The sequence below is a fragment of the Roseibium sp. genome (genome assembly GCF_965233565.1).
GTDB lineage: Bacteria > Pseudomonadota > Alphaproteobacteria > Rhizobiales > Stappiaceae > Roseibium.
The window spans coordinates 680,934-734,801 of sequence record NZ_OZ247494.1; the positions used below are offsets into that span (position 1 = coordinate 680,934).

At 59.1% G+C, this 53,868-nt stretch carries 63 protein-coding genes and 1 riboswitch (2 of these 64 running past the window's edge); of the genes, 31 read left to right on the top strand and 32 right to left on the bottom strand.

Annotated features, from left to right (window positions below):
* Positions 1-828, bottom strand: the 5' portion of a protein-coding gene (locus tag ACO6TG_RS03215; RefSeq protein WP_422376834.1) for a hypothetical protein. 6 nt of this gene lie to the left of the window's left edge; the window shows 828 of its 834 coding nt (coding positions 1-828); the start codon lies at positions 826-828; the stop codon falls past the left edge of the window.
* Between the two features lie 497 nt (positions 829-1,325).
* The gene (locus ACO6TG_RS03220; protein ID WP_422376835.1) at positions 1,326-2,342 is read right to left on the bottom strand and encodes a polyprenyl synthetase family protein; all 1,017 of its coding nucleotides are present in this window, start codon (positions 2,340-2,342) and stop codon (positions 1,326-1,328) included.
* 175 nt (positions 2,343-2,517) lie between these two features.
* On the opposite strand from ACO6TG_RS03220, the gene ACO6TG_RS03225 reads away from it, so the two are divergent.
* Positions 2,518-2,754: a DUF2007 domain-containing protein gene (locus ACO6TG_RS03225; RefSeq protein WP_422376836.1), complete on the top strand. Its 237-nt coding sequence runs from the start codon at positions 2,518-2,520 to the stop codon at positions 2,752-2,754.
* Between the two features lies 1 nt (position 2,755).
* Entirely contained in the window at positions 2,756-3,556 is an 801-nt protein-coding gene (locus tag ACO6TG_RS03230) for a tRNA1(Val) (adenine(37)-N6)-methyltransferase (RefSeq protein WP_094071199.1), read from the top strand.
* 17 nt (positions 3,557-3,573) lie between these two features.
* Here ACO6TG_RS03230 and ACO6TG_RS03235 read toward each other — a convergent pair whose 3' ends face one another.
* Both ACO6TG_RS03235 and ACO6TG_RS03240 read right to left on the bottom strand, forming a co-directional pair.
* Entirely contained in the window at positions 3,574-3,846 is a 273-nt protein-coding gene (locus ACO6TG_RS03235) for an usg protein (RefSeq protein WP_094071200.1), read from the bottom strand.
* Between the two features lie 149 nt (positions 3,847-3,995).
* On the bottom strand, positions 3,996-4,283 hold the full coding sequence (locus ACO6TG_RS03240; protein WP_422376837.1) for a c-type cytochrome: 288 nt from the start codon (positions 4,281-4,283) through the stop codon (positions 3,996-3,998).
* A gap of 215 nt (positions 4,284-4,498) precedes the next feature.
* On the opposite strand from ACO6TG_RS03240, the gene ACO6TG_RS03245 reads away from it, so the two are divergent.
* The 3 genes from ACO6TG_RS03245 to ACO6TG_RS03255 are packed head-to-tail and all read left to right on the top strand — an operon-like array spanning position 4,499 to position 7,051.
* Entirely contained in the window at positions 4,499-5,437 is a 939-nt protein-coding gene (locus tag ACO6TG_RS03245) for an AAA family ATPase (RefSeq protein WP_422376838.1), read from the top strand.
* A 55-nt stretch (positions 5,438-5,492) separates the two neighbouring features.
* A complete protein-coding gene (locus tag ACO6TG_RS03250; protein WP_422376839.1) occupies positions 5,493-6,707 on the top strand; it encodes a vWA domain-containing protein in 1,215 nt (404 codons plus the stop codon).
* Positions 6,708-6,718: 11 nt separating this feature from the next.
* Positions 6,719-7,051, top strand: coding sequence for a pyrophosphatase (locus ACO6TG_RS03255; RefSeq protein ID WP_422376840.1), 333 nt, complete (start codon positions 6,719-6,721; stop codon positions 7,049-7,051).
* A gap of 12 nt (positions 7,052-7,063) precedes the next feature.
* Here the strand turns inward: ACO6TG_RS03255 and ACO6TG_RS03260 are convergent, their stop codons facing one another.
* The 3 genes from ACO6TG_RS03260 to ACO6TG_RS03270 all read right to left on the bottom strand — a co-directional run bounded on the left by ACO6TG_RS03260 (position 7,064) and on the right by ACO6TG_RS03270 (position 8,795).
* Entirely contained in the window at positions 7,064-7,369 is a 306-nt protein-coding gene (locus ACO6TG_RS03260; RefSeq protein ID WP_422376841.1) for a PepSY domain-containing protein, read from the bottom strand.
* 22 nt (positions 7,370-7,391) lie between these two features.
* Complete coding sequence (locus tag ACO6TG_RS03265) at positions 7,392-8,006, bottom strand: sulfite oxidase heme-binding subunit YedZ (RefSeq protein ID WP_422376842.1); 615 nt, start codon at positions 8,004-8,006, stop codon at positions 7,392-7,394.
* Between the two features lie 264 nt (positions 8,007-8,270).
* A complete protein-coding gene (locus ACO6TG_RS03270) occupies positions 8,271-8,795 on the bottom strand; it encodes a L,D-transpeptidase (protein WP_422376843.1) in 525 nt (174 codons plus the stop codon).
* A gap of 256 nt (positions 8,796-9,051) precedes the next feature.
* On the opposite strand from ACO6TG_RS03270, the gene ACO6TG_RS03275 reads away from it, so the two are divergent.
* Positions 9,052-9,699 carry a YceI family protein gene (locus tag ACO6TG_RS03275; protein ID WP_422376844.1) on the top strand — a complete coding sequence of 216 codons (648 nt, stop codon included), beginning with the start codon at positions 9,052-9,054 and terminating at the stop codon, positions 9,697-9,699.
* Positions 9,700-9,779: 80 nt separating this feature from the next.
* Here the strand turns inward: ACO6TG_RS03275 and ACO6TG_RS03280 are convergent, their stop codons facing one another.
* Positions 9,780-10,886: a branched-chain amino acid ABC transporter substrate-binding protein gene (locus tag ACO6TG_RS03280; RefSeq protein WP_422376845.1), complete on the bottom strand. Its 1,107-nt coding sequence runs from the start codon at positions 10,884-10,886 to the stop codon at positions 9,780-9,782.
* Positions 10,887-11,121: 235 nt separating this feature from the next.
* On the opposite strand from ACO6TG_RS03280, the gene ACO6TG_RS03285 reads away from it, so the two are divergent.
* The 4 genes from ACO6TG_RS03285 to ACO6TG_RS03300 all read left to right on the top strand — a co-directional run bounded on the left by ACO6TG_RS03285 (position 11,122) and on the right by ACO6TG_RS03300 (position 14,849).
* The gene (locus ACO6TG_RS03285; protein WP_422376846.1) at positions 11,122-11,649 is read left to right on the top strand and encodes a flavin reductase; all 528 of its coding nucleotides are present in this window, start codon (positions 11,122-11,124) and stop codon (positions 11,647-11,649) included.
* Between the two features lie 53 nt (positions 11,650-11,702).
* A complete protein-coding gene (locus tag ACO6TG_RS03290; RefSeq protein ID WP_422376847.1) occupies positions 11,703-12,707 on the top strand; it encodes a P1 family peptidase in 1,005 nt (334 codons plus the stop codon).
* A 66-nt stretch (positions 12,708-12,773) separates the two neighbouring features.
* Positions 12,774-13,283, top strand: a complete 510-nt coding sequence (locus tag ACO6TG_RS03295; protein ID WP_422376848.1) for a DUF3833 family protein — start codon at positions 12,774-12,776, stop codon at positions 13,281-13,283.
* A 93-nt stretch (positions 13,284-13,376) separates the two neighbouring features.
* Positions 13,377-14,849, top strand: a complete 1,473-nt coding sequence (locus ACO6TG_RS03300; protein ID WP_422376849.1) for a transglycosylase SLT domain-containing protein — start codon at positions 13,377-13,379, stop codon at positions 14,847-14,849.
* 13 nt (positions 14,850-14,862) lie between these two features.
* Here ACO6TG_RS03300 and ACO6TG_RS03305 read toward each other — a convergent pair whose 3' ends face one another.
* On the bottom strand, positions 14,863-15,444 hold the full coding sequence (locus tag ACO6TG_RS03305) for an NAD(P)H-dependent oxidoreductase (protein WP_422376850.1): 582 nt from the start codon (positions 15,442-15,444) through the stop codon (positions 14,863-14,865).
* Between the two features lie 117 nt (positions 15,445-15,561).
* Between ACO6TG_RS03305 and ACO6TG_RS03310 the strand changes: the two genes are divergently transcribed.
* Entirely contained in the window at positions 15,562-16,185 is a 624-nt protein-coding gene (locus ACO6TG_RS03310; protein WP_422376851.1) for a TetR/AcrR family transcriptional regulator, read from the top strand.
* A 22-nt stretch (positions 16,186-16,207) separates the two neighbouring features.
* Here the strand turns inward: ACO6TG_RS03310 and ACO6TG_RS03315 are convergent, their stop codons facing one another.
* The 3 genes from ACO6TG_RS03315 to ACO6TG_RS03325 all read right to left on the bottom strand — a co-directional run bounded on the left by ACO6TG_RS03315 (position 16,208) and on the right by ACO6TG_RS03325 (position 18,797).
* A complete protein-coding gene (locus ACO6TG_RS03315; RefSeq protein ID WP_422376852.1) occupies positions 16,208-16,966 on the bottom strand; it encodes a hypothetical protein in 759 nt (252 codons plus the stop codon).
* Between the two features lie 260 nt (positions 16,967-17,226).
* Positions 17,227-18,039 carry a hypothetical protein gene (locus tag ACO6TG_RS03320; protein ID WP_422376853.1) on the bottom strand — a complete coding sequence of 271 codons (813 nt, stop codon included), beginning with the start codon at positions 18,037-18,039 and terminating at the stop codon, positions 17,227-17,229.
* Between the two features lie 284 nt (positions 18,040-18,323).
* Positions 18,324-18,797, bottom strand: coding sequence for a YcgN family cysteine cluster protein (locus ACO6TG_RS03325; protein WP_422376854.1), 474 nt, complete (start codon positions 18,795-18,797; stop codon positions 18,324-18,326).
* A 217-nt stretch (positions 18,798-19,014) separates the two neighbouring features.
* On the opposite strand from ACO6TG_RS03325, the gene ACO6TG_RS03330 reads away from it, so the two are divergent.
* Genes ACO6TG_RS03330 through ACO6TG_RS03345 form a run of 4 tightly spaced genes read left to right on the top strand, consistent with a single transcriptional unit; the run spans position 19,015 to position 22,855 of the window.
* A complete protein-coding gene (locus tag ACO6TG_RS03330) occupies positions 19,015-21,246 on the top strand; it encodes a transglycosylase domain-containing protein (protein WP_422376855.1) in 2,232 nt (743 codons plus the stop codon).
* Positions 21,243-21,926, top strand: a complete 684-nt coding sequence (locus tag ACO6TG_RS03335) for a DUF1214 domain-containing protein (protein ID WP_422376856.1) — start codon at positions 21,243-21,245, stop codon at positions 21,924-21,926. The genes ACO6TG_RS03330 and ACO6TG_RS03335 overlap by 4 nt, the downstream gene beginning before the upstream one ends.
* Positions 21,923-22,483, top strand: a complete 561-nt coding sequence (locus ACO6TG_RS03340) for a DUF1254 domain-containing protein (protein WP_422376857.1) — start codon at positions 21,923-21,925, stop codon at positions 22,481-22,483. Before ACO6TG_RS03335 ends, ACO6TG_RS03340 begins: the two co-directional genes overlap by 4 nt.
* 60 nt (positions 22,484-22,543) lie before the next feature.
* The gene (locus tag ACO6TG_RS03345; RefSeq protein WP_422376858.1) at positions 22,544-22,855 is read left to right on the top strand and encodes a hypothetical protein; all 312 of its coding nucleotides are present in this window, start codon (positions 22,544-22,546) and stop codon (positions 22,853-22,855) included.
* Positions 22,856-22,882: 27 nt separating this feature from the next.
* Here the strand turns inward: ACO6TG_RS03345 and ACO6TG_RS03350 are convergent, their stop codons facing one another.
* The 3 genes from ACO6TG_RS03350 to ACO6TG_RS03360 all read right to left on the bottom strand — a co-directional run bounded on the left by ACO6TG_RS03350 (position 22,883) and on the right by ACO6TG_RS03360 (position 24,446).
* Positions 22,883-23,746 (bottom strand): hypothetical protein, encoded by an 864-nt coding sequence (locus tag ACO6TG_RS03350; RefSeq protein WP_422376859.1) that lies wholly within the window; start codon positions 23,744-23,746, stop codon positions 22,883-22,885.
* A 62-nt stretch (positions 23,747-23,808) separates the two neighbouring features.
* Positions 23,809-24,018 (bottom strand): hypothetical protein, encoded by a 210-nt coding sequence (locus ACO6TG_RS03355; protein ID WP_422376860.1) that lies wholly within the window; start codon positions 24,016-24,018, stop codon positions 23,809-23,811.
* 107 nt (positions 24,019-24,125) lie between these two features.
* A complete protein-coding gene (locus ACO6TG_RS03360) occupies positions 24,126-24,446 on the bottom strand; it encodes a hypothetical protein (RefSeq protein WP_422376861.1) in 321 nt (106 codons plus the stop codon).
* Between the two features lie 6 nt (positions 24,447-24,452).
* Between ACO6TG_RS03360 and ACO6TG_RS03365 the strand changes: the two genes are divergently transcribed.
* Positions 24,453-25,370, top strand: coding sequence for a DUF2336 domain-containing protein (locus ACO6TG_RS03365; RefSeq protein WP_422376862.1), 918 nt, complete (start codon positions 24,453-24,455; stop codon positions 25,368-25,370).
* 66 nt (positions 25,371-25,436) lie between these two features.
* Here ACO6TG_RS03365 and ACO6TG_RS03370 read toward each other — a convergent pair whose 3' ends face one another.
* From ACO6TG_RS03370 to ACO6TG_RS03380, 3 genes are all read right to left on the bottom strand, one after another.
* Entirely contained in the window at positions 25,437-25,811 is a 375-nt protein-coding gene (locus tag ACO6TG_RS03370; RefSeq protein WP_422376863.1) for a DUF1491 family protein, read from the bottom strand.
* 110 nt (positions 25,812-25,921) lie between these two features.
* Positions 25,922-26,686 carry a peptidoglycan-binding domain-containing protein gene (locus ACO6TG_RS03375; protein ID WP_422376864.1) on the bottom strand — a complete coding sequence of 255 codons (765 nt, stop codon included), beginning with the start codon at positions 26,684-26,686 and terminating at the stop codon, positions 25,922-25,924.
* A 9-nt stretch (positions 26,687-26,695) separates the two neighbouring features.
* Positions 26,696-28,258: a hypothetical protein gene (locus ACO6TG_RS03380; protein WP_422376865.1), complete on the bottom strand. Its 1,563-nt coding sequence runs from the start codon at positions 28,256-28,258 to the stop codon at positions 26,696-26,698.
* A 388-nt stretch (positions 28,259-28,646) separates the two neighbouring features.
* Between ACO6TG_RS03380 and ACO6TG_RS03385 the strand changes: the two genes are divergently transcribed.
* Positions 28,647-29,093 carry a DUF5330 domain-containing protein gene (locus ACO6TG_RS03385; RefSeq protein ID WP_422376866.1) on the top strand — a complete coding sequence of 149 codons (447 nt, stop codon included), beginning with the start codon at positions 28,647-28,649 and terminating at the stop codon, positions 29,091-29,093.
* Positions 29,094-29,395: 302 nt separating this feature from the next.
* Positions 29,396-29,827, top strand: coding sequence for a SufE family protein (locus ACO6TG_RS03390; RefSeq protein ID WP_422376867.1), 432 nt, complete (start codon positions 29,396-29,398; stop codon positions 29,825-29,827).
* A gap of 81 nt (positions 29,828-29,908) precedes the next feature.
* On the opposite strand, the gene ACO6TG_RS03395 is transcribed toward ACO6TG_RS03390, so the two are convergent.
* From ACO6TG_RS03395 to ACO6TG_RS03430, 8 genes are all read right to left on the bottom strand, one after another.
* Positions 29,909-30,325 (bottom strand): MucR family transcriptional regulator, encoded by a 417-nt coding sequence (locus ACO6TG_RS03395; protein WP_094071225.1) that lies wholly within the window; start codon positions 30,323-30,325, stop codon positions 29,909-29,911.
* Between the two features lie 318 nt (positions 30,326-30,643).
* Positions 30,644-30,988, bottom strand: coding sequence for a monovalent cation/H(+) antiporter subunit G (mnhG, locus tag ACO6TG_RS03400; RefSeq protein ID WP_094071226.1), 345 nt, complete (start codon positions 30,986-30,988; stop codon positions 30,644-30,646).
* Complete coding sequence (locus tag ACO6TG_RS03405) at positions 30,985-31,341, bottom strand: cation:proton antiporter (protein WP_422376868.1); 357 nt, start codon at positions 31,339-31,341, stop codon at positions 30,985-30,987. The genes mnhG and ACO6TG_RS03405 overlap by 4 nt, the downstream gene beginning before the upstream one ends.
* On the bottom strand, positions 31,338-31,814 hold the full coding sequence (locus ACO6TG_RS03410) for a Na+/H+ antiporter subunit E (protein WP_094071228.1): 477 nt from the start codon (positions 31,812-31,814) through the stop codon (positions 31,338-31,340). The genes ACO6TG_RS03405 and ACO6TG_RS03410 overlap by 4 nt, the downstream gene beginning before the upstream one ends.
* Entirely contained in the window at positions 31,811-33,400 is a 1,590-nt protein-coding gene (locus ACO6TG_RS03415) for a Na+/H+ antiporter subunit D (protein WP_422376869.1), read from the bottom strand. Before ACO6TG_RS03415 ends, ACO6TG_RS03410 begins: the two co-directional genes overlap by 4 nt.
* Before the next feature lie 5 nt (positions 33,401-33,405).
* Positions 33,406-33,783 carry a Na+/H+ antiporter subunit C gene (locus tag ACO6TG_RS03420; protein WP_094071230.1) on the bottom strand — a complete coding sequence of 126 codons (378 nt, stop codon included), beginning with the start codon at positions 33,781-33,783 and terminating at the stop codon, positions 33,406-33,408.
* Positions 33,783-34,202: a Na(+)/H(+) antiporter subunit B gene (locus ACO6TG_RS03425; RefSeq protein ID WP_094071231.1), complete on the bottom strand. Its 420-nt coding sequence runs from the start codon at positions 34,200-34,202 to the stop codon at positions 33,783-33,785. Before ACO6TG_RS03425 ends, ACO6TG_RS03420 begins: the two co-directional genes overlap by 1 nt.
* On the bottom strand, positions 34,202-36,595 hold the full coding sequence (locus ACO6TG_RS03430; RefSeq protein ID WP_422376870.1) for a putative monovalent cation/H+ antiporter subunit A: 2,394 nt from the start codon (positions 36,593-36,595) through the stop codon (positions 34,202-34,204). Before ACO6TG_RS03430 ends, ACO6TG_RS03425 begins: the two co-directional genes overlap by 1 nt.
* Positions 36,596-37,000: 405 nt before the next feature.
* On the opposite strand from ACO6TG_RS03430, the gene ACO6TG_RS03435 reads away from it, so the two are divergent.
* The 3 genes from ACO6TG_RS03435 to ACO6TG_RS03445 all read left to right on the top strand — a co-directional run bounded on the left by ACO6TG_RS03435 (position 37,001) and on the right by ACO6TG_RS03445 (position 39,540).
* Complete coding sequence (locus tag ACO6TG_RS03435; protein WP_422376871.1) at positions 37,001-37,978, top strand: GGDEF domain-containing protein; 978 nt, start codon at positions 37,001-37,003, stop codon at positions 37,976-37,978.
* Positions 37,979-38,063: 85 nt separating this feature from the next.
* Positions 38,064-38,522 carry a peptide-methionine (R)-S-oxide reductase MsrB gene (msrB, locus tag ACO6TG_RS03440; RefSeq protein WP_422376872.1) on the top strand — a complete coding sequence of 153 codons (459 nt, stop codon included), beginning with the start codon at positions 38,064-38,066 and terminating at the stop codon, positions 38,520-38,522.
* A 160-nt stretch (positions 38,523-38,682) separates the two neighbouring features.
* A complete protein-coding gene (locus ACO6TG_RS03445; RefSeq protein ID WP_422376873.1) occupies positions 38,683-39,540 on the top strand; it encodes a substrate-binding periplasmic protein in 858 nt (285 codons plus the stop codon).
* Here ACO6TG_RS03445 and ACO6TG_RS03450 read toward each other — a convergent pair.
* Positions 39,483-39,869, bottom strand: coding sequence for an MAPEG family protein (locus tag ACO6TG_RS03450; RefSeq protein WP_094071234.1), 387 nt, complete (start codon positions 39,867-39,869; stop codon positions 39,483-39,485). The genes ACO6TG_RS03445 and ACO6TG_RS03450 overlap by 58 nt on opposite strands.
* A gap of 117 nt (positions 39,870-39,986) precedes the next feature.
* Between ACO6TG_RS03450 and ACO6TG_RS03455 the strand changes: the two genes are divergently transcribed.
* Together ACO6TG_RS03455 and ACO6TG_RS03460 are read left to right on the top strand one after the other, a co-directional pair.
* Complete coding sequence (locus ACO6TG_RS03455; RefSeq protein ID WP_422376874.1) at positions 39,987-40,838, top strand: helix-turn-helix domain-containing protein; 852 nt, start codon at positions 39,987-39,989, stop codon at positions 40,836-40,838.
* Entirely contained in the window at positions 40,835-41,734 is a 900-nt protein-coding gene (locus ACO6TG_RS03460) for a hypothetical protein (protein WP_422376875.1), read from the top strand. Before ACO6TG_RS03455 ends, ACO6TG_RS03460 begins: the two co-directional genes overlap by 4 nt.
* Before the next feature lie 22 nt (positions 41,735-41,756).
* On the opposite strand, the gene ACO6TG_RS03465 is transcribed toward ACO6TG_RS03460, so the two are convergent.
* Positions 41,757-42,176, bottom strand: a complete 420-nt coding sequence (locus ACO6TG_RS03465) for a winged helix-turn-helix transcriptional regulator (protein WP_422376876.1) — start codon at positions 42,174-42,176, stop codon at positions 41,757-41,759.
* 132 nt (positions 42,177-42,308) lie between these two features.
* Here ACO6TG_RS03465 and ACO6TG_RS03470 point away from each other — a divergent pair, with 132 nt between their 5' ends.
* From ACO6TG_RS03470 to ACO6TG_RS03480, 3 genes are all read left to right on the top strand, one after another.
* Positions 42,309-43,184 carry an SDR family oxidoreductase gene (locus ACO6TG_RS03470; protein WP_422376877.1) on the top strand — a complete coding sequence of 292 codons (876 nt, stop codon included), beginning with the start codon at positions 42,309-42,311 and terminating at the stop codon, positions 43,182-43,184.
* 54 nt (positions 43,185-43,238) lie between these two features.
* On the top strand, positions 43,239-44,255 hold the full coding sequence (locus tag ACO6TG_RS03475) for a hypothetical protein (protein ID WP_422376878.1): 1,017 nt from the start codon (positions 43,239-43,241) through the stop codon (positions 44,253-44,255).
* Positions 44,256-44,374: 119 nt separating this feature from the next.
* Positions 44,375-45,613: an MFS transporter gene (locus tag ACO6TG_RS03480; RefSeq protein ID WP_422376879.1), complete on the top strand. Its 1,239-nt coding sequence runs from the start codon at positions 44,375-44,377 to the stop codon at positions 45,611-45,613.
* On the opposite strand, the gene ACO6TG_RS03485 is transcribed toward ACO6TG_RS03480, so the two are convergent.
* From ACO6TG_RS03485 to ACO6TG_RS03500, 4 genes are all read right to left on the bottom strand, one after another.
* Positions 45,573-46,538, bottom strand: coding sequence for a FecCD family ABC transporter permease (locus ACO6TG_RS03485; RefSeq protein ID WP_422378834.1), 966 nt, complete (start codon positions 46,536-46,538; stop codon positions 45,573-45,575). The genes ACO6TG_RS03480 and ACO6TG_RS03485 overlap by 41 nt on opposite strands.
* A gap of 133 nt (positions 46,539-46,671) precedes the next feature.
* On the bottom strand, positions 46,672-47,607 hold the full coding sequence (locus ACO6TG_RS03490) for an ABC transporter substrate-binding protein (protein WP_422376880.1): 936 nt from the start codon (positions 47,605-47,607) through the stop codon (positions 46,672-46,674).
* Positions 47,608-47,622: 15 nt separating this feature from the next.
* Positions 47,623-48,396: an ABC transporter ATP-binding protein gene (locus tag ACO6TG_RS03495; RefSeq protein WP_422376881.1), complete on the bottom strand. Its 774-nt coding sequence runs from the start codon at positions 48,394-48,396 to the stop codon at positions 47,623-47,625.
* The gene (locus tag ACO6TG_RS03500; RefSeq protein WP_422376882.1) at positions 48,393-48,797 is read right to left on the bottom strand and encodes a DUF1636 family protein; all 405 of its coding nucleotides are present in this window, start codon (positions 48,795-48,797) and stop codon (positions 48,393-48,395) included. The genes ACO6TG_RS03495 and ACO6TG_RS03500 overlap by 4 nt, the downstream gene beginning before the upstream one ends.
* A gap of 375 nt (positions 48,798-49,172) precedes the next feature.
* Positions 49,173-49,384: riboswitch (cobalamin riboswitch) on the bottom strand.
* 171 nt (positions 49,385-49,555) lie between these two features.
* On the opposite strand from ACO6TG_RS03500, the gene ACO6TG_RS03505 reads away from it, so the two are divergent.
* From ACO6TG_RS03505 to ACO6TG_RS03525, 5 genes are all read left to right on the top strand, one after another.
* Positions 49,556-51,031: a cytochrome ubiquinol oxidase subunit I gene (locus ACO6TG_RS03505; RefSeq protein ID WP_422376883.1), complete on the top strand. Its 1,476-nt coding sequence runs from the start codon at positions 49,556-49,558 to the stop codon at positions 51,029-51,031.
* Positions 50,934-51,944, top strand: coding sequence for a cytochrome d ubiquinol oxidase subunit II (locus ACO6TG_RS03510; RefSeq protein ID WP_422376884.1), 1,011 nt, complete (start codon positions 50,934-50,936; stop codon positions 51,942-51,944). Before ACO6TG_RS03505 ends, ACO6TG_RS03510 begins: the two co-directional genes overlap by 98 nt.
* Before the next feature lie 453 nt (positions 51,945-52,397).
* Positions 52,398-53,267, top strand: a complete 870-nt coding sequence (locus tag ACO6TG_RS03515; RefSeq protein WP_422376885.1) for an ABC transporter substrate binding protein — start codon at positions 52,398-52,400, stop codon at positions 53,265-53,267.
* A gap of 133 nt (positions 53,268-53,400) precedes the next feature.
* Positions 53,401-53,703 (top strand): hypothetical protein, encoded by a 303-nt coding sequence (locus ACO6TG_RS03520; protein WP_422376886.1) that lies wholly within the window; start codon positions 53,401-53,403, stop codon positions 53,701-53,703.
* A gap of 4 nt (positions 53,704-53,707) precedes the next feature.
* Positions 53,708-53,868, top strand: partial view of an RNA polymerase sigma factor gene (locus ACO6TG_RS03525; protein ID WP_422376887.1) — the 5' portion only. 655 nt of this gene lie beyond the right edge of the window; 161 of the gene's 816 nt are visible here — the first part of the coding sequence; it begins with the start codon at positions 53,708-53,710; its stop codon lies beyond the right edge, outside the window.

A 53,868-nucleotide genomic window follows, 5' to 3' on the forward strand; every position in this document is an offset into this window, starting at 1 on the left:
AGATTTTTTTCGACAGTCCAGTTCCTTTACTTCAGAATTCAGCTTATCAAATAATCTTTTCAATCGCTTTTCTTCATTCTCGGTCACCGATACATTCTGCTCTGCCTGCAAACGCGACGGTGCTAAGCGCACTAGCGCTGCCTTCTGGTCTTCAAGCTCCTGAGGTCCCTCGATTGTTTCAAACGTGTTGCCCCACGACGTGTCCCGCCAAAGGTAGTCAGAGTTTGGCCCTAACACTGAGGCGGCCTCCTGCAGCTCCGAAGCCACACGCTCAGCTTCTTCTGGAGTGGAAGGAAGGAAATCGAAGATTCGATAATCGCTTGGGTCAAAACCATGGCTCATGAAAACGAGCCGTTTGTCTCTTCTGGTTCCCGGGCTCGATGGAATTCCGCCATCAATCATAGAGGAATAAAATCGATCTAGTATCGGCTTGGGAACGACACATCGTTGCGGAGTACAATCAAAAGAAGCAAACTCATCTTTAAATTCTGCTGCGGCGTCATGCAGTATTGAAGCGTAAGATCGCATTTCATTTCGCACCTCCAGTTCTACGAAGAAGCCTTCGATCAGTTGCTTGCGCCGATTGGCATACGCTATGTCAGACTCAACACTACTTAGGTGCCGTCGGGCATCTCTGGCGATTTTTCTTTGTGCACGATAGTCACCAGATACAGTGATTAATTGAGACCTAAGCTCAGCACATCTGGCATCAGCAGGCGAATTGTCAAAAATCGCTGGGCGATAGGCAGGGACAAGTGCTGCGGCTGCTAACGCGAGCCCAAACACACCAAAAAACAAAGCAATCTTTTGATCTCGCGTTAATTTCATGCTTGGCATCCCGAGATGATATCGTTGAATTGAACATGCTAAAAAAAGAGTGTGCCATCATATCACTCTCCAAGCGATCTGATGCGACGGTCTTCAATTACTGATTGTCCACTCTAAAGAAATTGCCCCCGTGCGCGACATTCACTACGCACGAAAATACGCTTACCTCAGCAGAATATGCCCATCAGATCTATTCAAAAATTGGTAACTATCAAATACTGGAACGACACTAAACATCTTCGCCGCATTGAGAAAAAACAAATATAAGACCCTCAGACTGAGCGCGCACTTAAAAACAACTTCTCTTCAGAACGAATTACTACCGCCTAAAATATATTAAATCTAAAAACTATAAAATATTCAGATCAGAAATTTTAAGCTTACTGAAGCCATCATTCGACCTCACTAAAAGAAGCTGCGCTTGCCTCACGCAACCTCGTTAGCATTGAACTGACTTCAGATTCGCGTTTTCTCGTCTATACAAAGTCTTGCAACAATCAGCTCACACGGGAGATGCAGAAGGAAACGGCATCGGCAAGGGCGTCGTTATGCGCACCTGCCGGCAGGGTTTCCAGCGCCCTCAGCGCATTGTTGCCGTAGGTCTTCGCCCGTTCGACCGTTTCCGCCAAAGCATCGTATTTCTTCAGAAGGTCGATGGCCTGTTCCAGATCGCCATCGGCAACATCTTCGCCCTCGAGGCAGCGCTTCCAGAATTCGCGATCGGCATCCGTGCCACGCGCGACCGCCAGCACAACGGGGAGCGTGATCTTGCCTTCGCGGAAATCATCGCCGACATCCTTGCCGAGATCGGCTGAGGAGCCGCCATAATCCAGGGCATCGTCGACCAGCTGGAAAGCATAGCCAAGTTCAAGGCCATATGTTCGGGCGGCCTTTTTCATGTCTTCCGACTGATCCGCGATCACCGGACCGACTTCAGCCGCAGCAGCAAACAGGGCTGCCGTCTTGGCCTCGATCACGCGCAGATAGTCCGCCTCGGTGGTGGCGATATTCTTGGCCGCACCGAGCTGCAGCACTTCGCCTTCCGCAATCACTGCCGACGCGGTGGACAGGATGCGCAGTGCTTCCAGCGAACCGACATCAACCATCATCTTGAAGGCCTGGCCGAGCAGGTAATCGCCAACCAGGACGCTGGCCTGATTGCCCCAGAGCTTGCGTGCCGCCAGTTTGCCGCGGCGCATGTCACTTTCATCAACCACGTCATCATGCAGCAGTGTCGCTGTGTGCATGAATTCGACACTGGCTGCCAAGGTGACGTGCCCCTCGCCCTGATAGCCGAACATGTCGGCACAGGCGAGCGTCAGCATCGGCCGCAGCCGCTTGCCGCCTGAGGAAATCAGGTGCTTGGCGATCTCCGGGATCAGTTCAACATTTGAACCGGCCTTGGACAGGATCAGTTCATTGACATCCGCCATGCCAGAAGACACAAGGTCCACCAGAGGCTGAATGCTCGGCTGGCGCGTCTGATTGTCAGAATAGGTTGCAACAACGGCCACTTATGGCACTCCCTGAATATTTGAGCGGACAATATGGTGCGATGGCCTCCGGGGCAAGCCGCCAATCCGTTGACAAACGCTTGAATTGCCACGATCAGCAGGTTTTGCTGTAGACCAGTCGACCGCACTCCGACAAGACACATTGAATTGCTGAACCGCTAACGCCGGGAAAACTATGGAAGAACTCGTCAGAACCAACGATCCAGTGCTGATTTCGTTCCTGGAATCGATTCTAGAGGAAGCCGGCATCAAGCATTTTGTCGCAGACGGCAACATGAGTATCCTGGAAGGATCGCTTGCCATGATCCCGCGGCGTGTCCTTGTTGACGGCGATCAATTACAGCAGGCCCGCAGGCTGGTGTGTGACGCCGGCCTTGAACATGAACTGCGCCCGGAACGCGGACAGGCCTGAGATGACGACGCCCCCGGCCACCTCGGAACCGGAAACGACGCATGACGCCTTTCTGGGCGGCAAGGTCTATGTCCACCAGCCGAGACGTGGCCGCCACCGGGCGGGGCTTGATGCCGTCTATCTTGCAGCAGCGCTGCCGGAAGGAACCAGGGGACATGTTGTCGATCTTGGTGCCGGTGTCGGCACCGCCGGTTTTTGTGCTGCGGCGCGTCTGCCTGACATCAAGGTGACACTGGTCGAGATCGACCAGACCGTGCTAGATCTCGCCCGGCGTGGCCTGAACGACCCGGCCAATGCCGCCTTTGCGGACCGCATCTCCCTTCTGGAGGCCGACATCACCGCAAAGGGCAGCCAGCGTCACGCAGCTGGCCTGACACCCGCGATGGCCGACCATGCCATCATGAACCCGCCCTATTACGAGGCCGAGAAATTCCGCGCTTCACCAAACACGGCCCGGGCAGGCGCCCATATGCTGGACGATCGCGGCCTGGAACCCTGGGCCAAGACGGCAACGGATATCGTGCGCGACGGGGGCAGCCTGACGGCCATCTTCCGCGCCGACGGTCTGCGCGAACTTCTGGATGTGCTTCAGGGCCGCTTTGGCGCGATTGACGTCATACCCTTGCGTCCGAGGCCCGAGGCACCGGCCACGCGGGTGCTCATTCGCGCCATTCGCGCCAGCAAGGCGCCCTTGCAGCTGCTGCCCGGCTTTGTCTTGCACGCGGGCAGCGGATCGGACTTCACCGACCAGTCTCGCGCCGTGATGCGCGACGGGGCCGGCCTGGGCCTCACCCCGCGATAACCCGCGATCAGCCGTCTTCAGTGAATGAGGATTTCACCATCCGCATAGCGGAAATCGACCGGCTCGATCAAGTTCTGATGGGCGATCCGAACAGAGTGAATGCTGCCTTCGATCTCCCGTTCCCAGAACGTCAGAAACCGGGTCAGTTCCGGAAATTTCGGTGCAAGATCTTCGGTTTGCCAGAGGAAACTCTGCAGAAACCGCGGGTGATCCGGCAAGTGGTAGAGGATCTCCGCGGTGAGCAGTCCATATCCCAGGAACCGTTTTTCAAAGTCAGAGCTGGTTGTCATGCCAATCCTTTCTTTTGCCTAAGAAAAGAGTGTCACGGAACTCTGGTTAACCAAACCCGACTTTTGGTCAATTCCTGTTCAAAAACATAACTTTAGCAGCACTCTAGCACGCCTGCTAACAAAGCGCCGTCCATGGACCGGGCAACCGATTAATTGGATTGGATGGAGCTCAAATACCCTAAAAAGGCGTCGATGTCATCCGGGGCAAAGGCAACTTCCGGCATGTTTTCATGCGCGGTCACGATGCCTTCGGCCAGCGGTTCCTCAAGACTTTCGAGCGGATAGAGCTTGGAGAGATCGCGAAAAGCTGGCGCCCCCTCCTGTGCGCTGACATCGTCAACGGCAACGGCGTGGCAGGCTGCACAATGGATTTCCGCAAGTTCCCGCCCGGAGGCCAGGCTGGCGGCATCGGTCGGATAGCCGGTGTCTGAGGCCATGGCGGCAGTCCCGCACATCAAGACCGCAGCCGCCCAAAGAATCGTTTTGCCAGGCAACACTCTCTCCTCCCTTGAATCAGTTGCGCTTTTATAGAAGGTTCGGAAGCAGAAACACATTAGGGGGATCACGTGGCCGCTGCGATGCCCCCTTGCACATGGCCATGCCGTGATGCTGCCTATATACATCTGGGATTGCCCTGCCCGCCGGAGACACCATGAGCCAATTGCCCCTGCCCGCTTCCATTGACGACACGCTCCAGCTGATGGATCAGGCCGGTTACGTCGCCGACCGGTCCCTGGCAACCGTCCTGCATCTTGCCCTGAAGATGAAGCGGCCCCTGTTTCTGGAAGGGGAAGCCGGTGTCGGCAAGACCGAAATTGCCAAGGTGCTGTCGACGACGCTCGGACGCGACCTGATCCGCCTGCAATGTTACGAGGGTCTCGATGTCGCGTCCGCCGTTTACGAGTGGAATTATCCGGCCCAGATGGTCGAGATCCGCGTGGCGGAAGCTGCCGGCGACACGGACCACTCGGAACTGTCGAAGTCGATCTTCGACGAACGGTTCCTGATCAAGCGCCCCGTCTTGCAGGCCCTGGAGCCTTCCCTGTCCGGTGCGCCCGTGTTCCTGATCGACGAGCTCGACCGGGCCGACGAGGCCTTTGAGGCGTTCCTTCTCGAAGTGCTCGCCGACAACCAGGTTTCCATTCCCGAACTCGGCACCATCAAGGCCGAAGAACCGCCGATCGTGATCATCACCACCAACCGGACCCGGGAGATCCACGACGCCCTGAAGCGCCGCTGTCTCTATCACTGGGTCGACTACCCGGATGCCGAGCGGGAACTTGAGATCGTGCGCCGCAAGGTTCCAGGCGCCGCGGAACGCCTGGCGCTTGAGGTGGTCGCGTTCGTCCAGAAACTGCGCGCCGACGAGGATCTCTTCAAGCAGCCGGGTGTGGCCGAGACGCTCGACTGGGCGACAGCCCTTTCCGAGCTCAACGAGATTGCGCTCGACCCGGACATGGCCTCCGACACGCTTGGCGTCCTGCTCAAATACCAGGACGACATCGAGCGCGTACGCGGCTCCAAGGTGCGCCAGATGATCGACGACATTCGCAAGGACGTTCCGCAGCAGCCCTCCATGCCGGCCGTGTGAGCGAACGGCATGATCTTCGTTGTCGCCAAAAAACAGGGCAATCTGCGAGGCGAACATGTCTTCTTCGCCTGAGCTGCGCTCCCGCATCACGGACAATATCGTCTATTTCGCCCGCACGCTGCGCAAGGCGGGCGTGCCGGTCGGTCCGGCCTCGGTAGTCGATGCCGTTGCCGCGGTCGAGGTCAGCGGCATTCAGAACCGGGACGATCTTTACTGGACACTGCACGCAGTGTTCGTCCGCAAGCATGAACACAAGGTGCTGTTCGACGAAGCCTTCCGCATTTACTGGCAAAGCCGCGGCCTGATTGAAAAGATGCTGGCGGTGCTCTCCCCCGTGGCCCCGCCGCGCGGTGAACCGGAAAAGCCGAAGGCCGGCCAGACCCGAGTTTCCCAGGCCTTTGAGGCGGCCAGGGAACGGGTGGCAGAAGAAACGGTGCCGCAGATCGAGATCGACGCCAAGTTCACGGTATCCGGCAAGGAACTGCTGCAGAGCAAGGACTTCGCCCAGATGACGGCGGAAGAAATCGACGCGGCCAAACAGGCCCTCAGGTCAATGAGCCTGCCGATGGACAGGATCCGGCTCCGCCGGCTCACCCCTTCCGCAAAAGGCAAGGTCGATCCGCGCCGCACGCTCAGAGCCTCGATGCGCGCGGGCGGCGATATCATCGACCTCAAATTCCGCAAGCCGGCCGAAAAGCGCCCGCCTCTCGTGGTGCTTTGCGATATTTCCGGTTCCATGAGCCAGTATTCAAGGCTTCTGCTGCATTTCCTGCATGCCGCAACAGCTGAACGTCGAGATGTGCACACGTTCCTGTTCGGCACGAGACTGACCAATGTCACCCGTCAACTGCGGATGAAAGACCCGGATGAGGCTCTGGAGGCCTGTTCGGATGGGGTGGAAGACTGGTCCGGCGGGACCCGCATCGCCTCGGCGCTGCATGATTTCAACCGCCACTGGTCGCGCCGCGTGCTCTCCGGCAAACCGACGGTACTCCTCATCACCGATGGGCTGGAACGGGATACGGACGAGGATCTGGAACGGGAAATCGACAGGCTGCACCGCTCCTGCCGCCGCCTGATCTGGCTGAACCCGTTGCTGCGCTTTGACGGTTTCGAGGCCAAGGCCAAGGGCATCCGCGCCATGCTGCCCCATGTCGACGAATTTCGCGCCGTCCATTCCCTGGACGCCGTCGCAGACCTTGTTGCCGCGCTTTCCGGAAACGGCGGCATCACTGAAAAGGCCGACCCGAAACGCTGGCTCACCGCCTGAGGGATCTTCATGTGACCGACAAGACCTTGTCCGAAATCGAAGACGGCGTTGCGGCGGTCTCCGACATCTATGCCCGGCGCTTCGAAATTGAACGGGACAGCGGCTGGTATCTTGCCAAGCTCACCGAGGAACTCGGCGAACTCACGGCCGCCGATCTGAAATGTGCGGGCAAGGGCAGACCGAATGGCAAATCGGCGGAAGACCTGAAGCGGGCTTTGGCCGATGAAGCCGCGGACCTATTCGCGCACCTGCTTTTGTTTTGCAGGGATCGGGAGATTGATCTGCAAGAGGCCGTCAGGGACAAATGGCTTAGCTATCTGTCAGCAGCCGAACAGGCTGACTGACATCTGGCTGCCTTACCCCTCCTTCCGATAGAGGATCGTGCCGCGCTGGTTGATCAACATCACCTCGCCGGTCACCGGATGCACATAGACCTCGACCCGCTGTCCCTCCGGGGTCGTGCCATAGACTTCCCAGCAACCGCCATCTTCTTTCATGCGGCGCACCTGCCAGCCGTCACCGGTCAGTTTTTCGCTCACCTGCTCCTGAGAGAGCCAGGCGGCCCGATCCGTCGGTTCACACTCGTAGACGCCGGTGGCATAGGCCGGAAAGGCGAAGAGGCCAGCCAGCATGGATTGGATGGTGTAGAGCGTATAATTCATCGAATTCTCCTCCAGTCGGCGGTCAGGACGAAACAGGGGCTGGTTTTGCGCCGGGGCGATAGAGACGGAACACGCGGTAGGCCTCGAGCGCGGCAAGCGGCAGGAAATGCACCAGGGCCGGACCCAGATTGTTGTGCACGAAAATCCAATGCAGCAACGTTGCCACGGCCGCGACATAGACGCTGCGCTGAAGCGGCCGCCAATACCGCCCGAGTGCCCTGACCGACGCATCGTTCGACGTCAGACCAAGCGGCAGGAAAATGAAGAAGGCGAGCCAGCCGGTCCAGATGCCGAGGCTCCAGAACTCGCCGAGCACGGCTTTGAGCGACCCCATATCGACCAGGTAGAGCACCGTGTGGAAAACCGCATAGGCAAAGGCAGCCACACCAAAATAGCGCCGCCGCCTGGCCATCCAGAACCAGAATCTGGATTTCGGAAACATCAGCCGGAATGGCGAGATGACCATGGCTATGATCATGAAGCGCGCGGCAAATTCACCCGTCGGGTGCAACAGGGCTTCCGTGACCGGACGCCCGTCGTCGGGTCCCGCCCCGCCGATCAAGGCAACCATCATCGGGATCGACGGAAGTGCCAGCAGTGCCCATAGAAAGTAGCGTGAATTCAGAATGGTCAGCATGTCGCCCCTCGCCCGGATGAAAGATCCTGTGCCTTTGACGTTTCAAAGACTAGCAAGAAGGTGTCGCGCATCTGTGCCGGGAGCCCCCCGACTTTGTCGCAAAATGTAACGGCGTTTCTTGGATGAAACCCCACCGGCATCGTGTTGGGGCACTGGAGACCGGTGGGGCCATTAAAAAGGGCCTGAGAAGACCCGGCCTCACCTTATATTCAATTTCATGAAACTAGATGCGGCAAGCTGTCCCTGCGGCAAGCTGGCCGCCCACTACGGCAACGCGATGACCGGAGTTCGAATACCGACACGCTGGTAGAGATCCTGGATGTCGTGGTTGGCCATGCGAATGCAGCCATAGGAAACGGCGCGGCCGATGGATCCCGGCCGGTTGGTGCCGTGAATGGCGTAGTTGCCGTTGGAGAGCGTCATGGCGGCCACACCCATTGGATTGTTGGGTGCGCCTCCCTTGATCAGGGTCGGCAGATGCGGGTGATCCCGGCGTACCTCGGCTGAGGGCGACCAGTCCGGCCGCACGTATTTGCCGGTAATATAGGCCTGCCCTGTCCAGGATTTGCGGCGTTTGCCCACAGCCACCTTGTACCGGATGGCCCGGTTGCCGCGCAGAACCAGGTAAAGCCGCTTTTCGGAGTTTCTGATCACGATCGTCCCGGGCCTGAAACGGTGATCGGAAAACCCGACCAGCTCGGCTGCGCGAGCGGGGACGCTTCCTGACAAGACGAGAAACAGCACGAGAGCTGTCGGCGCGAAGACGCGGAACAAATCGGCCGGACGCATGGCACTTTCCTATTCCCAACCGGAATTCAACCTTGCCCAACCCTATCCTGCTCAAAGACTTGAAAGAACGGGCAGCGCGCTATTTTCTTAACAGAGGGTTAACAGGCGCCTTGAGCGCCTGTTCCTGGTCTTTCGCTTGTGACGCGCATCACTATGCCCGGCCGTGGCAACAGGGATACTTCAGGCATGGCTCCGGGAAGGCGGCTTTCCGGAACAAGGCGCATAGCAGCGCCGCCTGTTTCGACAGACCCGTTTCATGGCCAGCATCAAGGCCCAGCTCAAGGATATCGAGATGCCCCGTATCCCATTCCCGACTGCCCGTTTGCGGCATATCAGAACCCTGTTCGCCGGCCTTGTCGGTCTGCTGGCCCTCTCCCTGGCGGTTCAACCGGTCGCGGCCGGACCTCTGACCGGCACCTACACTTTGTCACCAGCCCAGGTGAACACCGGATTTTCCGTCAAGGTCCTCGGCGGCAAGCCCGTAACCGGCGCTTTCAAGAGCGTGTCCGGCAAGATGGTCCTCAATCAGAACCGGCCCGAAAAGAGCCACGTCAGTGTGAAGGTCGATCTGGGCAGTGTTCAGACCAACAACGACAAGGTCACCGGCTTCTTGAAAAGCGCCGCCATGTTCGACGTGGCCAATCATCCGGTCGCGGTCTTCAAAAGCACGCGGGTGCGCATGACCGGAGACCGCAGCGCTGAAGTGGAAGGTAACCTGACCCTGCGCGGCAAGACCATGCGCACCAAGCTGACAGTGAGGCTGACCGGCGCCAAGGCCAGTGGCGGTGTCGGTTTTGAAGTCACCGGTGGGTTTTTCAGAAGTTTCTACGGCATGAAAGCCGGCCAGCCGATCTATGCCGACAAGGTCAATCTGGTCATCAGCGGCACAGGCCGCCGCGGCTGATCGACGGCTCATCCCTTCGAAACAGCGCGTGTCCAGTCAAAAGGCGCGCGCTTTGCCGTTTAGCTGTCGAAACCGAAAGCTCAGGGGCGGTGCTGAGGCACCCCGTCCCGCCATTCATACCAGACATAGGCTGGCGCATTTGCATCACCGTTTGCGTCAAACCGCACCGGCCCGATCACCGTTGCCAGATCACCAGCGCCAAGAGCTGCCGCAACATCCTTCAAGGTGGTGTTGCCAGCGCTTTCAGCGGCCTGTGCCCAGGCCTGGATCGCCGCATAGCTGGTCAGCGCATAGCGGTCGGCCGGCAATCCTGCCTCGTCCAGCGCAGCCACCACCTTTTGGGCTTCCGGGCGCTGCCGCGGTATCTCAGGATAGGTCAAAAGCGTCCCGTTTCCTGCCGGCCCGGCAACGAGCCAGAACTCGTCCGTCATCAGGGCATCACCTGAAATCAGCACGGCGTCGAGGCCCTGGCGCTGCATCTCAAGTGCAATCAGGCCAGCCTCGGGATGATACCCGCCCAGATAGACGACACCGACATTCTGCAGGCCGAGCTGGGACACAAGACCGCGATAGTCGTCTTCCCCCGCATCAAAACCAAGAGACAGGCTTTCACTGGTGCCAAGCGCATTCATTTCCGCCTTGACCGCATCGACAAGGCCTTTGCCATAGGCCGTCTTGTCATGCAGCAACGCAATGCGCTCAATACCAAAGTCCCTGGCGAGCAACTGTCCGGCCACCTTGGCTTGGCTGTCATCCCTGGGCGCCAGCCGGAAGACGCCGTCTCCGGGCCGGTCGTCCGTGAATTTCGGCAAGGTGGTCGCGGGCGAGATCTGGACGATCCCGGCATCGGCATAAACCTCGCTGGCCGCAATCGACGCTCCGAAACAGAAATGACCTGCAACGAAGACCACCCCCTTGCCGATCAGCTGGTTGGCAACCGCAACCGCCTTGTCCGCCACGCAGCCGTCATCCACCGCTTCCAGGATCAGCTGTTCACCATTGACACCGCCGGCCGCATTGATGTCGGCAACCGCCTGTGCCGCTCCGGCAAGCATCTGTTCGCCAAAGGCACTGAACTGGCCCTCCATTGGACCGGCAACCGCAATGCGGATATCGGCCTTGGCAGGCACAGAGAGAGCGCCAAGGGCCAAGAGCCCTGCTGCAAGGCCAAGTTTCTGCAAGAACATCCACATCTCCGGCATTTAGATCACACCGATATGCCTAACGCGGGCGGTTGCCAAGCTCAATCCACAACCCATGTTTTCTTGTCCGGGTCTATTCAAAAGACACATGAACACGTGGGCGATGAACCGTTTGACGGCAGCCGAACCATTTCGCTAAGACAGCCTAGGCAGCCCCTTCCGGCGCGCATAGACTACCGCCAAAGACGATTCCCGCGCCAAGCGGGCAAGGAGCCGAACCATGTCCACTTCCCCGCCGGGCCAGACCGATCAGGACCGGTTGCCTCTGGACACCACCAGCTTTCGCGAGGCCATGAGCCGGATCGCGGCAGCCGTCCATGTTGTCACCACCGACGGCAGCGCCGGCCGTCTCGGAGCAACCGTCTCGGCGGCATGCTCGGTCAGCGACAATCCGCCCAGTATTCTCATTTGCCTCAACCGGGAAACGCGCGTCCACGATGCCGTCCTGGAGAACGGCTGTTTCTGCCTGAACACCTTGAGCGACGACCATGAAGACATCTCCGATGCCTTTGCCGGCCGTCACAAACTGGAGATGCCGGAGCGTTTCGCCAAGGGGGACTGGACAGCGCTGGCCACCGGTTGCCCTGCGCTCGACAGCGCCCGCCTGAGTGTCGATTGCGAGGTGCATTCGGCCACCGAAATGGGCACCCATTCCATCATTGTCGGCACCGTCACCGACCTGCGCATGACGGACCCGGGCAAATCGCTGCTCTATGTCCGGCGCGGCTACAAAAGCCTCGACACCTGACGTCACCACGCGCACACTGATCCCCCAGCAGTCATATTCGGGACGCATTTTCCATGGCCGGCCAACGCAATCTGATCACCGACGTTCCGGGCCTGAAGGTCGGCAATGCCTCCGACCAGTCCCTGAAGTCCGGCGCGACCGTGCTGGTTCCGGACGAGCCGGCCGTCGCTTCTGTCGCCATTCACGGCGGCGCCCCAGGTACGCGTGAAATTGCACTTCTTGAGCCCGAGCAGACCGTGGACAAGATCGACGCGGTGGTTCTGGCCGGAGGCTCCGCTTTCGGCCTGGATGCGGGCGCCGGCGTGCAGGGCCGTCTGGCAGAACTCGGATACGGCTTTCAGGTCGGCCCCGTGCGCGTACCGATCGTGCCGACCGCCATCCTGTTCGATCTCCTCAATGGCGGCGACAAAAGCTGGGGTCAGGCGGCGCCTTACCGCGACCTCGGCCGGTCGGCACTGGATGCCATCGGATATGACTTTCCGCTCGGCTCCATTGGCGCCGGCACCGGGGCGACAACGGCCAATCTGAAGGGCGGCCTCGGTTCCGCCTCACAGGTACTCGACAACGGGGTCACGGTCGGCGCGATCGTCGCTGTCAACGCGCTCGGGCGGGCCACCGTCGGCGACACACCGCATTTCTGGGCAGCGCCCTTTGAGGAAGAAGCCGAATTCGGCGGCCGCGGCATGGCGCACCCCCTGCCCGCAGACAGCACGACCGTACGCACAAAGCTGGATGGCCTGAAGGCCGGCGCCAACACGACGATTGCGGCTGTTGCCACCGACGCCATTCTGACCAAGGGGGAGGCAAAGCGTCTCGCCGTCATGGCGCATGACGGTCTTGCCCGTGCACTTTGGCCGGCACACACGCCGCTTGATGGCGACCTGGTCTTTGCCCTTTCCACCGGACAAAAGCGCCTCGAGAACGGACTGGAAGACATGGTCCAGCTCGGGGCGGCGGCGGCATCCTGCCTTGCAAGAGCCATTGCCCGGGGCATCTATCACGCCACACCTGCCGAAGACGACCCGGTGCCGACCTGGCAGACCCGCTTCGGCAGCTAAATCAGATCCGGCTGCAGTCTGGCGCCGTATGCAGAGCACCTTCATCGACAGAGGCTTTGCAAGACCATGTTTCTCCTCAGGACCGTTCTGTTCCTACTTCTGACCGCCGGCCTTGCCGCGCCGGTTTCAGCCAATACCCTTGTTCTGGAAGAGTTTTTCAAGGGAAGAACCGTCGGCAAAGGGGTTTTTGAAAGCAAGATCGCGGGCGTCAACCGCCCCTTCACCGTGTATCTGAACGGCCATTGGAACCCCAAGACCTTCACGTTGCGTCTGCGCGAGGACTTTGTCTATGACGACGGTGAAAGGGACACCAAGACATGGTTCTTCCAGAAGGTTGGCGAGGGGCGCTACATCGGCCAGCGATCGGATGTGATTGCTCCCGCCAATGTGCGCACCACATCTGACGGTGCGATCCGCTTCTCCTATATCGCGCAGCTGGAGACCGAGAACGGCCCCTTGCTGCTGCGCTTCGACGACACGCTGGAACAGGTGAACCGCCGGACGGTGCGCAACACGGCCCGGGTGATGAAAGCCGGATTCACCATCGGCACCGTAGAACTCACCTTTACAAAGTAGCCGGGATCAAACAGAAGCCGCCGCTCCTTCAAGCTTGCCAGACGCGACAATCCTGCTTTTACTCCGGAGGCACTTTCACTTGGGAGGCTCCAGATGGTGTCGCGTCTTTTCGCATTTCGCTTGTGCCTGTTACTGATGGTCGGTCTGACCACGGCTTTCGCAGGACAACAGGCCCAGGCCATGGGCACCGGTCTTGCCGACGCACTTGAAGACAAGTTGCGCGATCCCTTCACCGGCGACTTCGATGCCCTGATCGACCGGGGTTACATCAGGGTGCTGATCCCTTTTTCGAAAACCGGTTATTTTATCGACAAGGGCGTTCAGCGTGGCAGCGCCGTTGATCTGATGACGGAATTCGACAAGCACCTGCACAAGCTGCACGGCAAGAAAGTGAACGAGGCGAAGATCGTCCTGATCCCGACCCCGCGCCATCGCCTGTTCTCAGACCTTTATGAAGGGCGCGGTGACCTGGCGCTCGGCAATCTGACTATCACCGATGAACGCCGGGAACTCGCCGACTTTTCCGATCCCCTTCTGACCGGTGTGCATGAAGTCCCCGTCACCCTGGACACCGTGGCAGATCTCGCTGCTCCGGACGCGCTGGCCGGCAGGTCAGTCACCGTGCGGCAATCCGCGTCTTACTATCATAGCCTTCAGGATCTGAACAAATCGCTCAAGGCGGCCGGCAAGGATCCGATAAAAATCACCAAGGCCGACGAAAAGCTGGAAGATGACGACCTTCTGGAAATGGTATCAGCCGGGGCTCTGCCCATGGTGATTGTCGACCAGCACAAGGCCGAACTCTGGCTACAGGTTCTGGACGGGCTGAAAATGCATCCGGCAGCATCGGTGCGCACGGATGGTGAAATCGCGATCGCCGTCAGAAAAGACGCGCCGGCCCTTCTGAAAGAGGTCAACGGCTTTGCCGCCACCGTAAAAAAGGGAACGCTGCTCGGCAACATCCTGTTCAAGCGGTATCTGAAGGAAGCGACCTATCTGAAAGACATGCGCGATGCGCATTACAAGAGCGCCCTGGACGAGCTGCAGACCGTCTTCCGGAAATACGGCACGGAATACGAGATCGACTGGTTGCTGATTGCCGCCCAAAGCTATCAGGAATCCAGGTTCGATCCCAAGGCCCGCAGCCGCGCCGGAGCAGTCGGTCTCATGCAGATCAAGCCTGCGACTGCGGCCGGCAATCCGATCAATATCAAGGGGATCGACAAGGATCCGGACAAGAATGTTCATGCCGGCGTCAAATATCTGCGTTTTCTCGCCGATCACTATTTTTCGGAACTGAAGCCAATGGAGGCCAATCAGACCTTCTTTGCGCTTGCGGCCTATAATGCCGGTCCGAGCCGCTTCGAGCGGATGCGCGAAAAAGCAAAGAAACACGGCTACGATCCGGATAAATGGTTCGGCAATGTCGAATGGATCGTCGCCTCTGAAATTGGCCGGGAACCGGTCGACTATGTCGGCAACATCTATCAGTACTACGTCGTGTTTTCGCAGGAACAGCAGCGTCGCGAGGCCGATGCCGCCGCAAAGGCAACGGCACAGCAGTAACCTCAACGTTCGGCTAGGCGGCCTTGCGACCAAGAGCGCCGGCGCGGTTCATCATTGCCGCCCGGTCCTTGTCTGCTGAGCCACGAATGGGGGAGAACATATGGTAGCCGGCCGGCTTCAGCCCGCAGAAATTGAGGATCTGCTTTTCAAGCTGCTTTCGGGTTCCTGCTCCGTAGACCCAGCGATAGAACCATCCGGGCGTGTCCGAAGTGACCAGCACCTGGGCTGTCCGCCCCTTGAGCAACTTTTCCGGCAACGGCTTGCCTTCGACATACCGGAACGCTGTCCCGGGCAATAACACCCTGTCAAACAGGCCCTTCAGTTTGGCCGGCAGCCCACCCCACCAGAGCGGATGGGCCAGGACAAATTGTTCGCACCACAGGATGTCCTGCCAGAGCGCTTCCAGATCCGGCTCCAGCGGTTTGGCATCCTTGAAACCGGACTGTCCGAAATCCGGATCGAATTGCATGGCAGACAGATGCCTGATCCGCACCTCCTGTCCGGCCTGAGCCGCATTGTCGGCAAAGTTCTGCGCCAAAGCTCCACAAAAGGATCCATCGGCCGGGTGTCCGTCAAGAACGAGTATGCGCTTCATCTGTATTCCCATACCTGGTTAAGCAAGCCGTCAAAAATTGACCACGGTCATTTTTTGACGGCGTTATAGAGATAGGTCAAGATATTTTTTGACCGCGGTCAATTTTAATGAGGAAACATGACACGCAAACCACAGCAGCGCAGCATTGCCACCCGCGCCCGTGTGTTGACGGCGGCCCGTGACCTCAGCCAGAAACACGGCCTGGAACTTGTCACCGCCGACGCGGTGGCAAAGGAAGCGGGCGTAGCCAAAGGCACAGTCTTTTCCCATTTCGGCGACATGGATGGCTTGCTGTCCTACGTATTGCTGGATCGCCTGAATGCCCTGCGCGCTTCAAACGCGGCAGAAGCGGCAGAAAGCAGCGACATGCAAGACCCGGTCGGTCTTCTGATGCGGCGCATGATGGCCCTGATCGCGGTGATCACCGACAGCCCGACAATCCTGCGCCTGTTTCTCGACAATATCGGTGTAACCAAGCCGCATTGCGCCGAAGCCTTTGTCGAAACACTGGCCGGTCTCGACAAGGACCTCGCGACCTTTCTCGAAGCCTGGCAGCAAACCGATACGCTGAGACCCGCTCTGCGGCGGGACAGGTCTGCCGCCGAACTGACAGACGGACTGATCGCCTTCATGATTCACGGCGCCATTTTGCTGAAGAGCCATCAACTGACCGACAGAGCAACACTGGAAGAGCGGCTGCGACGGCACGTCGAAGCATTTCTGCTGACCGACGAGGGTTAGGTCTGGTCCCCTGGCCGGCGGATCACGGCATCGACAGCGGGATGATCGTGCGGCCGTCGATATTGATCTTGTCCGGATCGTAAACATCCGGATTGGCCCGCTTGAGGATCTCAAGCAACGTCCCGTCTTGCTCAGCCTCTTTCAGGGCCTGGGTCAGGAGCGCATGCAGCTCGGCATTCTCTTTCGTGACATAGAACCGGAAGTCATTGGCATAGACGAGACCAAGATGCGGTTCGATCAGCAGGTTGGGATGCAAGGCAGCTTCGCCGGCAATCTCTGTAATCCCGCGCGGGAAATAGTCGACCCCGCGTCCGCCAAGGGCAATGAGGTGATAGATCTCGGGGTTCCAGACCCCCTTGAATTCCTGCAGTTTCAGGTCGTTCTGCTGCCAGACATCAACATCGTTCCAACCGGCGCCGAGTGCGGCAACCGTGCCAACGGCCTGAAATTCCTCCAGGGAGGTGACGCCCTTGTAGAGGTCCCGGTCCCTGGGGTGGATCAGCATGACCCGATAGCCCTTCAACCCGTCGGTGATGTCGACCTCCACCTCAAGATATTTTTGTTTCAGATCCGGGCTCTCGCCCCGCCAGATCAGGTCAAGCCCCTCCCCCGTCTCGAAAAGCACCATCTGCCGGGCCATGTTGAACTCGGCATCCACACGGTCAAATACGACTGATTTTCCGTGTTTTTCGAGCGAACTCGTTAGCAAGTCGACGACGTAATCCGTGGTGCTCACATCCGGCACGCGAAGCCGCAACGTTTCCGCGGAGGTCGGCAACACAGTAAGTATGCCAAACGCAATGCAAATAATCGCACGTACAACTTTAAGCATATAAGTCACACCAACGAAAAAAGGCCAACAGAGACATCAGATTTTATTAAATCACAAGTTTCAATATCAGAAAAACTATTAGAGCCGAGAGGCAACCCCCTCAATAATAGTTAAATATACCAATATTCCTCCATGCATCAGGAGCCGCTCAAAGAAAAACCGCGCTCCAAAGGAGCGCGGCTGCACCAGAATTCCAGTATTGCACTGGGTTATGGCATCTCCAGATTGATCACTTTCCGGCCGTCGATGTTCAGCTGAGATGCATCATAAACAGCAGGGTAGGTCTCTTTCAAAAGAGCAAGCATCGCCCCGCTCTCTTTGGCGGCCGTGAGAGCATCTGTCAGAACCTTGTGCAGGTCCGGGTTGGTCTTGGAGACGTAGAGCCGGAAATCATTGTCGTAAACCAGGCCCAGATGCGGTTCGACGGCAAGTTCAGGATGCTGTGGGGCTTCGACTGCAATTTCGGTGATACCCCGGGAGAAATAATCCACGCCGCGACCGCCAGCGGCCAGCTTCTTGTAGATGGTCGGGTTCCATTTGCCGTCGGTCTCGTCGGTTGGCAGTCCGTTCTTTGCCCAGATCCGAACGTCATTCCAGTTCTTGCCGAAGCCACCAATCGTGCCCTTTGCCTTGAAATCGTCCAGGTTGGCGACATCGGCATAGGCTTCCTTGTCGTCCGGGCGCACAAAAAGAACCCGATAGCCCTTGAGGCCGTTGGTCAGATTGACGTTTACTTCCAGAAACTGTTCCTTCAGGGCGGCGTCTTCGCCGCGCCAGATCAGGTCGATGCCCTGGCCATCTTCCAGCATCTTCATCATCCGCTGAACCGTCAGATCGGAATCAGCTTTCTCGATCTGAAGATCGTGACCCGCGTCGCCGAGCGCCTTCGTCAGCAGCGCACTGACGTAACCGGTCAGATTGTTGTCGGGAATGGTCACGGCAACCGTATCGGCAAGTGCCCCCAACGGTGCGAGAGCGATACCGCCAGCCAAAACGGCGGCACGAATGGTACTTGCAATCATGGATCAAGGTCCTCCAGACATTTTTGCTGGGCGGACTCAATACCGAGCAACTAAAAAAAGACTTAAAGAAAAAGAGAAGCATCTATGAAGAATGAAAGAGACTTCGAGAAATATATATATCAATTCGGAAATCGACCTTCATATAAACCTAACGGTCTTTCACAATCGTCCCCGGATCGTGTACAACAATATGCACCGAAAAAAATTCTGGAAAAGACAAGCACACAACCAAAACTGGTGAATTTTCTGGCACATATGCAGTTTTATTGTTATTTTGACCAAGGTTACGATGGCTCTTCCCCCGGCCAGGAAACCACGTGATTTTCGTAGTCCTCCAGCGCCATGCCGTCTTCGGGAACCGTCTTGCCCCGAACGGAAATGCCCGCCTGATGGACCGTCTCCGGGTCCCCTGACACCAGCGGATGCCACCAGTAAAGATCCCTGCCCTCGGACACCAGTCGATAGCCACAGGTTGGCGGCAACCAGGTGAGTGTTCTGACTTCTGCAGGTGTCAGCTGGATACAGTCCGGCACGGTCGCGGCCCGGTTTTCATAGTCCCGACACCGGCAGCTGTCGCCATCCAGAAGCGTGCAGGCAACGTCTGTCCAGACGATCTCACCGGTATCCCAGTCTTCCAGCTTGTTCAGGCAGCAGCGGGCACAGCCGTCGCACAGGCTCTCCCATTCAGATCCGCTCATTTCCTCAAGCGATTTTGTCTTCCAGAACGGAAGGCCGCCCGCAATGTCGTTCGCGCTCATGGCTAAAGGTGCCTTTTGGGTGCCGTGGTTTTCCGGCGCCTAGCACGCCGGAAGGGAGCCGACAAGCAACGGGCACGCAATAGTGTTTGAAAAGCAAGCAATTTCTAAGGAAAATCGGTAAACTGGAATCACGACGACGCGGCAATCGGCCTGTTTTCCAATTCCGGAAAAGCGGCTAACGTGACCTCGGCGAGTTTGACCCGGAGACCCTGTTCGCGTGACGAACGAAGTGCACTCAGACAAGACGGCCCCTGCTGGAGAAACGGCAGGCAAGACTGCGGGCCCAAGCGCGGAAAAACCGCCCCGCAAGCGGCATCGGATCCGCCGGTTCTTTCTGGCCATAGACGCCTTTGTCGATACGGCGCTCTGGAAGAGCGGTTCGGCCATCCGCCGCGCCTTTGAAAGTTACGACGCGTTTTTGCGGCGTTTCCGCGCCAAGGGCATCTGGCGGATGCTTGCCGAAGTGTCCTCAGAGGGGCTGACCTATGGCCTGGCCGGGTTCATCGTCGTGCTGGCCTTTGCCCAACCGGCCTTCGAGGCGACACGCTATGCGGACTGGAAAACGACGGACGACTTCGCGGTCACCTTCCTGGATCGCTTCGGCAAGGAAATCGGCCGGCGCGGTATCGTTCTCAATGACAGTGTCCCGCTTGAAGAGATCCCGGATTCCCTGATCAAGGCCACGCTGGCCACGGAAGACAGGCGTTTTTTCAGCCATTTCGGCATCGACTTTGTCGGCACATTCCGTGCGATGGTGGAAAATGCCCGCGCAGGCGGTGTGGTCCAGGGGGGCTCCACGCTCACCCAGCAGCTGGCCAAGAACCTTTTCCTGACCAATGAGCGCAGTCTCAGCCGCAAGATCAAAGAGGCCTATCTGGCGCTCTGGCTCGAGGCGAACCTCAGCAAACAGGAAATCCTGAAACTCTATCTCGACCGCGCCTACATGGGCGGCGGCGTCTTCGGCGTGACCGCTGCTTCCGAATTTTACTTCAACAAGAACGTCCGCGAGCTGACGCTTGCCGAAAGCGCCATGCTGGCGGGTCTTTTCAAGGCCCCGGGCAAATATGCCCCCCACATCAATCTGCCCGCGGCGCGCGCGCGCGCCAACGAGGTGCTGACCAACATGGTCCAGGCCCGCCTCCTGACCGAAGGCCAGGTGATCGGAGCCCGGCGCAACCCGGCGCTGGCCGTCGACCGGTCGCAGGAACAGCTACCGGAATATTTCCTCGACTGGGCGCTGGATGAGGTCAAGAAGCTGGCCCGGCGCAATCCGGCCATGGCTCGGGACCGCATCGTCACCGTGCGCACCACGCTCGATCCGGCCCTGCAGCGCCAGGCGGATCTGGCTGTTGAAACGATCCTGCGCGAAAACGGAAAACTGCGCGACGCCAACGAGGCTGCCCTTGTCTCCATGGTTCCGGACGGTGCCGTCGTCGCCATGGTCGGTGGCCGGTCCTATGGCGAAAGCCAGTTCAACCGGGCTGTCAATGCCTTGCGCCAGCCCGGCTCCTCATTCAAGCCTTTCGTCTACATGACCGCCTTCATGAACGGCTATGAACCGTCCAGCATCGTGCCGGACCGGCCGGTCTGGATCGGCAACTGGTCGCCGAAGAACTACAACAGGAGCTATCGAGGGCCGGTCACGTTGAAGCTGGCGCTGACAAAGTCGATCAACACCATTCCCGTGCGCCTGTCTCTGGATTTCGGCCGTGACAAGATCATCGAGACGGCTTACGCGATGGGGCTGACCCACGAGCTTGAAAACTCCATCTCCCTGCCGATCGGATCGTCCGAAGTCTCCGTGATCGACATGGCCGCATCCTATTCCACCTTTGCCAATGGCGGCTTCAAGGCCCCAGCCTATGCGATCCTGGAAGTGAAAAACAGCAATGGCAAGGTTCTCTACAGACACGGCACAGACAGTCCGGACGCGATCCGCGTGCTGCCAGAAGAAAAGGTCCACCAGATCAATGACATCCTGGTCAACGTGGTGGAAGCCGGCACGGCTCGCCGTGCGCGCATCGACGGCGTTGTCGCCGCCGGCAAGACCGGCACGACCAATGCCTATCGGGATGCCTGGTTTGTCGGCTACACCGGCAACTTCACCACTGCTGTCTGGTTCGGCAATGACGATTTTTCTTCCACCCGGCGTGTGACCGGCGGCAGCCTGCCCGCCATGACCTGGCAGAAATACATGGCCTTCGCCCATAACGGCATCGAACTGGCGCGCATGCCGGGCGTGGAGGCGGAAAACCTGCCGCGCCTAGCGCGCGCCGCCCCTGCGCAGCTGGCGAACAAACAGTCGGACACGGCCCAGCCCCGGGTGCTCAAACGGCGCACACAGTCTTTGCTGCTCAGGATTGGCCGCGACCTACGCCGGCTGATGGGTCAACAAAGTGCCAGTGCAGTGCCCGCAAACGAACCGGCCGAAACCGTGGCGGTGCAATGAGCGACACGTCTTTCCGTCCATCGCCGCATGGCGAGGCCGACTGGTACGAGACCCGTCTGCCGCGCATCATTCGTCCGCACCGCGGCCACCCCTTGCGGACGCTGGCCACCGTCACGACGGTCTTGGTCCTGGCCGCGTTGATCGGCATCAGTTCCGCCTATCTGATCATCGAACGCGAAGAGCCGCTGAATGCGGAGACCATCGGCCCCTGGCGCGCCTATCCCAAGGCGGGAACGGCGAGTGCAGATCCCTATTCCGTTGCAATCTACACCCGCGGCGCGGTCATTCCTTTGGCGTCCGGCGAAGGTTTGGCACTGGTTGCCCGCGAAGACAGCCGGGGCCACCTGCTCGATCCCACCTGCGTCTACCGGATCGCCGGCCAGACACCTTCCGCGCGCCTCTGGACGCTGACGGCGGTGAACGGTCACGGGCGTCTCGTGGAAACCCTCTCGGGGCGCGCCAGTCTGGCAAGCAACGACCTATTGCGGGCACCGGACGGCAGTTTCGAGATCATGGCCGCTCGCAGCCCTCATTCGGGAAACTGGCTGCCACTGGCGGCCAATGCAAAAGCAAGCGACGGCCTTCGCTTTGTACTGAGGCTTTATGATGCGCCGGTCACGACCGGTGCCGCGCTGGATGGGGTCAGCATGCCGGTGATCGACAGGCAGGGCTGCCCATGACCCTCTCACCGCGTTTTTCCCTGACTGTCGGACTTTTGGCCACTCTGTGCCTGGCCGCGATCATTCACATTCTTGTGGTTCTGAGCATACCGCACAATGTCCAGCACAGTGCTTACGACAATGTCGCCGCACACGGTCCAGACCGGCAGTTCAATCTGCTTCCCGATGTTTACCCCGGCGCCGAAGCGCTTCCCGATCTCGATCCTGCGATGAAACATGCGACCTGCCGCTTTCAGTTGAGCGAGGGACCGGTCCTGTTTGACGCCAGCATCCCGGTGCCATTCTGGTCGATCGGTCTCTTCAACGCGGCCGGTGAAGCCGTCTACAGCCTCAACAACCGCACTGCAGGCGCAGAACGCCTCTCCATGCTGGTCCTGACAACGGAGCAGCTCTCAATCTTGCGCGAAAACCCTCCGGAGAACCTGGAGGACCTGATTGTCATCGAAACGGAGGAGCCGATCAGCGGTTTTGCCCTGCTTCGGGCCTATGTTCCCCACCCCACGCGCGCCGGCACCGTGGACCGCGCGCTGAAAGCGGCGAGTTGCGGGGGGATATGAGGACGAAACCTCTTCAAACACCACACCCAACTTCAATGTGAGAGGTCCTCAACCCGGCGCATGGACACAGACTACCGACTTTATGCCGCCGGTGCGGTGCTGCACTTTCTGCCCTTTGTCCTGGGATTTGCTATCGGCCGTTTCGACACGGTCATTCACGAAAAACGAACGCTGCTGAGCCGGATTTGCCAGGTATTCACCGGCCTCCTCTTTGCCTGGATCGCGCTTTCGTTCGTTTTTCCGAAAAGCTTTTTCACCATCGTCTATGAGGTGTTGCTGATTATCGAAATGCTGTCCTTCGGCCTGTTCTATGCCAGTTTTGCCGCCATCGCCTATTTTGCCGGACAGGCGTCGGGACGGGACTACTTGTGAGCGCATGGCCTGCAAACACCGCCGACCTCACTTTTGAACCGGTGGCCGTTCAGTGCTCCAGTTCTTGAAGATGCGGGACCGTTTGACAGGCTGGTCGGCAACGCCCCGGGTGTTCGGATCACAGCCGGCTTCAGCAATCCGGACCTGGCCCTCTAGCTCCCGGATGGCATTGTTGACCTTCCAGACCCGGTTCTGGGTCGGTGTTTCGATTTCCAGGCCGTCCAGCGCCTTCTTGTAGGCGATGATGCGATACCGGAGTGCCTGGCCGACCCATTTGATCATAACGCGGTTTTCCCAGACCCGTGCCTTGGCACCTTCATAGGTTTCTTCGGTTGTCACCGGTTGGCGCTGAAGCACCCGCAGGCGTTCGTCATCGGCCTTTTTCACCCGCAGCGCCACTTCGCAAAATGGCATCACCAGTTCCGCATCGCCGGAGGCATCGGCAGCGATCTTGTCGTAACGCGCGTTGGACGATCGGAATTTGTCGGATCGCAGATAGATCAGATAGAGATCCGGCGGCACCCGCCCCTCGGTCTCCGGCAGGACCCGCGTGCGCGACAGTTCGACCATCGTGCCGCCGATCCAGTCCTTGGTCCAGGGAGGGCGTATCAAGGTCCAGCCGCGGTTGCGCAGCAGTTTTTCGTCATCAGTGTAATTGAATTTGGAGACCGGATCGCCGCGCAATCGCGCAGCCTCGTCGCCAGCGGTCGGCATCACCTTGTCATGGATGACGGAGGGTTTGGCACGGTCGAAATCACCGGTCGGACGCACACAGGCCGCAAGCCCAAGAGCCGCCAGCGCGACCAGGACAATCCGGAGACCCTGCCCGCAAACGGCTCCGCCATCCTTTGAGGACGCGGCAGCGTTATGTTCCGCTTTGCCTTTGCCCATCGGGCATGTCTCCAGACCGCTGCATTGATTCCCGGCACATGCGGCTGGAGAGGCTTGGACCGTCAGTCCTTGTCGGAACCAGCTGGTCCGGCCGCCTTACCGATGGTCGTGATTCGTGCGGCAAGATCAAGGTCGTGACGCTCGTAGCGTACACCTGGGAAGAGGATAACTTCCCCAAAGCTGTCCCGGCTGGTCGAGCGGCGTTGATTTGAGCGCTGGCCCACACGCGCAGTGGGCCGTTGTGCGGATGAAAAGTCCAACAAGGTGCCCATCGTCTCCTCCTTCGGTTCCGATCTCCCCTGGACGGCGTATTACCGACGGGGAACGGTCAAACGGGCGACGCATTACTTCCTGCCTCTCCATTAAGAAGTCGTCAGGGTTAACAGCATGCTAACGCTTTTGCTTCAATTTGAAGGGTATCAGTCCAACCGGTGGTCCGGTCTTTTGTTTTTTGTAGACGGGTCTCATGCGCCAACCCCAACGTTTCAACTCGCCTGTGCCAACTTTCTCCTCCCGACGCAAACACACACAAGCCAGCGGCTCCGACCGTGGTGTGTTGTTGGCCGCAAGTGAGCTCTTTGCCGGCCGAACGCGGCATGACATTGATGAGAAAGAGATTTTTCTTGAGCTGGCCCGCAATCTCCTGCCGGCGACGTCGCTGCCAGACCGGCGCCGAATTGCCACGTTGCTTGCTGGTCATCCGGAAATGCCGCACGATCTGCTCGAACTTCTGGCCGGCGACAACGACGATCTGACTGCCTATCCAGCGCTTCGTTACAGCCCCCGGCTTTCTGTGGATCTCCTTCTGCGCACCGCCCGAACGGGTCCTGACAGCTTAAGGAAGGCGATCGCCAATCGTCCATCTTTACGCGAATCGGTGATCTCGGTGTTGTGTGAACATGCCGGCGCGGCCGTGATCCGCATCCTTCTGGACCGCAATGACGTCATTCTCACGCAAGCCCATCAGGCGAAATTGAGTTGCCGTAGTGACATCGTTGCCACTCTTGGTTTAGAATTGGCTGGTCAGGACGCGCTAAACCCGGATGGACTCATGGGACAATTCCTGCACTTGCCGGCTCCTTTGAAGGCCAAGGCCATCGCAGCAGCCGAGATGACCAGCCTGGTCAAACAGGCTCAAGCGCCGGCGGCGACGCCAGCAGCAGCCTCCAATAGCGGCCGTCTGAAGCTTCAGGACGCCCTGCTTCAAGAAGCGCTTCGGCAAAACCGCAGCCGGTTTGCCGATCTGCTTGGCCAGGGCCTTGGCCTGCCGCGCGCAACCTGCGACCTGTTGATCAAGCAGGATCAGGCGGAAGGCCTGACGGTTGCCCTAAAAGCACTGGGCTTCTCGGCCGGTCAGTTGACCACCGTGCTGATACGCCTCGCCGGTGCCGATCTTTCCCTGGAGCGCCTGCGCAGTCTGCTGCGCCTTAACAAAACACTGAGCCCCGGCGCTGCCGAAGTTCTGGTCGGCCAGTGGCTCCTGCATGATCAAGGTGCTGAGAGCGTCGAGACACCGACACCCGAACACACGCCGCAATATCAGGAAAATGGCAGGCGCGAGATCCGGGCAAAGGGCAAACCACTCTTTCGTGTCTCCAAGGCCGTCAGGAAGTCCGGCACCTGAGAAAACACCTGTCCTTAGGCCTCTGCGCATCAGAAGTGGTCAAAACAGTCAAATGGGCAGCAGGATCTAGAACCGGAAGACACCCGCCCCCGGATCGGGGGCCTCTTCCTGTGCCAGAGGCAAGTCGACCTGCCCTTCCCGCGCTTCGATGTCTACCAGCCAGTAATCCGGATCCATTCGAGCCTCACTGGCAAGGCGTCTTTCGATGGCGTCCTTGTCGGTTCCCTCAAACAGTTGTTCGAACAGACGCCCCTGGGGCAGTTCGCTGAACATGGACTGCGGCGCAGGACCGTAAAAGTCGAATGTCCCGTCGAGCCGGTCGACACAGATGAAGACAGCGCCCGCTTCCGGCGCCCCCTTCTTGCTTACGGCGGCGAACCCGCCTTCGCCGAATATGCGCCGGACCAGTGCGCTGACAAAAAACTCGGACGTTACCCGCATAGCCGTTCCCAACACCCACATCACACCGGAGAAGCAATGGCTTGCCCCCTTGTCAACGATGATTTCCGGCAGGTTTAGGTCAGATACACTTCCCGGGCAACTGCCCGGCTTCATCCGGACAGTTTGCGCCCGCTGACCATTTCAAGTCGCTCGATGACTTTCGGACCTGGCTCTCCGGTCAAAGGCAGACCCCGGTCGAATTCAAACCGTCGGATCGCCGCCGTGGTGTTCGCCCCCATGAGTCCATCCGCCTTGAGCGGTCCATAGCCCAGCTCGGACAGGGCTTTCTGTATTTTCATGAGTTCGGGATCAGCGTCGACGGGAGAGGCACCAGCGTCGCCCACGGGCTGAGGCGGCAAGGTGATTCCGCCAGGCTTGGCGCGCGGAACCGGCACCAGCCCTTCCGCCGGAGCATCACCATGCATGAGCACCAGAGCAAGCAAGGCTTCGCTGGCGTCGCCTGTTTCCACCTGGCCGGCCCGGCGCTCAAAAGACCGGATCGCCCGTTCCGTTGCCGGGCCGTTCAGCCCGTCGAGTGGCCCTTCATAGAATCCGATTTTCCTGAGGGAAATCTGCAGGTCGAGCACCAGCGTCGAGATTTCCTGGATTTTCAGCTCCGGACTTCTGCCGTCCGGCTCGGGCATCTGGAAAGCCTCCGGACGATCCCGCGTCGCAAAGAGCGGCGCCGGATGACGGCCCGGCTGGAGGCCGATCGCGTTGGCAATAATCAGGCAGGCCGTCAGTCCCATGACTACGGTGCCACCGGCTGCAACCGGATTATCAAGCGCCACATGTCCCGCCTTGGACATCAGGGTCTCAGGGTGCTGCGCCGCCTGGGCTTTTGTCGGTTTCGAGGACTTTCGCGTTTTTGCCATGCCGCTCACCTATGCCGTTCTGGCCAGGATAGCGTCCCCTGCGGACGCAGCGGATTGCGGAAGAAGGAGGATCACCTGATTGTCCTTTTCCACATCCTTTGCAATGCGCATTCGGGCGCCGGCACGTTCCAGCAATTCACTCGCCCGATCAATCACCGACTTTGAATGGGCCGTGCGCCAGGTCTGTGCGGACCGCCGCCCGGATACGGCCACGGTGCAGGAAACGTCTGCGTCAGTCACCTCTGCAGAAATCACCAGAACCGCCCCGTCGCCGCAGGTCTCGATCATGTCCGCCAACAGGCAGTTCACCGCCTGCCGCACACCTTTCGGCTCGACCGCGACCAAAGGCAAATTGTCGTCGACGGAAACATCCAGATGGATGCCGCGCCTCGCCGCGACAGGGGTCAAAAGGTCCCGGCACTGTTCCAGGCTGGCCGACAAGTCACACGTGGCATGAAGGGCGTTGGCCGGAATTGCCTTCTGCACCTGTCCTGCCTCATCACCCTCAGCTGGAGAGGAAACAGGCGCAGACATCCGCAACATGGTCTCCGGATTGGCGCGAGCCGTCAGGTCAGCCGCAACCTCAATATCCGCTTTCGAGCGACCGGCAGAAGCATCAGCTGGCTCCGACCTCAGTGCAGACTGCCCGGCGTCGGAAAGCGTCAACAACAGAACCGGTTGCGCATCGGTTTGCACGGCTGGCTGCAAAGGCAATTGCATTACAAGTGACAGGCAGCGGTAGTCAGCCAGTCCGATTTCACCGGGACGCGTTGCACCAACCCGAAACCGAACGTCGAAACGTTGAGCCTTGCCACTGTGCCGCGCTTCCGACAGGCGCGTCAGGTACAATGGCCGGTCCGCGACATGCAGGCGCGGAAACAACCAGTCTTCTCCATCGGCCAGCGGCAGCGGCCCTACCAGTGCCGAAACCGAACCGCCCAGCAGACGGAGCGTGCCGTCAGCAGCAACCTCGCACACGACATCCCTGGTGCCTTGTGCGATCAGGTCGAGATCGCACTGCGTCCGTTGCACCACCTGCCGCGCCAGCGTCCTGTCAAGCGTCAGACGAAGAGAAAGCACACCAGCATAGAGCAGTGCACCAAGCGTGGCGTAGAGCACCATTCCTGTGGCAGGAACCACGATCTGAAATTCCGGCAAAGGCAGGAAGGCAATTGCCGCCAAAAGCGCACCACAAAGTCCCCCTACCACCACGGGAACCTTTCGGTCGGTCGCAAAGGCGGTTTCCATCAACGGCATCAGAAGCCAGAGCAACGCAAAGGACCTCGTACCGCCGGTCAACAAGCACATGGCAGCAATAAAACAGGCAAACAGACCCGACGACAGGGCAATGGCCTTGTTGAGTGTGCCCGAACGGGACAGATAAAGAGCCAGTGGCCATTGGCCGAGCATCCAGGCCAGGACAAGCAGAACGGCGGCATGAGGCGGACCGGCAAGTGCCAGGTGCAAAGGCAAGACCAACAGCGCCGTCCCACCGCTCACAAAACTGCTGATCATGAAAGAGCGGTGCAGCGGAGCCAGAAAAGGATCGGAAGCGGCAGCGGGATGAATCATTCCGTCAACACGGCTCATCCATTGCCCAAGTGTATTTCGCATCGATTTCAGAAGGTTACGCACTCTACTCAACTCTACCGCAACACCGCGCAGGGTTGCTCTTACCCTGTCTAGGAGCATTGTCGTCCGGAGCACTTAAGGAACGATAAAGGATGAATTCGGTTTGCCGATTTTTTCCAAATAAGGGCGCGGTTTCAGGGACTTGATCGAAATTCATTCAAATTTGAATCAATTTGTCAGAAAACTCGACTTAAATACCTGTTTTATTTTATGAAAATTGAACCTTCCTGCTCAACCGGGCATTCTCATGTCGCTGTTATGGTGCCTTCATAACAAGCGCGCCAGTGGCACAAAGGCGTGCAAAGCAGAACAGACTATGGGTAGCGACATGTTCTTTCTCTTGAGGACGGCCTTCTGGCTCACCTTGGTTCTGGCCCTGATTCCACTCGGGTCCGGGAAGGAAAGCACCACGGTGGAAAAAGTTGATCCGGTTTCTGCCTTCCTGGCAGCACAGGCGACGGTGTCCGACATCGGTGGTTTCTGCGGGCGAAATCCGCAAGCCTGCGAAACGGGCGGCAATGCCCTCACCGCCATCGGCAGCCGGGCGCGCGATGGTGCGCGCATCGTTTACGAATATCTCGACACACAGGTAGCTGACCAGTCAGACGCAGACGCTCTGCTCACAGGCTCGACCACGCCTGCGACAGACCTGGCGGCCGACCAGATCCAGACAGCCCCTCCTGTCTGGCAACCTGACTTGAACAACGTCTCCGCGCTGGAGACAGATTTTGGGCCGGTGCCACGGCCCAAACCCCGCTCAGGCCTGAAGACCTGAGCGGCCAGGCTGTTGACGACCCTATGACCTCCTGGGTCTGAAACGGCCGATTGCGCCCCCGCTGGAGCGGTGCCGCAGGGCGGCATCGCAAAGACGGCTTCACTTCAGCGGTTTGTTCCGCTGCGCCGCAGATGGAAAGCTGCCCATTCCATCTGCGGCGTATTTTTATGTCTTTTTCCGTCGAAACCACATTCCCATCGCCTGATGCCCGGGGCCGTGGACAAGATCCGGCCACTTACCCATTTGCAGATCGGCATGTGCGAGCTATATGAAAGCGCAAACGACCTTCAAAGACCGGTGCCATGACGACCAGCCTAGACGAAATCCTTGAGACCTTTGACTTTCTCGACGACTGGGAAGACCGTTACAAATATCTGATCGACCTCGGCAAGGAATTGCCGCCGCTCGACGGCAGCGAAAAAACCGATGCTAACAAGGTGCGCGGCTGCGTGTCGCAGGTCTGGTTGATCACCAGCGTCGACAAGACTGCAGATGGCGGCCCGGTGCTGACCTTCAGGGGCGACAGCGACGCATTGATCGTTCAGGGGCTTGTCGCGATCGTCACGGCTCTTTTCAGCGGCAAGCCGGCTCGGGAAATCCTTGAAACCGACGTCGAAGGCATCTTCGGCAAACTCGGACTGCAGGAACACCTGACCCCGCAACGCTCCAATGGATTACGTTCAATGGTTGGCCGCATCCGGTCCGACGCCCAAGGCGCTCTCGAAGCAGCCTGAGGCGGGCCATTCCGATGAAACAAAAAAAAGAGCTGCCCGTCGGGCAGCTCTTGACGTTTTGCTCTCGAGCAGAAGCGACCCTTACTTGGACCGCTTGCGCTGCTGGCCGAGGCCCATTTTCTTGGCAAGTTCGGAGCGAGCTGCAGCATAGTTCGGGGCGACCATCGGATAGTCTGCGCCCAGGTCCCACTTTTCCCGGTACTCTTCCGGGGTCATGTTGTAGTGGGTGCGCAAGTGACGCTTCAGCGACTTGAATTTTTTGCCGTCTTCGAGGCAGATGATGTAGTCCGGCATGACCGACTTCTTCACCGGGACAGCAGGCTTCAGCGGCTCCGGCTCCGGTTCGCTGGAGGCATTGGCTGTCTTCTGAAGAGCGCCATACACCTCGTTGATCAGGCCTGGCAGGTCTGTTGACGCAACAGTGTTGTTGCTCACATAGGCGGACACGATGTCTGCCGTAAGATCAATCAGATTTGTATCCACCGGACTGTCAGTCATTTTTCACCCGTTCTCTACTGATTTCAAAATTTGATACGCTGTTTACCTGCAAAAGGATTGTTCCGAAAGCACTTTCGAGAAATCTGTTACTTGCGGATCTGGAAATCGAAAACGATTCTACTTTGCAGGCAATCGTCACAGCCTTATATCGCCGTCCCCCAGAAACGACAACCCCGGAATTCAAATAAAAGTCGCTTCGTCTCAATAAAAATCAAATTCTATAAATATTGAACGGTTCTAATGCACCTAGTTAGACAATGGATGGATAGTATTGTCTCGAAAGCAGACTAAACACGTCGAAGCAGCAGACTGCCGGCCTCAGCCCTTGGGCCTCATCGTTTCAGCCAGAGCGTCTTCCTTGGTATCGGCGCAGGGACGGTATCCGGCCGAGTAGGCAGCTTTCGCCAACAAATGGGCCGAAATTGGGGCGGTCAGCAGAAAGAAGACCACACCTGCGATCGCCCGCGTAACGACGCCAAGGTCACCGGCGTGAACTGCAAGCGCAAGAAGCATGACACCTGACCCCAGCGTACCGGCCTTGGAGGCCGCGTGGGTTCTCATGTAGACATCCTTCAGGCGTACGAGGCCAATAGATGCCACCAGGGCAAAACCGGCGCCGATCACAAGCATGACGCCGGTGACGATCTCAACAAGCGCCGTCATTGTCCGGCCTCCCTGCGTCTGATGCTCTCTTCGACTTCTTCCATGATCGTCTGGTCCCCGGCCGTTCCGCGGTTGAGGATGAAACGCGCGAAGGCGACGGTCGCCAGGAACCCGACCAGGCCGAGCGTGATCGCAATATCGATATAGAGATAAAAACCGGTCGAGACGCCGATCGCGGCGATGAAGCCGATACCGGTTGCAACCAGCATATCGAGAGCCACCACGCGATCCGGCAAGGTCGGTCCCTTGAGTGTCCTGTAAACAATCACCAGAAACGACACGGTGAGCAGGCCCAGGGCGATATGAACGCAGACATGCAGGAACTGCGAGGCAAAACTGTCAATGGGTGTCATCGGAACACCTCCAGGATCTTGCGCTCGAAACCGTTCTTGATGTCATCGATTGTCGCCTGCGGATCCGGCACGTCAATGCAGTGGATATAAAGGGTCTTGCGGTCTTCCGAGACGTCCATCGAAAGCGTGCCCGGCGTCAGTGTGATCAGATTGGCGAGCATGGTGATCTCAAAGTCCCGGTCCACTGTCAGCGGAAAGGCGATAATGCCCGGCTGCAGATCGATTTTCGGCCGCAGAACGATCATCGCCACGCGCCAGGCCGATTTGATCAGCTCGTAGACAAATAGAAACGCAAGGCCGACGCCCTTTGTCACCCTTTGTGTGTACTCGGTCGTACCAACCTGTTCCCGGATCAGGTAAAGAGCGCCGAAACCGAGCAGGAAGCCAAAGGCAAGATTGACCTCGGCAAAGCTGCCCGTGACCGCCGCCCAGGCAAGCATCAGAAGAATATTGATGAGAAAGAGACTGGTCATCCCTCACCTCCAAAGACCGAACGCAGGTAACCCAGCGGATTGACCACGCTGTTTCCGCCGCGCTGTGACAGATCCATCATCCATTCCGGCTGAAGGCCGAAATAGACGATAAGTGCCGTCAGGATTAAGAGAGGCAGCCACACCGTTCCGCCCTTGAGATGCATGGTAGCAGCGCCGTCGCCGGACACCGACTGGCCATCCGCCGTTCCCTCGGGCCCGCCACGCCAGAAGGCGTAGATCCAGACCCGCCCCATTGCCAGCGTCGTCAGGAAACCGCTGAGCAGAATGGCAGCACCCAGCCAGGCACGGCTGTCATCAAAGGCCTCCGCGACAAGCACCACTTTGGGCCAGAAGCCGGAAAAGGGCGGCAGGCCGGACACGGCAAAGGCCAGGATCAGGAACACTGCGGCAAAGGCGGCGTTCTTCTGATAAAGGCCGCCCAGCTTCCGCAGATCATAGGACCCGGCCATCAGGTTCATGACACCGGACGCCAGATAAAGCGCCGTCATGACAATGATGGAATGCACCGCGTAGAAGATTGCCCCGGCAATCGCCTGCTCGGAGCCGATCGCAACACCGGCCAGCATGGAGCCGATGCCGGCGATTACCAGATAACCGAGAAGCCGCCGGACCTCGCTCTGGGCAAGCGCGCCGATTGCCCCGACCAGAAGCGTTCCAATCGCCACAAGCGCCACAACATCGGCCATGTAGTCAAGCGACTTTGGAAAGACCAGCACGAACAGCCGGATCAGGGCGTACACACCGACTTTGGTCAGCAGGCCGGCAAAGACCGCGGAAATCACGATATTTGGCGTGTGATAGGAGGCCGGCAGCCAGAAATTGACCGGGAATGCGGCCGCCTTCATGGCAAAGGCCAGGAAGTAGAGTGCCGCGACAGTCGCCAGAGTCCCGGAGGCGGGATTGTTCAGTTCCGCCACTTTGCCGGCTATATCGGCCATGTTGAGTGTACCGAACATGCCATACAGCAGGCCGGTTGCGATCAGAAAGAGGTTGGTGCCGACCAGATTCAAAACGCCGTATTTCACGGCACCGTCCAGCTGGATCCGGTCATTGCCGAGCACCAGCAGGCCATAGGACGAGATCAGAAGAACCTCGAACCAGACATAGAGGTTGAAGACATCGCCGGTCAGGAACGCGCCGCAGACACCGGTCATCAGCAACAGGAGGAACGGGTAGAAGCCATAGCGCCGCCCGGTGCTGTCGACCGTCGACATGCCGAAGATGCCGGCACACAGCGCGACGACGGAGCCGATCATGGTCAGCGTTGCGCCAAGCGCGTCGACCGTAAAGGCGATGCCGAATGGTGGCAGCCAGCCGCCCATCACCATGGTGATCACACCCTGGTCGAGCACGCGCAACAGCAACCCGGCACTGGCCACGACAAGAAGCACCAGGAAACTGACGCCAAGCTTGGGCTGCAGGTCTGTGTTCTTGCGCAGCATCAGGCACAGCGCACCGCCCAGCATGGTGATCAGCACCGGGGCGACCACCAGCCAGTCACCCGCAGCAACGGGTTCGAGATTCATCGCCTGGGAATAGTCGACGGAAACGGAGGAACCGGCCATGAAGCTTAGTACCCTTGCGGCGGAGTTTGATCGTTGTCGGGCTCGGCGACGCGCATCTCGTTGACTTCATCCGTGCCCAGCTCCTGATAGGCGCGGAAGGCCAGCACCAGCAGGAAGGCAAAGAACGAAAACGAAATCACGATTGCCGTCAGCACAAGAGCTTGCGGCAGCGGATTGGCCGTCGCGATGGCAGGCGTATAGAGATCCGGCGGGATCAGCGGTGGCACTTCCCGCGTGAGGCGGCCATTGGTGAAGATCAGCATGTTCACCGAATTGCCGAGAATGGCGATGCCCAGCAGGATCCGGACCAGCTGCTTCGACAGCATCAGATAGACAGCCACCGTGAAGAACAGGCCGATCAGGATTGCAACACCGGTTTCCATCAGTCGGCCTCCCTTTCTTCCAGCGCCAGAGCAATGGAGCCTATGGCCCCGACGACCACCAGATAGACGCCAATGTCGAAGATCAATGGTGACGACAGCGGGATCTCGACGCCGAACGCCTTCACGTACCACCATTGGCTGGTCATGAAAGGCTGGCTCTTGAACAGCGAGATAATGCCGGCCGCGGCCCCGATGAACAGGCCGAAGCCTGCAATGCCCATCGGGTGGAAGACAATGGCACGGCGCACGGAGGCGACGCCGCAGGCAATGCCGAAAATCGCCAATGCGGACGCAGCGATCAGCCCGCCGATAAAGCCCCCCCCCGGTTCATTGTGACCGCGCAGAAGCACGAAGATCGAAAACAGGACCATAAGCGCGGAGAGATACGGCGCGATGGTGCGAAAGATGATTGTACGCATCAGTTTGCCTCCGCCGGTTTGGACTGGGCCGCTTCGGCATCTGGCGCTTCGTCCGGTTTCTCAGGTCTGGTGCGTACGCGGATCAGAGCCAGCACGCAGAGCCCTGCCAGCACCACCACGGCAATCTCGCCGAGCGTATCAATGCCGCGGAAGTCGACGAGGATCACGTTGACGATGTTGCGGCCATGGGCAATCGAACGACTGAACTCGGTGAAGAAATCAGACAGGCGGCTGTCGAACGGCTGCTGCGTGATTGCCATCAGCGTCAGGCACAGTCCGAGGCCCACGGCCGCAGCAACCGCGCCCGTGCTGAGCGCCGCTGGCAGGGACCGGTGATCGCTCGGATGCAGGTTGAGGCGGGTCATAACCAGCGCCAGGATGACCACGGACAATGTTTCGACCATGAACTGGGTGAAGGCCAGGTCCGGAGCTCCGAAGATCAGGAAGATCAGCGCCACGGCAAAGCCCTGGATACCGAGCGAGACAATGGCGGTCAGCCGTGTCTTGGCGATCAGCACCGCAAACAGGCCAAGCACGGCAATCAGGAAGATGCCCCACTCATAGAACCGGTATTCCGGCAGCTTGGGCATCGCCGGGAAGCTGTTGGTGAGATAACCGGGCAACAGAACGGCCAGACCGGTGAAGAGGAAAGTCAGCACCATGTAGGTCTGCATCTTGCCGGTCTGCAGAAGCCGCGTGATCAGGGTCGACAGGCTGACAATGCCGGCGACGAACTGGTCGAAGCCCTTGTCCGGGCCCCAGCCGATCGTAGTCAGGATACCGGCGATGGTTGCCCGCAGCCGGTCGAGCTGCGTGAAAAGGGCGATGCCAAGACCAATCGTGATGATTGACAGGTAAAGCGCAACATTGCCGGAGATGTAGGTCGGCCAGAGGTGAAGGTCGATCTCGGTAAAGACGCCGCGGAGCGATGCCAGGGTCGGGGCCACGAAGAGATCGCCCGTCGTATGCGCAACAAGCGCCAGACCGAGCCCCAGAACAGACAGGACAACAGGACCTGCAAAGAGAAGCACTGGGCCTTCATGGGCATGTTTGGGCGTTTCCACCTTGGGACCAAAGAAAGGCTTGATCGCAACAGCTGCGGCAATCACGAACATCAAGGCGTTGCCGACAAGCGCCGTCAGCGTCAGCGGCAGCCCCCAGAATTCCAGCCAGCCCCAGGTGCCATAATAGAGCACTTCCTTCGCGATGAAGCCGATGAAGGGCGGCAGACCAGCCATGGAAAGAGCTGCAAGACACGCTGCCAGGAACGTGATCGGCATCGCTGAGCGCAATCCACCAAGCTTGGTGATGTCCCGCGTCCCGGCTTCGTGGTCGATCGTGCCGGCGACCATGAACAAGGCACCCTTGAACAGGGAGTGGGCCAACAGATAGAGGACCGCAGCTTCCAGGGCTCTTTCGTCACTCGTGCCGGTCAGCATAACCAGAAGGCCGAGCGAGGCCACTGTGGTGTAGGCCAGCATGAGCTTCAGATCGGTCTGGCGAACAGCCAGGATCGTGCCCACCAGAAGAGTCATTCCGCCGAAAATCGGCAGGACAGTATTCCATTCCGGCGTGTCTCCCAGCAGCGGGTGCATGCGCATCAGAAGATAGACACCTGCCTTCACCATGGTTGCCGAATGCAGGAACGCCGAGACCGGCGTCGGCGCCTCCATGGCATTGGGCAGCCAGAAGTGGAACGGAAACTGTGCCGACTTGGTAAACGCTCCTCCGAGCACCAGGATGAAGATCACCAGATATAGACCGCTGTCCTTGATGACGTCCGGCGAGCCCAGCAAGGCGGACATCTCGTATTTGCCGGTCGCCTGAATGATCACCAGGAAGCCTGCCAGGAGTACAAGCCCCCCTCCTCCGGTCACCACGAGCGCCTGGATCGCGGCGCGGCGCGAGGCGGCACGCAGATGATCAAACCCGATCAGCAGGAACGACGTAATCGACGTCAGCTCCCAGAAAATGAACAGCGAAATCAGGTTATTGCCGAGCACAAGCCCGAGCATCGCGCCCATGAACAGAAACAGAAACGAAAAGAACCTGCCTTGTTGCGGGTGTCCTTTCAGATAGCCCCCGGCATAGAGAATGATGAAGGTGCCGATGCCGGAAATCAGCAGGGCAAACAGGGTCGACAGACCGTCCACATAGACCGAGAAGTCGACATTGTAACTGGGTACCCAGGCAATGCTGGCAACAAAGGTCTCGCCTCGTGACACGGGCTCGATGAAGCCGACAAAATGAAGGAAGATCAGCGCAGGCACGACCGCAAGCGGCCAAGCGGCGTTGTGCTTGAACCAACGGGTCAGAAACGGTGCAACTGCCGCGGCAGCAAAGGGCGCGAGGACAGCATAAAGAGTGGTGTCGTCGATCATTGCTGGCGTCATGCTGAACTTTCGTTGCAGTTGATCAAGAAACGGCGACCGCCGATTCAATAGAATCAGCCCGGGTCCGCCAGATGATAACGGCCCGAAACAGGTTATGACATGTCTTAGGCAGTTGAATCCGCCTCTTCAAGCTGATGGCAGCCGATTTTCGATATTTTCAAACCGCTCTCTTGTTCCAGCTAAACTTCGCGCTAGATACGAGGAACTTTTCGCTGTGATTTTTGCTTAGCTGTCAATCTCATGGCGTGAATTTCGCGCTCTCAGGTGAGGAATTTCGCCGAAATTGGCGTTCTGCCGTTCCCCGCCGATTCGATGTGCTGCGCTTGCCACTTGATTTCGCAACGTGAATACCGTTCAGTTTCATTTGGACGAAGCATTTCCGTCAGATTTCTATGCGAGGCGAAAATGGTGTTGGACGGCAACAGGGAAACTCCTTCCGGGCAGAGCTTGCTCCACCCGTCCAGCATTGATTTCGAAACGCTGGTCAAGCTGAGCAACGATGCCATTGTGCTGTTGTCTCTCGGCGGAGACCCCGCCTTTCTGTCGCCGGCCGCAGAGCGGCTGTTCGGATGGAATGCCGACAAGTTTGCAGATCATCTGAGCGACCTTGTCTATATGGGCGTTCCCAACACTGACGCAGAACTCCTGAACGCGATCCTGTCGGGGAGCGCGGATCCGCAGGGGCCGCTTCCCCATGCGGACCTGCAATTGCGCTCGGCTTTCGGCTCGCTGATCTGGGCGGAAGTGACCGTGCATCTGCTTGAAAACGCAACAGGCGAGCCATACGCCTTTGCAGTTTACTTCCGCAGCATTGCAAAACGTAAGGACCTGGAGAACCAGCTCGAAGCCGCGACCCAGACAGACCCGCTGACAGGCCTCATTAACCGCCGGGCCTTTGAAGACAGCCTCAGGCGGGAATGGGCAATTGCCTTGCGCGAAAGAACCCATACCAGTCTGATCAAGGTCTCCCTGGACCGTTTCGACGCTTTGGCCGAGCACCTTGGCCCCAGCGCTGCCGAAGACTGTCTCAACAAGGTCGCCTCCACCTTGCAGGAAACGGCCCGCCGGCCGGCCGACATCGCAGCGCGCACCGCAACGTCCGAATTCTCACTGCTCCTGCCACGGACCCACGAAATGGGCGCGGAGACGATCAGCGCCTATCTGCAGGTCGCCATTCAGGATCTCGCCATCCCCAATCCCGACAACACGGCCGGAAATGGCATCATGACCGCTTCCGTTGGCGCGGCCTGCGCCGTCGCAGAGCAAACAGGCGTTTCGGAGAGCTCGGAATTCATCCTGGCAGCGGCGGAGAACTGCGTATTCCAGGCGCGCCAGGAAGGCGGCAATCGGGTTAAAACGGTGATGAATGTCCTGTCACGGTAGCTGACGGTAACGTTACCTGACAAATCTTGCCGCGCATCGATACCGCGCTTATTTCATGCACAAAACACACCAAAAGGATCGTGAAATGAGCGACCAGAAAACGCGTCAGGCTGACGGAGCGCCGAAAATCAAGAAAACCACCGCCGAATGGATGGAACAGCTCACGCCCGAACAGTTCTACGTCACCCGGCAGTCCGGCACGGAACGTCCGTTTACCGGGCCCTACTGGGACAACCAGCTCATCGGCCGGTATGACTGTGTCTGCTGCGGCGCGCCCCTGTTCATGTCCGACACAAAGTTCGATGCTGGCTGCGGATGGCCGAGCTTTTTCGAGAGTGTGCATCCCGATGCCATCCGGGAGCTGGACGATCATTCCCATGGCATGTTTCGAACGGAGATCCGCTGCAACAGCTGTGACGCCCATCTGGGACATGTCTTTCCGGACGGCCCAAAGCCGACGGGCCTGCGCTACTGCATGAACGGACATGCAATGAATTTCGTGCATGGCGGCCGCAAACCGGCAGACACGAATACCGGCGACTAAAGCTGTTTCGGCTGTTGGAACCAATTAATCGAAGACCCGGCGACAGCTTCGACCGGGTCTTTAAATTTCTATACTGTCAATTTTTACATCAAGATTCAGAATTCAGTTACAAAACCTAGTCATTATTCGCGATGAAGCGAATAAGTTTCTGGGGGCGGACTTGTATCTTTTCGGAAGGTTATCCTGGACTGGACTGCGTGTCCTGGCGCTGGGGCTCGGTGTTCTGTATGGCACTTCGGTGCAGGCGCAGGAAAGAAACAAGCTGATCGCCTTCACCGGCTATTTGCCACCTCTGTCCATCGATGCGGAAAACAAGGGCATCGCCGTTGAGCTCATGGAGCTTGTAGCCGAAGAGGCAGGCCTGGAGATCGAGGTGCGTTTCGCCCCCTGGAAACGGGCACAGGTGCTTGCGGAAAACACGTCCGGTTCCCTGTTGTTCACGGCAGCCTATTCGCGGGCGCGCGGGGAAAAATTTCAATACATCGCGCCGCTAATCTATACCGAGAGCGCGTTCGTCACGCTTGACCAGCCGCTGGACACATTCGAGAAGGCCATCGAAAGCGGCAAGGTGATCGGTGTTCATCTCGGCAGCCAAAGAAGCCGGATCCTGAAGCGCAACGGCGTGAACAACATCGAGGAAATCCCGACAGCGGAGCAGATGAGCACCATGTTGCACACCGGCCGGATCGATGCCTGGTACACCATGTCGATCCGGGCGAATTACGTCTATCGGCAACAGGGACACGATCCTGGAAACCTAATTGTCGGTGCGCCTGTCACCCACGGCATCCAGTGGCTCGCAGCCAACAAGGATCTTGATCCGAAGATCAGGGCCCGGCTGGCACTGGCTGTCTCAAGGGTCTGGCGCGACCCGCGCTACTGGCAGATCGTGGACCAGTACGCTCCTTCGGAACCGGCTCGTGCCGAGCCGGAACCATCCAACCGTGCGGGCATCCGGCATCATCCTGAAACCAGCGCCCACGCCATGATGATATTGCCGCACAGGGCCACACCATAGGCCAGAGACCGCGGGCCGGGAATGCCGGAGAGATACGACGGCACGTAGAGCAGGCGGCCGAAGAAAAAAAGCTGTGCCCCGGTGATTGCCAGCGCCATGTCCGTTGTCGGGATGACATACACCAGCACCGCCGGCACAAGGAAGAACGGCAGGTTTTCCTTCATATTGACAAGGGCCCTGTCCGACCGCCCCTTGTATTTTCCTTTTTCAGGCAGAACATCTCGACCGCCGGCATGCTGCCAGATGCTTTCTGACGGCAGGTAGAGGGCCGCGCTGAGGTAAATCTGGGCCAGGTAGAGAAGTAAAACGGCCAGGATCCAGGTGGTCATCGGTTGCTCCGGTCTTCGTGTGTTGCGTGACTACGAAGCGGAGCCTAAATCTTCTGATACTCTCGGCAATTCCTTCAAAGGGAATAAGCGGCTACAGCGACCAGGGCAGATTGTTGAATGAATGGGCAAACTTCTCCTTTCGGTAACTCCTTGAAGGCGCTGCGCCGTGAGCGCGGCCTGTCACAGGCCGAGCTCGCCGCACGGATCGGCTCGACCCAGCGCCACGTCTCGTTTCTGGAAACCGGGCGCGCCGGGCCAAGCCCCTTCATGATCCAGAGAATTGAACGGGAGCTGGCACTGCCCGTGGCCCGAAGCCAGGTGCTTTACCAGGCAGCCGGTTTTTCCAGCCCGTACAAATGCCGCGCGGAAGATTCACCGGATGTCGTCGAAGCGCTCGACCTGATCGAGACAAGACTGCTCAAACACTGGCCCTTCCCGGCCTATGTGCTCGACAAACGCTGGACGATCCTGCGCACCAATCTGCCTGGCAAGCTGTTTCTCACCGGGTTTTCTGAACAGCAGAACCAACCGCCCAATCTGTTCAGGATTTTTCTGTCGGCGGCGTTCCGGGAACGCATCCTGAACTGGACCGAAGCCGCACCGATTTTCGCTGCACGCCTTTACAAGGAAGCAGCCGAAGATCCGGAGCTGAACGAGCTCCTGGAGGAAGCACGCGAGGCAGGACTTCTGGATGGCCTCGACGAGACCTTTCGCGAGAATGTTCCGGTCTTTGTCCCCGTTGAAGTGTTGGGCCCGGACGGAAGCCGATTGCGCGTCACCTCCCTTCTGGGTCAGCTCGTGTCCGTGCAGGACGCGGTGATCGAGGGCATGACGATTGAACTGATGGTACCGATGGATGCCGGCACCGAGGCCTGTCTGCTCGGAGCGGGCCAGGCTGCCAACGATGCTGATACCGCGCATAATCCAGCGGCATTGGCCGGAAGCATTGGTCTGAAGGGGACAACATGATTGCACGTCGATTTCTGTCGATGGCCGCTTTGGGTTGGCTGCTGCTGTCTCCTTCAGGATTTGCAACGGCCGCGGACAACGTGCCTGCCTCTGTCTGGAACGGCGCGGACATGAGACCGGTCAACGGATTGCCCGACGGGCACTATGCGCTTGACCGACTTTCAGACGGGACAGGTGTTGCTGCCTGGTATGGCGCGCCCACCGCGCGCTACCAGCACGCCATCCTGGGGGATGACATTGAGGCCGGATCGCTGCATGTCGCTTTCCAGGATGGCCGGCACTATGACCTGTTCCTGCCGTTTGATCAGGTGTTTGAAGATCGCACACCAAGGATCGTAGACCTGGATGGCGACGGTGAAATCGAGATCGTTGCGATCCGGTCTTTTCAAGACGCGGGTGGCAGCGTTGCCCTCTACGGCATCCGGGACGGCAAGCTCAGGGAACTGGCGGCAGCAGCCCCGATTGGCCGGACCAACCGATGGCTGAATATTGCCGGCATTGCCGACTATGCCGGACGCGGCAACAAGCAGATCGCCTATGTCGAGACCCCGCATATCGGTGGCACGCTCCACGTCGTGGACTGGCAGGGCAAGACGCTTGTTCCCCTTGCCTCGCTTCCGGGCTTTTCCAACCACAAGATCGGCTCGCGCCATCAGGATCTTTCGGCCGACATTGCCTGGACCGGCAAGGGAACACCTGAGCTCGTGGTGCCTTCGGACAACCTGCGCAGCCTGCGTATCGTCGGTTTTTCAGAAAACAGCCTCGAGGAGCAGGACCGGATCGATCTTCCCGCACGCGTCCTCAAACGTGCAGCGCCTGCCAAGGGTCAGGCGCCGGGCTGCGTCCGCTTTCGCCTCGAAAACGGTGACGACGCTACGGTCTGCCCGCCGGGTTAATCAGGTCTAGGCCGCCGGAAGCTCAGCTTTGAGGCACCTGCGCTGCAAGGATCCGACCGATATTCACTTCGATCCAGTCGGCAAAATCACGAACCTTTGCCGCGACTTCCCGGCCGATCGGGGTCAGGCTGTAGTCAACATGGGGCGGCACCACGGGGTGGGAATGCCGGTTGACGAACCCGTCGGCCTCCAGCGTTTGCAGGGTTTGCGCCAGCATTTTCTCGCTGACCCCACCGACCTTGCGCCGAAGCTCGGAAAACCGGTGCTCCTTTTCCAGCAATGCGATCAGGACCAGCACGCCCCAGCGGCTGGTCAGGTGTTTCAGGATGTCACGGGACGGACAGTTCTGGTTGAACAGTTCGCCCTGCCGAACCAGGGCTGACAGCGGTCGGAACGGTTGCTGCAAGGGTTCCGGCTTCGTTTCGGATCTTGGATTTGCCATGGATCTCCAAACTTTCAGGACCAGTTTCAGGAAATCCCAAAACTAACCTTTTTGTACGTACTAACAAAAAGTAAGTGACTCGTCTACATGGGAAGCATCCGAACATAACCGATCGTTTGAAGGAGAAAGACGATGATCGCTGTCACGGGTGCCAATGGCCAGCTGGGCCGCCTTGCCCTGAAACACCTCCAGAACCTGACCACGGAACCGGTGCGCGCTCTGGTGCGCTCGCCGGAAAAGGCTCAGGATCTTGCCTCCGCTCACGTCTCTGTAGTCAAAGGCGACTACGACGATCTGGAAAGTCTGCGCGCAGCCCTGGCCGGCGTCGACCGTCTGCTGTTGATCTCCGGATCCGAGGTCGGCAAGCGGGTGGAACAGCATGCAGCGGTCATCGAAGCCGCCAAGGCTGCCGGCGTCCGGTTCATTGCCTATACCAGCCTGCTCAACGTGCCGCACTCCAGCCTGATCCTTGCTGCGGAACATGTCGAAACGGAACAGCGGCTTGCCGACAGCGGCATTGCGCATGCCGTTCTTCGCAATGGCTGGTACCTTGAAAACTTCGCCGGCACCGTTGCAGCTGCCCTTGCCCACGGTGCCGTTGTCGGTGCAAGTGGCAGCGGCCGGTTCTCCGCGGCAGGACGCTCGGACTATGCCGAAGCGGCCGCCAGGGTGATCGCAGGTGATGACCTGTCCACACGCGCCCTCGACCTTGGCGGCCAACCCGCCTTCACCCTCGCAGATCTCGCCGCCGAACTCACCCGCCAGAGCGGACGCGACATTCCGTTCAACAATCTTCCGGAAGACACCTATGCCGGGATCCTGGTGGAAGCGGGACTGCCGGACGGCTTCGCCAAGGCCCTTGCCGATGCGGACCGCGGGGCTTCGGCAGGCGAACTGGAAACAGCCTCCACAGCACTGCAAGACCTGATCGGCCATCCCGCGCGAACGCTCGGGGACTTTGTTGCCGAGACGCTGGCAACGAGCCAGGTCGACGGCGACGCAGCGTAAGACTCGATCATCAGGGGTCTTCCGAACTGGAAGGCCCCGTAAGGCAAGGCTAAAATGCGCGGCACCGAAACGCTCCCGTCGCCAATGCCGTCTGCACTATTTGCCTCCTCTTCGTTCAATCTCTCAAAAAACGATCCGGTCGTAACCTGGCTTCTGGACGGCGATCCGGCAATCGCCTTCCAGGTTCACAGGGATCTCTTTGAAGAAGATCGCCTAGATCTTCAGAAGCGCATTCCTCTGGAAGGCTGGGGCAAGGCCTATCTGGAGGCGCGCCACATCGATGGCTCCTGGGGCAATGGCTTTTACAAGCCCTACTGGACCGCCAGCCACTACACGCTTCTGGACCTCAAGTCCTTTGCCTTTCCGCCTGACCATCCGGCAATCGCCGAGAGCCTTGATCTGATCCTCAGGCGTCCGCGCGCCCGGGACGGCGGCATCACAGCATCCGCTGGAGACAAGAAGAGCGATGTCTGCATCAATGCGCTCTTTCTGAGCTATGCCGCCTATTTCGGAGTAACAGCAAAGCGCCTGGAACCGGTGGTCGACTTTCTTCTGGGTGAGCGAATGCAAGACGGCGGTTTCAACTGCATGCGCAACAGGTCCGGTGCAAAGGTCAGCTCCCTGCATTCAACACTATCGGCGATCGAAGGCTTGTCCGGCTTTTTGGCGAAAGGCCACTCCTATCGCGCCGAAGAGATCAGGGACAGTCTCCGCACAGCCAGGGAAGCCCTCCTGGCCCGTCGTCTGTTCCGCTCCCGCCGGAGCGGTGACATCATTCGGGCCGGCTTTCTGAAACCGACCTTCCCGGCCCGCTGGCGTTACACCACGCTTCGCGCCCTCGACACGTTTCGCGCCGACGGCACGCCGTTCGACCCGAGGATGCAGGAAGCACTGACCCGGCTGGCCGGATTGCGGCGCAAGGACGGGCGCTGGCTGCGCAGCGCGGCGCTGCCCGGCAAAACCCACCTGGAGCTGGAACCACCGAGGCAGCCAAGCCGCTGGATCACGCTGATTGCCCTGCGGATCCTGAAGGCCTACGGGCACGCTCCGGAGAATGACAAAACGTCATAACCTGGCTTTGTGCGGACCGAACTCATTTCAGATCCTGTTCAATTGCTTCAAGGAAATTTGTTGGTCGCAGGTCTGCCGACCTGATAGGCACGAAAGACTGAATGTCCGGAAAGCCGATCATGTCCGTTGCCACCGCGCCAGACCCTTACGTCCAGGACGGGCCCTATGCCTGGTTCCGCCTGGCCATCTCGATCCTGCTGAGCACCCTTGGAGGCGCCGGCATGTGGGCGGTCGTGGTCGTTCTGCCGGCAGTCCAGACCGATTTTGGCATTGACCGGGCCGGCGCCTCCCTGCCCTACACTGCAACCATGCTGGGTTTCGCCGCCGGCAACTATCTGCTGGGTCGTTTTGTCGACCGGTTCGGCATCGTGCCGCCTGTGATCGGATCGGCCGTCGCGCTCAGCGCCGGTTTCGCGCTGGCGGCACTGTCCACGGATGTCTGGATGTTCTCGCTTGCCCAGGGCGTTCTTGTCGGATTGGGCACGGCGGCGACCTTCGGGCCGCTGATTGCAGATGTCTCCCACTGGTTTCTGAAACGCCGCGGGCTCGCGGTTGCCTGTGCGGCCTGTGGCAATTATCTGGCAGGTGTGCTCTGGCCAACCTTCATCCAGTGGAGCCTGGCCACGACCGATTGGCGCGAAACCTACCTGATGATCGCGGCGATCTGCATTGTCACCATGGTTCCGCTTGCGCTGATCCTGCGCCGGCGACCACCCGAAAGCGCCCTGTCGGCCGCGCCCAGCGCCCGGGCCTTCGGTGACCAGACCACCGGCCTATCACCGGCAGCGCTGCAATGGCTGCTGGTTCTGGCCGGCCTGGCCTGCTGCGTGGCCATGTCGATGCCGCAGGTCCATATCGTTGCCTATTGTGTCGATCTCGGCTTCGGCGTTGCGCCCGGCGCCGACATGATCGCGCTGATGACGGGCGCCGGGGTGATCAGCCGGCTTGCCTCCGGTTTCGTTGCCGACAAGATTGGCGGCGTGAAGACGCTGCTGATCGGCTCCGTCCTGCAGTGCGCTGCCCTGTTTCTCTATATTCCCTTCGATGGGCTGGCATCGCTCTATCTGGTCTCGCTGATCTTCGGCCTGGCCCAGGGCGGCATCGTGCCGAGTTACGCAGTGATCGTGCGCGAATACCTGCCGGCACGCGAGGCCGGCCAGCGGGTCGGTCTGGTGATCATGTCAACAATCCTCGGCATGGCGCTCGGCGGCTGGCTGTCCGGCCTGATCTACGATCTGACCGGTTCCTATGATGCCGCCTTCCTGAACGGCATCGCCTGGAACTTCCTGAACATGGCCGTGATGATCTTCATCCTGTTCAGCGGCCGCCGTCGCCGGACTTCGATCGCAGCAGGATGATGAAGAAGACACCGCCGATCAGACCGGTGACGATGCCGATGGGCATGTCTTCCGGCGCCATCAGCGTGCGCGCCAGAATATCCGCCCAGATGAGGAAAATCGCGCCAAGCAGAAGTGAAATCGGCAGGACACGCGTGTAACTGCCCCCCACCAGGTATCTCGCGATATGCGGGATCATCAGGCCGACAAAGCCGATGATCCCGGAAAACGCGACCATCACGCCGGTGATGAGAGCGCCAACGACGAACACCGTCAGCCGGAAACGTTGAACGGCGATGCCCAGCGTTGCAGCCGTTTCATCGCCGATGGTCATCGCATTCAGATCCGCGGCCTTCATCAGGAGGTAAGGCGTCGTCAGGACCAGAATGGCGAGCGGATAAAGCAGATGGCTCCATTGCGCCAGACCAAGCCCGCCCAGCATCCAGAACACCACCGTATGCGTGGCCCTCGGATCGCCCAGGAAAATCAGGATATTGGCCAGGGCCATGATCACGAAGGACACGGCAACCCCGGCCAGCACCAGCTTGTCGGCGCTTGTTGCGCCGGTGAACCGGGTCACGCTGAGCACAACAAGCGTTGCCAGCAGCGCGCCTGCAAAGGCCATCACGGGCACGGTCAGAAGACCGAGAAAAAGCCCCGTGTGCAAAAGCGCCAGAATGGCACCGGCTGCCCCGCCCGACGATATGCCGAGCAGGTGTGGATCAGCCAGCGGATTGCGCGTCACCGCCTGCAGCGCCGCCCCGACCAGCGCCAGCCCGGCACCGACAAAGGCGGCCAGGATCACCCGCGGAAAGCGGATGTCCCAGACGATGGCTTCCCGGCCCTTGGACCAGTCGACGTCAACCAGTCCCGGCCAGACCTTGTTGGCAACAACCCCGAGAACCGTTCCAGACGGGACGGAAACCGCCCCGACCGAAACGCCCATGACCACGGACACGACAAGAACGATCAAGCCCGCCAGAATCCACAGGCCGATCGCGCTCTGCTTGGTGGATTTTCGCTGGTCAGTCTGAAACGAGCGATCCAGTCCATCCGAAGCCGGTCGTTGCAACAAGGGCTCATTCTCCCCAGAAGGCGTCGGCGAGTTTCTTCACCGCATTGATGTTCCGCGGTCCCGGTGTCGCTTCCACGTATTCCAGAGTGACAAAACGGTCGTTCTTGACGGCATCAATTCCGGCAAGCGCTGGATTGTTCTTCATGAAGTCACGCTTCTGCTCGGCTGTGACGTTGCCGTAATTGACGATCACGACCACTTCCGGATCTTTTTCGACCACTGTTTCCCAGTCGATCTTGGCCCAGCTCTTCTCGAAATCATCGAGCACGTTGACACCGCCGGCCGCCTCGATCAGGGCAGTCGGCATCGCGTAACGGCCGGCCGTGAATGGCTTGTCTTCACCACTGTCATAAACAAAGACGCGCAGCGGCTTGTCGCCGGTTTCAAGCGCAGAGGTAAAGGATTCAAGCTCCTGCTTGTAGCCCGCCACCAGGTCAAGGGCGGTGTCTTCGACATTGAAAATCTTCCCGAGATTAACGAGATCATTATACATGTCGTCCATGGACACCTTCGGTTTGTCGCCGATATGGATGCACGATTCCGTCAGCTCGTAGACCTTGATCCCGAACGGCTCCAGGGTTTCGGGCGTGACCTCTCCGCCAACCTTCATGCCATAGTTCCAGCCCGCGAAGTAAAAATCCGCATCTGCGCCGATCAGCACTTCCCTGGTCGGGTATTTGGCGGACAGTTCCGGCAGTTCGGCAACGCCTTCGCGCATCTCCTCGTCCAGCGTTTTCCACCCGGAAATGCCGGTATAGCCGACCATGCTGTCACGCAGGCCCAGCACCAGCATCATTTCCGTCAGGTTGACGTCGTTGGAAATGGCCGCTTTCGGCGGGGCGTCAAAGGTGACCTCGCGGTCGCAGCTTTGAACGGTTGTCTGAGCAAAAGCTGTACCTGCGTAAAGGGTTGCAGCCAGACCAAGGGCCAGACGTTTCATAAAGATACTCCACTTTTAAAGATGAAAACTGAGATGTCGTTCACGGCCAGGCCCCAGCTCCTGCTGCTGGACCCGCACCGAATAGGCGTGTTCGATATATTCCGGCGTCAAAACCTCTTCCGGCGCGCCGTGAGCCACCAGATTGCCCTGGTGAAGCAACAGCACCTGATCACACACCTGCGCCGCCATGTTGAGATCATGCAGACTGGTCACAATGGTGATGTTGAGGCTGCTGATCAGCGCGACGATTTCGAGCTGGTGGCGGATATCCAGGTGATTTGTCGGTTCATCCAGGATCAGCAATTGCGGCTCCTGGGCGAGTGCCCGGGCCACCATCACCCGCTGACGTTCACCGCCTGACAAGGTCCCGAAGGAACGGCCTGCCAGACAGAAAAGCCCCATACGGTCCAGTGCACCGTCAATGAGTTCAGCGTCGTGACGCCCGCCACCTGCAAATCCGGATCCATGCGGACGCCGGCCGAGCGCCACGATTTCACGAACGGAAAGCGCAAAATCCGTTGGTTGTTCCTGAAGGACGGCGGCAATCTGCCGGGCACTCTCGCGTGCCGACAACGACCAGATGTCCCGGCCGTTCAGATGAACGGAACCGCTGACCGGCCGGTGAAACCGGTACAGCAGTCGCAGAAGCGTGGATTTGCCGGCGCCATTGGCCCCGGCAATTCCAAGTACCTTTCCAGCCGCAAGCTCGAAACTGACATCGTTCAGGAGCCGTTTGCCCCTGCCCGGCTGCCAGCTCACACCGCGAACGGAAAGCGTTGCACCGCTCATGAGACGGCGGCCGTATCGGCTTCGGTGACGATCATGGCCGCCGGTATCCGGGCAAGTGCCGTCCGGCGCAGCTTGCCGGGCCGTTCGCCGGAATTGCACCATCCGTCCTCGAGGGCACGATAGTGCTCCGCAAAGGCAACCAGATCATCGATATCCGTTTCCGGATCGATATCGCCAAAGAGATAGGTTGCCTTGCCACTGGCCCGATAGGCCACCGTACACGGCCTGGAACAGTCGGCCATGCAGGCGACGCCCGAGATCTCGAAATCATCACCGACCACGGGCACCGCAAGCTTCAGGGCGTCCTGCAGCTTCTTGATCAGCTCGTAGCCCGGCCGACAATTGCTGTTTTTATGCCGGCAGGAGGTGCAGACGAAAATCTTGTGCGGTTCAGTGCTCATGCCCGGTCCCCCTGTTCGAAACAGAGGGGTCTGCTTCGTCCAGCCTGGCCGGACGGTCTTGCGCCTCAAGTGCTTTCAAGGAACCTCCTGCTGCAACACCGGAAAGAGAATCTTGTAATGTTATTACATTACGATCCTTGTTCTTTGCAAGCACGTCCTTGAAGCGGTTCGGGCACATGGCCCGGGCCGCACGTTCGCTAAGGCTGCTGGTCGGCGTTCTCTTGCGAGCAGTGGTGAAAGAAGTCTGTCTTGTGTCTGTCCGGTTCATATCGCCCTCCGCGATTGCACGGGGGCTTGTCGAACCGAATGTCACTTGAGATCAGCAGTTGCTGAATTGCCATGTCACTCGCTCCTCCGGAACACCCCGTCCGGGTTGAAGTTTCAGGTGAAATGGCAGGTCTCCTGACTTGCGGGTCGCAGCTTGCCTGGTCCTTCCCGGGGGTCTCCCAGTGGCGCTTCCAGGGTCGCTCGCCGCTCACAGTTGCGGGGGCAGTCACGGATTTGGTGCCTGATGGCTACGCCTCACCGTGTTCCCTTTTAATTCCGATCCGGCTTCGGATTCGGAAACCATCCCTTTCTTGTGGCCAACAAGGGTCATGCTGTCAATCGGGAATACGACCCGCGGTAGCGCAGAACGGACTGACGGCGAGGTGGCGGCTTGACGCAGGGCATGGCGCCGCATCCTGGCCGATTTCGATTGTGGCGCCTGCGCAAAAGTCCATATCCAGGCCAGAGAAGACAACCGCTTAGAGGACCAAATGGAAGAGCTGCTGCTGAGCCGGATCCAGTTTGCCGCCAACATCTCGTTTCACATCCTGTTCCCGACGATCACCATCGCGCTGGGGTGGGTGCTGCTGTTTTTCAAGCTTCGCTTCAATGCAACCAGTGATGACCGATGGATGGCCGCCTACCGGTTCTGGGTCAAGATCTTTGCCCTCTCCTTCGGCCTTGGTGTTGTCAGCGGCATTACCATGAGCTTTCAGTTCGGCACCAACTGGCCCGGTTTCATGGAAACCGTGGGCAATGTCGCCGGCCCGCTTTTGGCCTATGAGGTTCTGACGGCCTTTTTTCTGGAGGCGGCCTTTCTTGGCATCATGCTTTTCGGCACACGCCGCGTTCCGAACTGGCTGCACACGCTGGCGACGTTCCTTGTCGCCTTCGGCACCACGGTCAGCGCGTTCTGGATCCTGGTATTGAATTCCTGGATGCACACGCCTGCCGGCTTCGAGCTGCGCGATGGCGTGGTTCACGCCACGGACTGGATGGCTATCATCTTCAATCCCTCCATGCCCTACCGGCTCGCCCATATGTTGCTGGCCTCCGGACTGACAGTCGCCTTTCTCATCACGGGCGTTTCTGCCTACAGGCGGCTGGTCGGTGATCGGTCAAAAGGCGCCCGCCTGTCGCTTCGCACCGGCCTCTGGATGGCTGCAATCCTGATACCGGCCCAGATCTATGCAGGCGATCTGCATGGTCTCAACACGCTTGAGCATCAGCCTCAGAAAGTCGCTGCCATGGAGGGCAACTGGACAACCGGCCCCAACACGCCCCTGCTGCTCTTTGCCCTGCCCGACGAAGAGAACCGGGAGAACCGGTTCGAAATCGGCGTCCCGAGCGGCGCATCACTCATCCTGAAGCACGATCCAGCCGGCGTTGTCCCGGGTCTCAACGACTTTTATGCTGAAGATGGCACGGCCCTTCACCCGCCGGTCGCCCCCGTCTTCTGGTCCTTCCGCATCATGGTCGGAACAGGTGTCCTTATGCTGCTGGTCAGCTGGGGCACGTTGATAGCCATGCGCCGCAGCGGCGGCCTCGACGGGCTGAACCGGTGGGTCCTGCGTGCGCTCGTCGCGATGACTTTCTCCGGATGGGTGGCAACATTGGCCGGTTGGTACACAACAGAGATCGGTCGTCAGCCCTGGCTTGTTCAAGGGGTTCTGACGACGGAAGCCGCCGTGGCCGACGTTCCGGCCGGAATGGTCGCGACGACACTTGCCGCCTATCTGGTGGTCTATGCGCTCCTGCTGGTCGCCTATGTTACCGTGATTTTCCGACTGGCTTACAAATCGTCGGAACCTGACCGCCGACCCCATTCCGGCGCAGCTCCTGTCGCCTTTCTGCCCGCGGAGTTACACGATGACCCTGTTTGGAGATCCGGCCGTTTGGCTGCCGCTGGCCTTTGCCGCCCTGATGGGCCTGTCCATTCTCGTCTATGTCATTCTGGACGGTTTTGATCTCGGCGTGGGCATTCTTTTTCCGCTTGCCGAAAAGCACGAACAGGACAGAATGGTGGCGGCCATTGGGCCCTTCTGGGATGCAAACGAAACCTGGCTTGTGCTGGCAGTCGGCCTCTTGCTGGTTGCCTTTCCAGTCGCCCACGGGACGGTGCTGACAGCGCTTTATCTGCCGGTTGCAGTCATGTTGATCGGTCTGATCCTGCGCGGTGTCGCTTTCGAGTTCCGTGCCAAGACGACCGGAGCACAAAAGGTGATCTGGGACCGGTCCTTCTTTATCGGCTCACTCGCAGCCTCGCTTTCACAAGGCTACATGCTCGGCATCTACATCATGGGCCTCGAACAGACAGCTGCCACAATGGCGTTTGGCGCCTTGACGGCGCTTTGCCTGACGGCCGGCTATGGTCTGATCGGTGCCGCATGGCTGATCATCAAGACAGACGGTGCCCTGCAGATCAAGGCGGTCACCTGGGCACGTCGGAGGCTCCTGGGAGTCCTGGTCGGCCTATGCGCCGTTTCGGCGGCAAGCCCCCTGATCAGCGAGCGGATCTTCGAAAAATGGTTTTCGTTTCCCATCATCATCCTGCTGGCTCCCCTGCCCCTTGTTTCGCTTCTTTTGCTCGGCGTCCTCTGGATTGCACTCAAGCACTTGCCGGACAGGCTCGACCGCTGGAACTGGATACCGTTCACAGCCTCTTCCCTGCTGTTCGTTCTTGCATTTGCCGGACTGGCCTATTCCTTCTATCCCTATGTGGTGCCGGAAAAACTGACGCTTTACGAGAGCGCCAGTGCACCCGAAAGCCTCTTCATCATTCTGCTGGGCGCTCTGTTCGTCCTGCCGGTGATTATCGGTTACACGGTGCTGGCTTACACGGTGTTCCGCGGCAAGGCCACGGATCTCAGCTATGACTGATCACCGGACGTGCCGCTGAAAAAGATTCAATCCTTGTTGAGAGGTCCTGACAACCGCATTGAAAGAACAGCGGTTCGCAGGCCTGTTACCGCTAGGTCATGACCGAGCACTCCGCGCGCGAATATGCCGTCTGTGTCGAGCTGGCTCCCGGTCGAACCCGCCGGTCTAACGATACAGTCAAAAGGCGGCCCAACAACCAGAAACAACCAGAGGTAAAAAACAGGAAAAATTTCGCTGGCAAAAGAAACGTTTTTTAACTGAGCAAGACAAAAAGCAGGTTAGGAGCATTTGCAAATTCAGGATAGATTCATGACCTGAATGTGAAGGATGGCTGTGCCAAATCCTCGTGCCAATGGGAGTGCACCCCGTTTGTTGACCCGGTTGATATGTCTGCTGTTTGTGCTTTGCTCCCTGTACGCCGGCAATGCCAGCGCCGAAAGCAAGTCAATCCTGATGATCACCTGGCGAGGTCAGACCGACGCGGAGTTCGGTTTCATTCAGCGGCTGAAAGACCTGGGCGTCGACGCCGAGTACGAAATCTTTGACGCCGCACGCGACCAGAACAGGCTTGCCGGATTTTTGCGGCAGAGCCGGGACAAACTGAAATCGAAGGATCTGATTTACACCTTCGGCACAACGGCGACGCAAACCGTCAAGAATTTCAATCCAGACGGCATCCCTCATCTGTTCAACATCGTTGCCAATCCGGTAGGGGTCGGGATTGCGGCTTCGCACGGCTCACCCGCCTTCGGTATAACCGGCGCCAAGATGGCGCTGTCGCCCGAAGTCAACATTCAGTTGCTTGAGCAGCTCTATCCATTCAAACGAATTGCCGTCCTGTTCGACCCACGCGAGGACAATTCAGTCTCCGAGCTCGACAAGATCACCGCAGTGAGCGAAGCACTCGGTAAGGAAGTCCTCCGCTTGCGCCTGTCGCCCGATGCCAGGACAAGCAAGCTGCAAATTGATTCCCTGACACCGCAACTCCAATCCGCCGACGTCATCTATGTCACGGCGGCATCGTCCTTCATTGCCTATTTCGATCTGTTGAAGCAGATCCTTCCCCAGGATGTCGTGAGCATGGGGTCCTCGACCGCCTATATCAACGAGGGCATTACGCTCGCCTTCGGAACCGAGTATCGCGAACGCGGCGAGGCTGCGGCGGACATGGCTGCCAGGATCCTGCTGGACGGCGTTTTACCTAACGATCTGCCGATCGACGAAATTGCGGCCAATGAAGCCACTCTCTACATCAACACCCACCATCAGGCCGTCCCGAAACTGCGTTTGAGCCGGACCAACAACCCGATCGTGCTCAAATAGGATCCGAGCGGCCAGCTTGTTTGAAAACAATCGCCTGACCGAGTTTTTGAAGACAAGGCAATTTTGTTTGTCACAGACCGACGTCTGCGTCCGTCAAACGGTGTGTAACGTTCACCTGGAACAGGACAGTCCAATGACCAAACACACCGAAGTCTATGTCTACGAAATCAGCGACGAGAACATCCCCGCCTTTCTGGACATCAAGGAAAAGCTGATTGCAGAGGCGCATTCCCTGCCGGGACTGCTGGCCTCAGCCACCTATCGTTCTGCCGCCGAACCCAACCTCTTCATGGACAAAATGCACTGGCGCGATGCGGCGGCTGCCGAAGAAGGCAATCGACTGTTCCAGTCCCTGCCCACAACCCCGGACTTCCTGGCACTGATGGCGGCGCCACCGAGGCTGGCTGGTCCGATGGATCTGATCGCGGGAGAGTAGTTTCATGGAGCGCCCGCTTGAACTGATTGACGACGCTCTGGTTAAGCGGGCGACCTCCGGTGAGGCCGCCGCCCTGGACCGCATTCTGTCGCTGGCCATGCGTCCGGTCTATAACCTCGCCCTGCGCATGCTTCAGCGGCACGACGACGCCGAGGATGCCACCCA

Coding starts and splice junctions, on each gene's coding strand:
- ACO6TG_RS03225 (WP_422376836.1), top strand. CDS start 2,518: ATGGAAGAACTCGTCAGAACCAACGATCCAGTGCTGATTTCGTTCCTG.
- ACO6TG_RS03230 (WP_094071199.1), top strand. CDS start 2,756: ATGACGACGCCCCCGGCCACCTCGGAACCGGAAACGACGCATGACGCC.
- ACO6TG_RS03235 (WP_094071200.1), bottom strand. CDS start 3,846: ATGACAACCAGCTCTGACTTTGAAAAACGGTTCCTGGGATATGGACTG.
- ACO6TG_RS03240 (WP_422376837.1), bottom strand. CDS start 4,283: ATGGCCTCAGACACCGGCTATCCGACCGATGCCGCCAGCCTGGCCTCC.
- ACO6TG_RS03245 (WP_422376838.1), top strand. CDS start 4,499: ATGAGCCAATTGCCCCTGCCCGCTTCCATTGACGACACGCTCCAGCTG.
- ACO6TG_RS03250 (WP_422376839.1), top strand. CDS start 5,493: ATGTCTTCTTCGCCTGAGCTGCGCTCCCGCATCACGGACAATATCGTC.
- ACO6TG_RS03260 (WP_422376841.1), bottom strand. CDS start 7,369: ATGAATTATACGCTCTACACCATCCAATCCATGCTGGCTGGCCTCTTC.
- ACO6TG_RS03265 (WP_422376842.1), bottom strand. CDS start 8,006: ATGCTGACCATTCTGAATTCACGCTACTTTCTATGGGCACTGCTGGCA.
- ACO6TG_RS03270 (WP_422376843.1), bottom strand. CDS start 8,795: ATGCGTCCGGCCGATTTGTTCCGCGTCTTCGCGCCGACAGCTCTCGTG.
- ACO6TG_RS03275 (WP_422376844.1), top strand. CDS start 9,052: ATGGCCAGCATCAAGGCCCAGCTCAAGGATATCGAGATGCCCCGTATC.
- ACO6TG_RS03280 (WP_422376845.1), bottom strand. CDS start 10,886: ATGTTCTTGCAGAAACTTGGCCTTGCAGCAGGGCTCTTGGCCCTTGGC.
- ACO6TG_RS03285 (WP_422376846.1), top strand. CDS start 11,122: ATGTCCACTTCCCCGCCGGGCCAGACCGATCAGGACCGGTTGCCTCTG.
- ACO6TG_RS03290 (WP_422376847.1), top strand. CDS start 11,703: ATGGCCGGCCAACGCAATCTGATCACCGACGTTCCGGGCCTGAAGGTC.
- ACO6TG_RS03295 (WP_422376848.1), top strand. CDS start 12,774: ATGTTTCTCCTCAGGACCGTTCTGTTCCTACTTCTGACCGCCGGCCTT.
- ACO6TG_RS03300 (WP_422376849.1), top strand. CDS start 13,377: ATGGTGTCGCGTCTTTTCGCATTTCGCTTGTGCCTGTTACTGATGGTC.
- ACO6TG_RS03305 (WP_422376850.1), bottom strand. CDS start 15,444: ATGAAGCGCATACTCGTTCTTGACGGACACCCGGCCGATGGATCCTTT.
- ACO6TG_RS03310 (WP_422376851.1), top strand. CDS start 15,562: ATGACACGCAAACCACAGCAGCGCAGCATTGCCACCCGCGCCCGTGTG.
- ACO6TG_RS03320 (WP_422376853.1), bottom strand. CDS start 18,039: ATGATTGCAAGTACCATTCGTGCCGCCGTTTTGGCTGGCGGTATCGCT.
- ACO6TG_RS03325 (WP_422376854.1), bottom strand. CDS start 18,797: ATGAGCGCGAACGACATTGCGGGCGGCCTTCCGTTCTGGAAGACAAAA.
- ACO6TG_RS03335 (WP_422376856.1), top strand. CDS start 21,243: ATGAGCGACACGTCTTTCCGTCCATCGCCGCATGGCGAGGCCGACTGG.
- ACO6TG_RS03340 (WP_422376857.1), top strand. CDS start 21,923: ATGACCCTCTCACCGCGTTTTTCCCTGACTGTCGGACTTTTGGCCACT.
- ACO6TG_RS03345 (WP_422376858.1), top strand. CDS start 22,544: ATGGACACAGACTACCGACTTTATGCCGCCGGTGCGGTGCTGCACTTT.
- ACO6TG_RS03350 (WP_422376859.1), bottom strand. CDS start 23,746: ATGGGCAAAGGCAAAGCGGAACATAACGCTGCCGCGTCCTCAAAGGAT.
- ACO6TG_RS03355 (WP_422376860.1), bottom strand. CDS start 24,018: ATGGGCACCTTGTTGGACTTTTCATCCGCACAACGGCCCACTGCGCGT.
- ACO6TG_RS03360 (WP_422376861.1), bottom strand. CDS start 24,446: ATGACCAGCAAGCAACGTGGCAATTCGGCGCCGGTCTGGCAGCGACGT.
- ACO6TG_RS03365 (WP_422376862.1), top strand. CDS start 24,453: ATGCCGCACGATCTGCTCGAACTTCTGGCCGGCGACAACGACGATCTG.
- ACO6TG_RS03370 (WP_422376863.1), bottom strand. CDS start 25,811: ATGCGGGTAACGTCCGAGTTTTTTGTCAGCGCACTGGTCCGGCGCATA.
- ACO6TG_RS03375 (WP_422376864.1), bottom strand. CDS start 26,686: ATGGCAAAAACGCGAAAGTCCTCGAAACCGACAAAAGCCCAGGCGGCG.
- ACO6TG_RS03380 (WP_422376865.1), bottom strand. CDS start 28,258: ATGATTCATCCCGCTGCCGCTTCCGATCCTTTTCTGGCTCCGCTGCAC.
- ACO6TG_RS03385 (WP_422376866.1), top strand. CDS start 28,647: ATGTTCTTTCTCTTGAGGACGGCCTTCTGGCTCACCTTGGTTCTGGCC.
- ACO6TG_RS03390 (WP_422376867.1), top strand. CDS start 29,396: ATGACGACCAGCCTAGACGAAATCCTTGAGACCTTTGACTTTCTCGAC.
- ACO6TG_RS03395 (WP_094071225.1), bottom strand. CDS start 30,325: ATGACTGACAGTCCGGTGGATACAAATCTGATTGATCTTACGGCAGAC.
- mnhG (WP_094071226.1), bottom strand. CDS start 30,988: ATGACGGCGCTTGTTGAGATCGTCACCGGCGTCATGCTTGTGATCGGC.
- ACO6TG_RS03405 (WP_422376868.1), bottom strand. CDS start 31,341: ATGACACCCATTGACAGTTTTGCCTCGCAGTTCCTGCATGTCTGCGTT.
- ACO6TG_RS03410 (WP_094071228.1), bottom strand. CDS start 31,814: ATGACCAGTCTCTTTCTCATCAATATTCTTCTGATGCTTGCCTGGGCG.
- ACO6TG_RS03415 (WP_422376869.1), bottom strand. CDS start 33,400: ATGGCCGGTTCCTCCGTTTCCGTCGACTATTCCCAGGCGATGAATCTC.
- ACO6TG_RS03420 (WP_094071230.1), bottom strand. CDS start 33,783: ATGGAAACCGGTGTTGCAATCCTGATCGGCCTGTTCTTCACGGTGGCT.
- ACO6TG_RS03425 (WP_094071231.1), bottom strand. CDS start 34,202: ATGCGTACAATCATCTTTCGCACCATCGCGCCGTATCTCTCCGCGCTT.
- ACO6TG_RS03430 (WP_422376870.1), bottom strand. CDS start 36,595: ATGACGCCAGCAATGATCGACGACACCACTCTTTATGCTGTCCTCGCG.
- ACO6TG_RS03435 (WP_422376871.1), top strand. CDS start 37,001: ATGGTGTTGGACGGCAACAGGGAAACTCCTTCCGGGCAGAGCTTGCTC.
- msrB (WP_422376872.1), top strand. CDS start 38,064: ATGAGCGACCAGAAAACGCGTCAGGCTGACGGAGCGCCGAAAATCAAG.
- ACO6TG_RS03450 (WP_094071234.1), bottom strand. CDS start 39,869: ATGACCACCTGGATCCTGGCCGTTTTACTTCTCTACCTGGCCCAGATT.
- ACO6TG_RS03455 (WP_422376874.1), top strand. CDS start 39,987: ATGAATGGGCAAACTTCTCCTTTCGGTAACTCCTTGAAGGCGCTGCGC.
- ACO6TG_RS03460 (WP_422376875.1), top strand. CDS start 40,835: ATGATTGCACGTCGATTTCTGTCGATGGCCGCTTTGGGTTGGCTGCTG.
- ACO6TG_RS03465 (WP_422376876.1), bottom strand. CDS start 42,176: ATGGCAAATCCAAGATCCGAAACGAAGCCGGAACCCTTGCAGCAACCG.
- ACO6TG_RS03470 (WP_422376877.1), top strand. CDS start 42,309: ATGATCGCTGTCACGGGTGCCAATGGCCAGCTGGGCCGCCTTGCCCTG.
- ACO6TG_RS03475 (WP_422376878.1), top strand. CDS start 43,239: ATGCGCGGCACCGAAACGCTCCCGTCGCCAATGCCGTCTGCACTATTT.
- ACO6TG_RS03480 (WP_422376879.1), top strand. CDS start 44,375: ATGTCCGTTGCCACCGCGCCAGACCCTTACGTCCAGGACGGGCCCTAT.
- ACO6TG_RS03485 (WP_422378834.1), bottom strand. CDS start 46,538: ATGGGCGTTTCGGTCGGGGCGGTTTCCGTCCCGTCTGGAACGGTTCTC.
- ACO6TG_RS03490 (WP_422376880.1), bottom strand. CDS start 47,607: ATGAAACGTCTGGCCCTTGGTCTGGCTGCAACCCTTTACGCAGGTACA.
- ACO6TG_RS03495 (WP_422376881.1), bottom strand. CDS start 48,396: ATGAGCGGTGCAACGCTTTCCGTTCGCGGTGTGAGCTGGCAGCCGGGC.
- ACO6TG_RS03500 (WP_422376882.1), bottom strand. CDS start 48,797: ATGAGCACTGAACCGCACAAGATTTTCGTCTGCACCTCCTGCCGGCAT.
- ACO6TG_RS03505 (WP_422376883.1), top strand. CDS start 49,556: ATGGAAGAGCTGCTGCTGAGCCGGATCCAGTTTGCCGCCAACATCTCG.
- ACO6TG_RS03510 (WP_422376884.1), top strand. CDS start 50,934: ATGACCCTGTTTGGAGATCCGGCCGTTTGGCTGCCGCTGGCCTTTGCC.
- ACO6TG_RS03515 (WP_422376885.1), top strand. CDS start 52,398: ATGATCACCTGGCGAGGTCAGACCGACGCGGAGTTCGGTTTCATTCAG.
- ACO6TG_RS03520 (WP_422376886.1), top strand. CDS start 53,401: ATGACCAAACACACCGAAGTCTATGTCTACGAAATCAGCGACGAGAAC.